Source organism: Polaribacter sp. 2305UL8-11 (assembly GCF_058147165.1).
On record NZ_JBYVJW010000002.1, the window covers coordinates 115344 to 173014 of the forward strand.

Here is a 57671-nt window from a genome sequence, read left to right on the forward strand (position 1 = left end):
ATTCCATCTCTAATAATTCTAATTTTAGAATCTCTTTGAATTTTACCAGACATAACCATACAACCTGCAATGTTACCTACTTTAGAAATTTTATAGATTTCTCTAATTTCTACGTTACCAGTAACTTCTTCTTTCATTTCAGGAGATAACATTCCTTCCATGGCATCTTTAAGATCGTTAATTGCATCATAAATAATAGAATACGTTCTAATATCTACTTCTTCTTTATCTGCAACTGTTCTTGCATTTCCTTGTGGTCTAACATTAAATCCAACAATAATGGCATCTGAAGCTGTTGCTAACAACACATCACTTTCTGTAATGGCTCCAACACCTTTATGTAAAATATTAACTTGAATTTCTTCTGTTGATAATTTTTGGAACGAATTTGTTAAGGCTTCTACAGAACCATCTACATCTCCTTTTAAGATGATATTTAATTCTTTAAAGTCTCCTAACGCAATTCTTCTTCCAATTTCATCTAATGTTAATGTTTTTTGAGTTCTAACAGATTGCTCACGTTGTAATTGAGAACGCTTTGTTGCAATTTGTTTTGCTTCTCTTTCATCATCAAAAACAATAAATTTATCTCCAGCTTGTGGTGCTCCATCCAATCCTAAAATTGATACTGGTGTAGAAGGCCCTGCTTTTTTAAGTTTTTTACCTTTATCATCAAACATTGCTTTTACCTTACCACTGTTTTTACCTGCTAAGATATAATCTCCGACTTTTAAAGTTCCTGCTTGTACTAAAATAGTAGTTACGTAACCTCTACCTTTATCTAATTGTGCTTCTACAACTGCACCTACTGCATTTTTATTAGGATTTGCTTTTAATTCTAAAATTTCTGCTTCTAATAAAACTTTTTCTAACAATTCTGGGATTCCTTCTCCTGTTTTTGCAGAAATATCTTGTGATTGTATATTACCTCCCCATTCTTCAATTAATAAATTCATTGAAGAAAGTTGTGTTTTTACATTATCTGGGTTCGCATTTGGCTTATCTATCTTATTAATTGCAAAAATAATAGGAACTCCTGCTGCTTGCGCATGCGAAATTGCCTCTTTTGTTTGCGGCATCACATCATCATCTGCTGCTGCAACAATAATTACTAAATCTGTTACTTGCGCTCCACGTGCACGCATTGCTGTAAAGGCTTCGTGACCTGGAGTGTCTAAAAATGCTATTTTTTCATCACCTACATTTACAGAGTACGCTCCAATATGTTGTGTTATTCCTCCACTTTCACCATCAACAATATTTGCATTTCTAATAAAGTCTAATAAAGATGTTTTACCATGATCTACGTGCCCCATTACTGTAATAATTGGTGCTCTTTTTTGTAAATCTTCTGGTTTATCTTCTACTTCTTCTATAGATTCTTCTACTTCTGCACCAACAAATTCTACTTTATGATTGAATTCTTCTGCAACAATTACCAATGTTTCTGCGTCTAAACGCTGATTCATTGTAACCATCATTCCTAAAGACATACAAGCAGAAATAATGTCTGTTACACTAACTTCCATCATTGTTGCAACTTCACCAACCGTAACAAATTCTGTTACTTTTAAGATTTTACTATCTAGTGCTTGTGCTTCTAATTCTGCCTCAGATTGCTCTCTGTGTGCATCTCTTTTGCTTCTTCTATATTTTGCTCCTTTACCTTTAGAAGATTTTCCTTGTAATTTTTCAAGTGTTTCTCTTACTTGTTTTTGGATTTCTGCTTCTGTTGGTTCTTCTTTCTTAACAGCTGCTGTAGATCTGTTATTTCCTCTTCCTTTATTAAAACCTCCTCTATTACTACCTCTGTTTCCTTGATTTCCTGGTCTGTTTGAAGCATCTGATCTAGCACCTCCAGGTTTACTTATACGCTTACGCTTTTTCTTTGGATCTGAATTTGCGTCTTTCTTAGCTTCTGGTTTTTTCTTTTTAGGTTTTTCGAATTGTTTTAAATCGATTTTTTTACCTGTAAAATTAGGTCCATCTAATTTTTTGTATTGCGTTTTAATTGCTTCCGCATTTTCAGGAGTAATCTCTTCTTTCTTTTCTTCTACCTTTGGAGTTTCTTTCTTAACCTCTGGTTTTGCCTCGGCTTTAGGAGCTTCTTTTTTCTCTGGTTTAATTGTTTTTACAACCTTTAACCCTTCTAATTTTGGTGCTTTGGCTTCTACAACTGGTGGTTTTGCCTTAGGTTCTTCTACAATCTTTTTAAGCTCTTCTTTTACCTCTTCTACTTTCTCTACAGGTTTTGGTTTTTTACCAACATTATCTATGTCAATTTTACCAACAGTTTTAAACTCTAACTTATCTGCTTTGGCTTTTAAAACCTCTTCTTTTTTAGCCTCTTCTGCTTTTTTCTTTTCTAATTTAGCTTCAGCTTCTAAACGAATTGCTTCTTTCTCCTTACGTTTTTCTTCTCCAACTTCTTTAGATGCTGCTCTTTTATTAGCATCTGTTTCAAAGCCATCAAGTAAAACTTGATAAACATCTCCCGTAATTTTAGTGGTTGGTCTTGCTTCTATTTCATGACCTTTATCCGCTAAATATTCGACAGCTCTATCAAGAGAAATGTTTAATTCTCTTAAAACTTTATTAAGCCTCATTGTTTTGCCTACAGACATATATTCTTTTTAACTTATTATTTGTAAAAATATACTTTTTACTTTACTTCTATACTATAAATTTAGTCTTCGAATTCTTCTTTCAAAATTCTTTGAACATCTATAATGGTTTCTTCTTCTAAATCGGTTCTTTTTACCAACTCTGCAACAGAAGTTTCTAATACACTTCTTGCTGTATCTAAACCAATCTTTTTAAATTCTGCAATAACCCAATCTTCGATTTCATCGATAAATTCTGTTAACTCTACATCTTCTTCTTCTAAACCTTCTCTTTGAACGTCTATTTCGTAACCTGTTAACTCACTTGCCAAACGAATATTTACACCACCTCTACCAATTGCTTTCGAAACTTCTTCTGGTTTTAAAAGCACACTTACACGCCCTTTTTTACCATTTTTTTCTTCTTCGTACATTTCAATTTCCATTGATGTTACTTTTGCAGGGCTCAATGCTCTAGAAATGTATAATTGTTCGTTTTTAGTGTAGTTGATTACATCTATGTTTTCGTTTCCTAACTCGCGAACTATTCCATGAATTCTTGATCCTTTTACACCTACACAAGCTCCAACAGGATCTATTCTATCGTCATAAGAATCTACAGCTACTTTTGCTTTTTCACCTGGTATTCTTGCAACACCTTCTACAGTAATTAAACCGTCGAAAACTTCTGGAATTTCTTGCTCGAATAATTTATTTAAAAACAATGGTGATGTTCTAGACAATATAATTGCTGGTTTGTTTCCTCTTAATTCTACTGTTTTTATAACACCTCTAACATTGTCTCCTTTTCTGAAAAAATCGGAACGAATTTGCTCGCTTTTTGGTAATACAATCTCATTACCTTCATCATCTAATAAAATAATTGCATTATGACGAATGTGATGTACTTCTGCACTATACAATTCTCCTTCTAAATCTTTAAATTGCTTGAAGATATTTGTACTATCATGCTCGTAAATTTTAGATATTAAATTTTGACGTAAAGCTAAAATTGCTCTTCTACCTAGATCGATTAATTTTACTTCTTCAGAAACATCTTCTCCAATCTCAAAATCTGGCTCAATTTTTCTTGCTTCGCTTAATTCTATTTCTTCATTATCATCTTCCGAAAAACCATCTGCAACTACTACTCTATTTCTCCAAATTTCTAAATCTCCTTTATCTGGATTTATAATAATATCAAAATTATCATCAGACCCAAACTTACGTTTTAAGGCAGCTCTGAATACTTCTTCTAAAATAGACATTAATGTTACTCTGTCTATACTTTTGTTATCTTTAAATTCTGAAAACGAATCAATTAATGCTATATTTTCCATTACATTTTTACTTAAAATACAATCTTCACTTTTGCTTCTTTAATATCTTTATACTCTAGAGTTGCTGTTTTATTTACAGTAACTTTTCCTTTACCAATTGGTTTAGGCTCTCTTGCTTTCCAATTTAGTACAATTTTATCATCATCTACTTCTGTTAAAGTTCCTTCAAACTCATCATCATCAGTTTTTACTTTTAAAATTCTGTTGATGTTTTTTTTATACTGCCTTTTTACTTTTAGTGGATGTGCAATATCTGGTGTTGTAACCTCTAAAGAAAAATCTTCTTCTTCTCTATCTAGATTATGCTCTACATTTCTACTAATTCTAATGCATTCGCTTAGAGGAACTCCATTATCTCCATCTACAGTAACTTGAATTTTATTGTTTGTAGAAATAGAAAAATCTATTAAATACAATGATTCATTTAAAGCTAATGCTTCATCTACTAAATCTCTTACCTTCTTTTCGTTCATCTTAAACCTTAAAATAAAGTATAAAAAGAGGGGACTCTTAAGTCCCCTTCTTTCTTCATTTATTATAAATTTCGGTGCAAATATACGAATTGTTTGTGATTTACCAAACTAAGTTTAAGTCATTTATTTTTTGTAACTTTAGATACACTGTTATTCACCTTTAAATTTCTGAGCAATGAAAAAAATTTTAGTTCCTATAGATTTTTCGAAACCATCTGAATATGCTTCTAAAATGGCAGCAAAAATTGCAAATAAAACAAATGCTACAGTTTACTTAATTCATTTAATAGAACTCCCAAAAGGCGTTGTAGATATGGGGGCTGGAAGCAGATTTAGTATCCCAGAAAGTATGTTATACTTAAGAAAAGTAAGAGAAAAAGTACTTGATTTTAAAGATGCTATTTTTAGTGAAGATATAGATGTAAAATATTTTATAAAGCTAAATAACCCTTTTGAGGGGATTCAAAAATATGCAGATAAAATTGATGCAGACTTAATTATAATGGGGTCTAAAGGGCATTCTGAATTTGAAGAAATTATGATTGGTTCTAATACAGAAAAAGTAGTAAGAAGCTCTAAAAGACCTGTGATTGTTGTTAAAAAAGATGAAAAAAAGTTTAAAATGAAAAACTTAGTGTTTGCCTCTAACTTTAAAGAAGAAAATAAAGAGGTCTTTGGTAAGTTTGTAGATTTTGCAAATGCTTTTAATAGTAAAGTACATTTATTAAAAGTAAATACCCCTGCAAATTTTCAAGGAACTTCTGAAGCAAAACAAAAAGTAAAACAATTTACAAAAGACTTTAATCTACCCAAACATAAAATTAACATTTATAGCGATGTTTCTGTTGAAAAAGGAATTTTAAATTTCTCGAAAGATGTAAATGCAGATTTAATTGCCTTGAGTACACATGGTAGAAGTGGATTATCACATTTATTTACAGGTAGTGTTACCAAAAGTTTGTCTAAAAATGCTTTAAAACCTATGCTTACTATTAAGGTTTAAAGATTAGTTTAGGTTGTTTTTAAGCTTAAGAAAATATAATTTTGCTTAAATTAAAAAATATCTCAGTAGAGTTTGACAAAGACTTTATGTACATAAAAAATACTTGCAAGAAAGAAAATGATTGAAAAAGAATCGAAACTAGAAAACAACAAAAAAAATATTAAATTATATACTTCCAAAGCAATATGTGGAGCAACATTTTTAGGTGGGCCGCTTGCAGCAGGATATCTAATTGGTGAAAATTTTAAAGCCATAGACAAACCTATTGAAGGGCGTAATTCTTTGCTAATCGGAATAATTTCAACTATATTTCTGTTTGGTGGGATTTTTATGGCTCCAGAAAATATAATTAACAAAATTCCTCAACAAATTATTCCTATTTTATATACAGCTATTATTTGGGGAATAGTTGAATGGAAACAAAGCTCGTATTTAAAAATTCATAAAGAAAATAGTAATTCTTTTTTTTCTGGCTGGAGGGCTGCTGGAGTTGGTTTTATCTCTCTATTAATAATTGGATTAGGAATATTTGGATATGCATTTCTTTCTACAGATAACGAATTGTATGATAAATACGATTTAGAACTTACTAAATTCTCAAAAAACGAAAACGAAACCTTAGTCTTTTATGATAATTTAAATACTGGAACTACCTATACTTTGTTGAAAGAATTAGATGAAAAAACAATACCAAAATGGAGAGAAAATATTGAAATAATTAATAGTGCTAATAAGCTAGAAAACTTACCCCCAGAACTTATTAAACAGAACGAAATCTTACTCAAATACTCAAAACTTAGAATTCAAGCATTCGAATTATTTAGAAAAGCAATCAACGAAGATACAGATATATACATTCAACAGATAGAACAAATACATTCTCAGATTAATGAAGAGCTTAAAAAATTAAATTGATAAAAACTTATAAGACACATAACTCATCTAAATAAAAAAACCTCCATTTCTGGAGGCTATTTTAAAATCTAATATTTCTAATTTTAATTACAAAAGATAATCTGTACTAATAAAATTAGATGCTTTTTTATCTAACAATTCTTCTAAAATCGCATTGTTGTATGGAGTGTCTTTAGACGCTACAAAAGTTCTTATAGAAAAAGAACGCAAAGCATCATGCACACTTAAAGTACCTACAGCAGAATCTTTTCTTCCTGTAAAAGGATACACATCTGGCCCTCTTTGAGCAGCACTGTTTAAGTTTACCCTACAAACTAAGTTTACTAAAGTATCTATTAATGGCGCTAAAGTTTTTATTTCGCTACCAAAAACACTTACTTGTTGTCCGTAATTAGACTCAGCCATATCATCTAAAGGCTCTTGTATATTTTTAAAAGAAACTATAGGAATTACAGGGCCAAATTGCTCCTCTTCATACACTCTCATATCTTTAGAAACTGGGTATAAAACTGCTGGATAAATATAGTTTTCTGTTGTTTCTCCACCTTTTTTGTTAATTATTTTTGCACCTTTTTCTAAAGCATCATCAATTAATTCTTGAATATAAGCTGGTTTTCCTGGTTCTGGTAATGGTGTTAATTTAACTCCATCTTCCCAAGGATTCCCAAATTTTAAAGCATCTACTCTTTCTGCAAAACGTTTGTTAAATTTATCTACAATATGTTCATGCACATACAATACTTTTAAAGCTGTACAACGTTGTCCGTTAAAAGAAGTAGATCCTGTAATACACTCATTTATTGCTAAGTCTAAATCTGCATCAGGCAACACAATCCCTGGATTTTTAGCTTCTAAGCCTAATACCAAACGTAATCTATTTTTATAAGGATGATTTGCTTGAATTGCATTGGCAGATTTGCTATTTCCTATTAATGCTAAAATATCTACTTTACCTGTTTTCATTATTGGAGTAGCCAACACACGACCTCTACCATAAATAATATTTACAACTCCTTCTGGAAAACTATTCTGAAAAGCTTCTATTAATGGAGACAGCAATAAAACTCCGTGTTTTGCAGGTTTAAAAATAGTTGTATTCCCCATGATTAAAGCAGGAATTAACAATGCAAAAGTTTCGTTTAAAGGATAATTATAAGGCCCTAAACACAAAACAACTCCTAAAGGACCACGTCTTACATGCGCATAAACTCCGCTATTTTTTTGGAATTTAGCAGAATTTCTATCCATTTGCTTATAATCTTCAATCGTATCGTAAATATACTCTACAGTTCTATCAAATTCTTTTTCTGAATCTGGTAAAGATTTTCCAATTTCCCACATTAATAACTTTACAACTTCGTCACGCTTGGTTTTCATTTGCTCTGCAAATTCTTCCATACATTCTATCCTGTCTGCAACTCTCATTGTTGGCCACAAACCTTGCCCTTTGTCATACGCTTTGTAGGCAGAATTTAATGCTTCTAAAGCCTCTTTTTCTGTTAAATTTGGCACTGTACCTAACAAAGTAGGTTTATATGTTGCAGTTGATGAAATTGAAGAATATACTTTTGCAGTTTCTCCTTTCCATTCTTTTAGCTCACCTCCAACCAAATAGCTTTTTTGATTTAATAGCGATTTAATTTTATAGGCTTCTGGAATTTCAGTAAACTTTGTTTTCATAAATTGTTTTTTATCAATCAAAGTAAATATTGATTTTGATTAAAATTATTAAAGTCAAATTAACGAAAAATAAGAGGATATTACCTTATCCAACCCTTACAAATCACGAAAAGGTTTTCGAGTTTTCGTTTATTTTTATTTCTATTTTATACCAAGAATTGAAACAAATCTGGCTTGTCATTCAAATAGTCGCCAAAAAAATTGTTTTCTTTCATTCTTTGGATTAAAGGCTCTAAATCATCAGCAGATTTCAGTTCTAAACCAACCACAGCTGCTCCATTTGTTCTGTTACTTTTCTTAGTATATTCAAAATGGGTAATATCATCATTTGTACCTAAAATATCGACTACAAATTGTTTTAAGGCTCCAGCTCTTTGAGGAAATTTTACAATAAAATAGTGTTTCAAATTTGCATATAATAGAGCACGCTCTTTAATTTCTGCAGTTCTTGTAATATCATTATTACTACCACTTACAACACAAACTACATTTTTTCCTTTTATTTCATCTTTAAAAAAATCTAAAGCAGCAATACTCAAAGCACCTGCTGGTTCTACAACAATGGCATCTTTGTTATATAAATCTAAAATAGTTTGACAAATTTTACCTTCTGGAACTGTAATTACATCATCTAAATTTTGTTGACAAATGGCAAAATTTAAATCGCCCACTTTTTTTACAGCTGCACCATCTACAAAAGGATCTATTTTATCTAAAGTGGTGTTTTTTTTATTACGTATTGATGTTAACATAGATGGAGCTCCTGCTGGCTCTACTCCAATTATTTTTGTTTCTGGCGATACGTTTTTAAACACAGTAGATAATCCAGATGATAACCCTCCACCTCCAATAGGTACAAAAACATAATCTATCTGCTGTTGGGTTTGTTCTAAAATCTCTAATCCAACAGTTGCTTGTGCTTCAATCACTTTTTCATCATTAAAAGGATGAATAAAGGTTTTATTTTTTGTATCACATTCTTGTTTTGCAGCTTTAAAGGCATCATCAAAAGTATCTCCTTCAATGACAACATCAATAAAGTTTTCTCCAAACATTTTTACTTGGTTAATTTTTTGATTTGGAGTTGGAGAAGGCATAAAAATGGTTCCTTTTATTTGCAATAATTTGCAAGATAAAGCTACACCTTGCGCATGATTTCCTGCACTTGCGCAGACTATTCCATGTTGTTTTTCATCAGCATTTAAAGAAGACATTTTATTGTAAGCCCCTCTAATTTTGTAAGAACGAACCACTTGCAAATCTTCTCTTTTAAAAAAAATAGTAGCATTTAATTGTTTAGAAAGATTGATATTTAAACTCAAAGGAGTTTTGTAAGCAACTCCTTCTAATTTTTTTGCAGCAGCTTTTACGCTTTCTAAACTTGGAAAATAGATTTGTTTTGTTTGCATTATGGTAAATGTAAAAAGAAAACCTGTCAAACTTTTAAAATTTGACAGGCTTCAAAGTTTCAAAATCTTTATATTTTAAGCTGATTTTATTACTTTCATTGCTGTCATTGAAGCTCTTAATTCTGCTCCAATTTTCTCAACAGGATGATTTCTAATAATCTTATTAATTCGAATCAATTCTTGATTATCTACCTCATTAGAATCTGTAAATTTCTTACCAATAATATTGGTATCTACAGTTTTCATAAAATCGGTTAATAAAGGTTTACAAGCGTGGTCAAATAAATAACAACCATACTCTGCTGTATCAGAAATTACACGGTTCATTTCTGCCAGTTTCATTCTTGCAATGGTATTTGCAATTAATGGCGTTTCATGTAAAGACTCATAATAAGCAGATGCATCTATAATACCAGATTCTGTCATTGCTTCAAAAGCTAATTCTACACCAGCTCTTACAAATGCAACTAATAAAGTTCCATGATCAAAATATTCTTGTTCAGGAATTTCCTGATCTATTATTTTTTGTTTTTCAAAAGCAGTTTCTCCTGTTGCTGCTCTCCATTTTAATAGATTTTCATCATCATTTGCCCAATCTTCCATCATAGTTTTAGAAAAATGACCAGTCATAATATCATCCATGTGTTTTTGAAACAATGGACGCATAATATCTTTTAATTCTTCTGATAACCTGAAAGCTTCAATTTTTGCAGGGTTAGACAATCTGTCCATCATGTTTGTAATTCCACCATGTTTTAAAGCTTCTGTTACGGTTTCCCAACCATATTGAATTAATTTTGCAGCATAACCTGGCTCAATTCCTTTTTCTACCATTTTATCAAAAGACAAAATAGCACCAGTTTGTAACAAACCACACAAAATAGTTTGCTCTCCCATTAAATCTGATTTTACTTCTGCCACAAAAGAAGATTCTAAAACTCCTGCTCTATGACCACCTGTTCCAACAGCATACGCTTTTGCTTGTGCCCAACCTTTTCCTTCTGGATCATTTTCTGGGTGAACTGCTGTTAATGTTGGTACTCCAAATCCTCTTTTATATTCTTCACGAACTTCTGAACCTGGACATTTTGGTGCTACCATAATTACGGTTAAATCCTTACGAATTTGCATACCTTCTTCCACAATATTAAAACCATGAGAATAGGCTAATGTTGCTCCTTTTTTCATTAACGGCATTACCGTTTTTACAACATTTGTATGTTGCTTATCTGGTGTTAAGTTGATTACCAAATCTGCGTCTGGTAATAATTCTTCATAAGCGCCAACAGTAAAACCATTAGAAGAAGCATTAACATAAGATTGTCTTTTTTGATCTATAGCAGCTTGTCTTAACGCATAAGAAATATCTAAACCAGAATCTCTCATGTTTAATCCTTGGTTTAATCCTTGGGCTCCACAACCCACAATAACAATTTTCTTTCCTAATAAAGCGTTTACTCCGTCTTCAAATTCTGAAGCGTCCATAAAACGACATTTACCCAATTGTTCTAATTTTTCTCTTAATGTTAATGTGTTAAAATAATTTGACATTTTTTGTTTAATTTACTAGAAGAAAGAGGATAGAAAAGAGAAAATAGACAAATAAAAAGTTATTTAAACTCGTTTATTGTCTTTACTCTTTTATCTATTTTCTTTCATCTATATTTTAGTTTTTAGTTGTTTTTATTAGAGAAGAAAATAGAATAAAGACCAATTGTGTTCAATAATCCGTCTATTTTATTTTCTCTATTCTATTTTTTGTTTTTAGTTGTTGTATGTTTCTAATAATGTTGATATTTTCATTTCGTCTTTAGAAACTGCTATTAATCCTGAACGTGTGTATTGCATAATACCAAAAGGACTTAATTTGTTATACAAGTCTGCAATTTCTTCTTTCTTACCAGATTTTTCAAGTACAAAAAACTCTCTGTTTACAGTTACAATTCTTGCATTGCTTTCTTTGATGATGTTCTGAATTTGAGGTTCTTCAAATAATAATTCAGACTTAATTTTAAACAGACCAGCTATTTGATAAATAATATCATCAAGATTGTGATAATAGGCTTTAATAACCTCTACTTGTTTTTCTATTTGACCAATAATTTTCTTAATATTTACTTCATCCATATTTACAACAATTGTAAATTTTGATACACCTTCAATTTCTGATGGAGAAGTATTTAAACTTTCTATATTGATGTGTCTTCTTTGGAAAATTGCTGATATTCTATTTAATAACCCAATATTATTTTCAGTATAAACCGATACTGTATATAGTTGTTTTTTTTCTGTACTCATTACTTTAGTTCAAGGTTTTAAAGTTGAATTATAAACGCTCCAACCTTTGTTCTATTAATCTTGATTCTTTTTTATCTAATCTCTGTTCTTTACTCTAATCTTACATCAGAAACACTTGCTCCTGAAGGAATCATTGGAAATACATTGTCTTCTTTCTCCACACAAACCTCCAAGAAATAGGCTTCCTTACTTTTCATCATTTCTTTAACAGCCTCAGCCAATTCTTCACGTTTAGTAACTTTTTTTGCTTTGATATAATAACCTTCTGCAATTGCTACAAAATTGGGGTTTACCATTTCTGTAGATGCATATCTTTTATCAAAAAATAACTGCTGCCATTGACGTACCATTCCTAAGAAATCGTTATTTAAAACCACCACTTTAACAGCCGCTTTTTGCTGAAAAATAGTCCCTAATTCTTGAATCGTCATTTGGTAACCTCCATCACCAGAAATAGAAACTACTTCACGTTCTGGAGCTGCCATTTTTGCACCAATTGCTGCTGGCAATCCAAAACCCATAGTTCCTAATCCACCTGAAGTAATATTACTTTTAGACACGTTAAAATCTGCATATCTACAAGCAATCATTTGATGCTGACCAACATCACTTACAATAGCAGCTTTTCCTTCACTTTGAATGTTGATTTCTTTCAAAACCTCAGCCATTGTCAAACCTTCTTTTGTAGGATACAAATCGTTTTTGATTACTTTATCATATTCTATCTGATATAAATCTTTAAACTTTTGATGCCAATCTTTATGTGAATTTTCATTCAATAATGGTAATAATAAGTCTAAACTTGTTTTTGCATCACCTAAAACTGCTACATCTGTTTTTACGTTTTTATCAATCTCTGCAGGATCAATTTCAAAGTGAATCACCTTTGCTTGTTTTGCATAGGTATTTAAACTTCCTGTAACCCTGTCATCAAAACGCATTCCAATGGCAATTAAAACATCACACTCGTTGGTTAGCATATTAGGAGCATAATTTCCATGCATACCTACCATACCAACATTTAATGGATGTTTTGTAGGAATTGCAGAAGCTCCTAAAATAGTCCATGCAGCAGGGATTCCTGCTTTTTCTACAACTGCCTTTAATTGCTCTTCTGCTTCACCTAAAATAACTCCTTGCCCCCAAACAATTAATGGTTTTTTTGCTCCATTAATTAGTTTTGCAGCTTCCTCTACTTTAGATACATCTGTCTCTGGAACTGGTTTATAACTTCTTACTTTTGCACATTTCTCATACGAAAAATCAAACTCATCAAACTGAGCATCTTTAGTAATATCTACTAAAACAGGTCCTGGTCTACCACTTTTTGCAATGTAAAAAGCTTTTGCTAATGCTTCAGGAATATCTGAAGCTTTGGTTACTTGGCAATTCCATTTTGTTACAGGTGTAGAAATACCAACAATATCTGTTTCTTGAAATGCATCAGAACCTAATAAATGTGATGGTACTTGACCTGTAATACACACCATTGGTGTAGAATCTATTTGGGCATCTGCAATACCAGTAATTAAATTGGTGGCTCCTGGACCAGAAGTTGCCATAGCTACACCAACTTTTCCTGAAATTCTTGCATATCCTTGAGCAGCATGTGTTGCTCCTTGCTCATGACGTGTTAAAACATGATGAATTTTATCTTGATATTTGTACAACTCATCATAAACTGGCATAATTGCTCCTCCTGGATATCCGTAAAGAATATCTACTCCTTCTTCAATTAAACATCTTACTATTGCTTCGCTACCAGAAATACGTTCAGTAGTTTTGGTAGATTTATTTAATGTATTTATGGTTTGTGTTTCCATATATTTTTATTTTTAGACGAAAGAAAAGAGATAAAAGAATAAAGACTTTCCAATCTGTCTTTTTTTTCTTTTCTCTTGTTTCTTGCTTCTTTTTTCTGTTTTCTTATTTACAAATCTGTTACACATCCTTTAGATGCAGATGCTACTGATTTTGCGTATTTGTATAAAATTCCTTTTTTGTGTTTTAAGGCTGGTGCTACCCATTTTGCTTTTCTTTCTGCCAATTCTTCATCAGAAATTAGCACATTTATAGAGTTGTCTTCTGCGCTAATTCTAATTTTATCGCCAGTTTCAATTAAACCTATTGCACCTCCAGACTGTGCTTCTGGTGTAATATGCCCCACTACAAAACCATGAGTACCTCCAGAAAAACGACCATCTGTAATTAAAGCTACAGATTTTCCTAAACCTGCACCCATAATTAATGAAGTTGGTTTTAGCATTTCTGGCATTCCTGGCCCTCCTTTTGGCCCCACATACCTAATGACGACTACATCTCCTTTTTCTACTTCTCCGTTTGAAATTCCTGTGTTTGCTGCTTGTTCACCATCATAAACCACTGCTTTTCCTTCGAACAATAAACCTTCATTTCCAGAAATTTTTGCTACTGCTCCTTCTGTTGCCAAATTCCCATAAATAATTTGAATATTTCCTGAAGATTTTAATGCCTTATCTTTTGGATAAATAACATCTTGATCTTCAAATTCCATTGCTTTAACATCTGCCAAATTCTCTGCTAAAGTTTTACCTGTAACTGTTAAACAATCTCCATGTAAATAACCATTGTCTAACAAATATTTCATAATTGCTGGTGTACCACCAACTCCATGTACATCTTCCATTAAATATTTTCCTGATGGTTTTAAATCTGCAATTAATGGAGTTCTATCTGAAACTCTTTGGAAATCTTCTAAGGTAAATTCAATATCGGCTGCGTGAGCTATTGCTAAAAAGTGTAATACTGCATTTGTAGAGCCTCCTAAAGCGTTTACCAATGCAACAGCATTTTCTAATGACTTTTTAGAAATAATATCTAAAGGTTTTAAATCTAATTCTAATAAGTTTTTTATTGCCAAAGCTGTTCTTTCTGCTTCTGATAATTTATTTGGATTTTCTGCAGGAATTGACGAGTTGTATAGCAGTGCAAAACCCATACATTCTATGGCAGAAGCCATTGTATTTGCTGTGTACATACCTCCACAAGCTCCAGCTCCTGGAATGGCTCTTTTGATGATTTCTCTATATTCTTCTTCCTCAATTTCTCCAGCAACTTTTTGTCCTAAAGCTTCGAAAGCAGAAACAATATTTAATTTTCTTCCTTTGTAATTTCCTGATGCAATGGTTCCTCCATACATCATAATTGATGGACGATTTAAACGCAACATTGCAATAACTGCTCCTGGCATATTTTTATCACAACCCACCACAGAAACCAATGCATCGTAACTTTGTGCATTCATAACAGTTTCTATAGAATCTGCAATAATATCTCTAGAAGCTAAGGAATAATTCATTCCTGAAGTTCCCATTGAAATTCCATCTGAAACCCCAATTGTATTGAACCCTAAACCTACTAAACCTGCAATCTTAGATTCCACTTTTAATTCTGCTGCCAAATTATTTAAATGCATGTTACATGGGTTACCATCATAACCTGTACTTGCAATACCAACTTGTGCTTTGCTCATGTCTTCATCTGTTAAACCTACTGCATATAACATGGCTTGTGATGCTGGTTGAGATTCGTCTTGTGTTAATCTTTTGCTGTGTTTATTTAATTCCATTTACTGTTTTCTTCATTTTGTTGACTAAATTACTGTGTTTTTACATTTTTGTTGCATAATCTTCATTACAGACCTTTAAATTCAGGTATTTAAAAAGATGTCTAATTATTTGATTTAAAACTATTTAACCATATCTTATTATGACGTTCAAACATTGAAATATTTCCATAAAAAAAACCTTCCGTTTATAGGAAGGTTTGCTTTTATAAAATATATAAATACTACTTCCTTATCATGTCGTAATAATTACGATGACAATAATAATAGAAATAATATTTGATAATTGGTTTCTCATTTGAATGACAAATATTGAAATTTTTTATTTAATAATGCAAATAAATAATTACTTTTTTTATTTTTTATGCTTTTTGTTAGCAAGTAAGTTTAGCCCAGATTGAGTGGTCTGTTTGAGCTCTTTTTTATGCTGAACTCGATTCAGTGTCTTTTGTAATTAATAAAACGTTATTAAACAAGTGAAATGCTGAAATAAATTCGGCATAAAAAAAGCGAGTAACGATACTGAAACAAGTTCTGCACAAGAAGCTGGAAATAGCATCAAAAAAACTCCTGTTTTATAGGTATTACAATTTATCTTTTTTAGATAATTGTACTTTGCCCCATGTGAATATTTGTAAAATTCATGTTGCTATCATCTTGATTTAGGATGTAATCTGCAATAAAATCGCCCACTTTAGATGTGGCTGCAAAGTATTTGTTTTTTCCTTTGATATCTTTTGTGGTGATATTTAAGTCTAATGATTTTGCAACTGCTCTTTCTATTGCATCTGCTTCTTCGTCTAAACCTAAATGCTCTAACAACATTGCTGCTGATAAAATTGATGCTAAAGGGTTTGCTATGTCTTTGCCTTTTGCTTCGGAAAATGTCCCATGAACAGGTGCAAACAATGCATTTTCTTCACCAATTGAAGAGGATGCCAACAAGCCTATTGAGCCTGAAATAACACTAGCTTCGTCTGAAATGATATCTCCAAATAAATTTTCTGTAAGTACAACATCAAAGCTTTTGGGTTCTAAAATTAACTTCATGGTTGCATTGTCTACGTACAAGTGTTCTAGAGTTACATCTTTATACTGTGTAGCAATTTCTGTAACTGTTTTTTGCCATAATTTAGAGGTTTCTAGCACATTAGATTTGTCTATTAAGGTTACTTTTCTTTTTCTACTTTGTGCTGCTTTAAACGCTAAATGAGCTATTCTAGAAATTTCATCTACAGAATAAGTACAAACATCGTAGGCATTTTTACCATCTTTGCTCAACTCTTTTTTCCCAAAATAAATACCTGCTGTTAATTCTCTAAAAATAGCAATGTCTGTTCCTTTGATAATCTCTCTTCTTAATGGAGAATTTTTTATCAATTGGTCATAAGCTTTTACAGGGTTTATATTGCAAAAAAGGTCTAATTCTTTTCTTAATTTTAGCAACCCTTGTTCTGGTCTAATTCTTAATGAGGGGTCATTATCGTATTTAGGGTCTCCAATAGTACCAAACAAAATAGCGTCTGCATTTTTACAAATTTCTATTGTTTTTTCTGGCAACGGATTTCCTGTTGCATCTATAGCTGCTGCACCCATTTGTGCTTCTTTGTACAAGAAAATATGATCATACACTTCTGCAACTGCACCTAATGCTTTTTTTGCTTGATTAACGACTTCTGGACCAATACCATCACCTGGAATTACTGCTATTGTGTATTTCATTTCACTATTTTTGAAAGTTTTGCCTAAATCAAAGGTAGTTGAAATTTTTAAAATATTTTACTATTTAAAAATGCGCAACTACCTATGAAGACAAAATATTTTTGGGTTTCTAAAATTTAAGCAATGGCAATTTTAGAAATTTTATTTACTTTTTTCATTATTTGATGAATGTCTTCATCTTTTACTTCTTTTTGCTGATCTGCAGTTTCTAAAAAGGAAGTATAAGCACTATCTAATTGAACTTTAGTTAACTCGTAACCAATCTTTTTTGCTCTGTAAGCTAATGCTGCTCTACCACTTCTAGCTGTTAAAACTATGGCACTTTCTGTAACACCAACATCTTCAGGATCCATAATTTCATAAGTTTCTCTGTTTTTTATGACTCCATCTTGATGAATTCCAGAACTATGTGCAAATGCATTTGCTCCAACAATTGCTTTATTGGGTTGCACTGGCATTCCCATACTTTCTCGAACCATAATAGAAGTATCGTACAATAATTTTGTATTGATAGAGGTTTCTAAATTTAGATAAGGATGTTGTTTTAAAACCATTACTACTTCTTCTAAAGCCGTATTTCCTGCTCTTTCTCCAATTCCGTTAATTGTACACTCTATTTGACGAGCACCATTGATAACTCCTGCAATAGAATTTGCTGTAGCCATTCCTAAATCGTTATGACAATGACAAGAAAGAATTACATTATCTATACCTTTTACGTTTTCGTGCAAATATTTCATTTTTGCACCATATTCTTCTGGTAAACAATAACCTGTTGTATCTGGAATGTTTAAAACAGTGGCACCTGCTTTTATAACTTCTTCACAAACCTTTGCCAAATATTCGTTATCAGTTCTTCCTGCGTCTTCTGCGTAAAACTCTACATCTTCTACAAAAGATTTTGCATAAGAAACTGCTTTTACAGCACGTTCTATTACAGCTTCTCTAGAAGAATTAAACTTGAATTTTATATGAGAATCACTTGTTCCAATTCCTGTATGAATTCTTGGATATTTTGCATATTGTAAGGCCTCTGAAGCTACTTTAATATCGTTTTCTACAGCTCTTGTTAAACCACAAACTGTAGCATTTTTAACAATTTTTGCAATTTCTGAAACCGAACTAAAATCTCCTGGACTTGATACAGGAAAACCAGCTTCTATAACATTTACTCCAAGTAAATCTAATCTTTCAGCAATTACCAATTTCTGTTTTGTATCTAATTTACAACCTGGAACTTGTTCTCCATCTCTTAATGTTGTGTCAAAAATTTGTACTTGATTATTTTGCATAATTTCTGTAAAGATTATCGTATTTATACATCAAATATATTTAATGAGATAAAATTAATTGGTTACTTTTACAGTTCTGTACGATTTCTAGTCGAAATTAAATAAGTATAATTATTTGATTTTTAATTAATTATGAGTAAAAACATTACATTCGCCAATCAGCAAAATGATGCGCTATTTGTACTGATTAAGTCTTTAACCAAGTCAGAAAAAAGACAATTTAATCTTTATGTAGGAAGATTAGATGGTAATGTAGATGCTAAATTTTTCTCTCTTTTTAAGTTTTTAGAAAAACTAAAAGTTTATGATGAAAAAGTAATTATTGGAAGTGGTATTGTATCTAAACAGCAATTATCAAATTTAAAAGCGCATTTATACAAGCAAATTTTAATAAGTTTACGTTTAAATCCTGCACATAAAAACATTAGAATTCAAATTCGGGAACAGTTAGATTTTGCCACGGTTTTATATCAAAAAGGACTCTACAAACAGAGTTTAAAATTGTTAGACAAAGCTAAAAATTTAGCAATTGAATACGAAGAAAAAAACATTGCTTACGAAATTGTTGAATTAGAGAAAGTAATTGAAACACAATACATTACACGAAGCTTAAACAACAGAGCAGACCAACTTTCTGTACAAGCTAAAGAATTGAGTCAGCAAAATGTAATTGCCAGTAAATTATCAAATTTATCATTGCAATTGTACAGTCATTTATTACAAAATGGTTATGTAAAAAACAAAAAGGAGTTGCAATTTATAAACAACTATTTTGAGGATCGTTTGCCAAAATACAAGTATGAAAAATTAGGTTTTAGGGAACGTCTTTGGCTTTATAAAGCACATTTATGGCATAGTTTTTTAACACAAGATTTTTTACAGAGTTATAAGTATGCTAACAAATGGGTAGATTTATTTAAAGAAAACTCTAAATTAATCAATCTACATCCTGTTTTTTATTTAAAAGGAATAAATTATTTGTTAGAAGCTTCCTTTTTTGTGAAAAAAATCTCAACTTTTAGAGATGAATTAGAAAATTTTGAAGCAGAAGTTACTGCCAAAAAAATCCCTTTAAACACCAATACAGAACTACTAATTTTTCAATATTTATATGCCAACAAGCTACATTTACATTTTTTAGAAGGTACTTTTGATAGGGGAGAATATTTGGTTGCAATCATCAATAAAAAAATTGAAGATTATAGCAACAGACTAGACAATCATTATATTGTAATGTTTTATTACAAAATTGCTTGTTTGTATTTTGGAATGGGTAAAAACGAGCTTTGTATAGAATATTTACAAAAAATTATTCGAAGTAAAATAGGCTCTGCAGAAGATTTACAGTGTTTTGCTAGAATTTTAAACTTAATTGCACATTATGAATGTGGCTTAGATTATGATTTGGAAAGGCAATTTATAGATACCTATAAATTCTTACTAAAAATGGAGAATTTACAAGAGGTTCAAAAAGTGTTTTTAGAATCTATAAGAGATTTAAGTGATGTTTTTCCACATGAAATTAAAGGCGAATTCAAGAAAATTCATGCAAAATTAAAAGTTTTTGAGAATCATCCTTACGAAAAAAGAGCCTTTTTATATTTAGATATTTTGTCTTGGTTAGAAAGTAAAATTGAAAATAAACCGATTGCTTTAGTTATTAAAGAAAAATCACGTCAACTATCTAAATAATATCAATTTTCAAATTTTTACCACCTGTTTTTGTTAATATGATATAAATTCAACAAAAACACAAAATAAAAGCAAGTTGATGTCTGCTAATTAAATATTTCTAATATTTTTGCCTTGTGAATAAATCAATAATACATACAAATCTAACCAATGCTATTTCTTTAGCATTTACTATTATTGGCACAACTACAACAATTACCCTTTAGGGGTTTATTATATTTCATATCAACTTAGGTCATTTATATTGTTTCGAATAATTTTGAAACAGTTCTCAATAAAAAATAAATTTCACAAACTATTTCATTAAAAATGAAAGTATTAAAATTCGGTGGTTCTTCAGTCGCAAATTCAGAAAACATAAAAAAGGTTTTATCAATTGTAGAAAAAACTTCAAAAGCGAGTAAAACTGCAGTTGTAGTTTCTGCTTTTGGCAAGACCACAAACGCATTAATTCAAGGAGCAAATTTAGCAGCTACAAAAAATGAAGACTATAAAATCGTTTTAAAAAAGTTAGAAACACATCATTTTAACGTAATTAAAGATTTAATTCTTTTAGAGAATCAACCTAAAATTCTCGATTATGTAAAAAAACTTTTCAATCAATTAGAAACCATTTACGAAGGTTGTTATTTGTTGGAAGAACTAACTCCAAAAACACTGGCTACTATTTCTAGTTTTGGCGAATTATTGTCTTCTTACATTATTGCAAATGCAGCAAATAGTTCTTTTGAAACTGATTATAAAGACAGTAGAGAACTCATTATTGCTTCTGATAATTATTTGAATGCAACAGTTAATTTTACAGAAACAAATAAAAACATTGCTACTTATTTCGATGGAAACCAGAAACAAGTAACTCTTTTACCTGGTTTTGTTGCGAATACTTTAGAAGGAAAAACTACCACTTTAGGACGTGGAGGATCTGATTATACTGCAGCCATTATTGCTGCTGCTGTAAATGCGGAAGAATTACAAATTTGGACGGACGTTTCTGGAATGTTCACAGCCAACCCAAGTGTGGTAAAACAGGCGTTTCCTATTCCTCATATTTCGTATCACGAAGCCATGGAATTGTCTCATTTTGGAGCGAAAGTTATTTATCCGCCAACAATTCAGCCAGTTTTGAAAAAGGGAATTCCTATTTGGATTAAAAACACATTTAAACCAGAAGAAGAAGGGACTTTAATAGCCAAAGAAACAAGTAACAAAAAACCTGTAAAAGGAATTAGTCATATAGAAAATATAACTTTAATTACCCTAGAAGGAAGTGGAATGGTAGGAATTCCTGGTTTTTCTAAGCGTTTATTTGAAGCGATTTCTTTGCATAACATTAATATTATTTTGATTACTCAAGCTTCGTCTGAATTATCGATTTGTATTGGTATTGCTGATGAAGATGCTCAAAAAGCAAAAGCAGTAATTGATGAAACTTTCGAGTTTGAAATTGAAAAGCAAAAAGTAAATCCTGTAAAATTAGAACAAGATTTGTGCATTATTGCTTTGGTTGGCGATAATATGAAAAACCACCAAGGTTTAAGTGGACAAATGTTTAGTTCTTTGGGCAAAAATAATGTGAATATTAGAGCCATTGCACAAGGTTCTACAGAGAAAAATATTTCTGCTGTCATCAATAAAAGTGATGCAAAAAAGGCTTTAAACACGTTGCACGAACAATTTTTTGAAGAAAAAATTAAACAAATCAATCTTTTTGTTACTGGTGTAGGGAATGTTGGTGAACGTTTTTTAGCACAATTAGAACAGCAGAAAAAACACTTAAAACAGCATTTAAAACTGAATGTTCGTGTAATTGGTTTATCCAACTCCAAAAAAATGGTTTTCAACGAAAAAGGAATCGATTTAAAAAACTGGAAAGAACTTTTAGAAAACGGAGAACAAACAAGTTTAGAGAAGTTCTTTAACAAGACAAAAGCCTGTAATTTAAGAAATAGTGTTTTTGTAGATAATACTGCAAACCAAGCAGTTTCTGAAATTTATGAGAACTATTTAAGACAAAGTATTGGTGTGGTAACCTGTAATAAAATTGCATGTGCTTCTTTATTAGAAAACTATAAAACGTTGAAAGCAATTTCAAGAAGATACAATGCTCCATTTTTATTTGAAACCAATGTAGGTGCAGGTTTACCAATTATAGATACTTTAAAAAACCTAATTAATTCTGGTGATAGAGTTCATAAAATTCAGGCTGTTTTATCTGGAAGTTTAAACTTTGTATTCAATAATTTTAATGAAAACACAACGTTTCATGATGTTGTAGCGCAAGCTCAAAAAGAAGGGTATACAGAGCCAGATCCAAAAATTGATTTGAGTGGTGTGGATGTTGCTAGAAAAATTTTAATTCTTGCCAGAGAAAGTGGTTATGATTTAGAATTGAGCGATATTTATAAAAATGCTTTTCTACCAAAAGAAAGTTTAAAAACAACAAATAATAATGATTTCTATGCTTCTTTAACAAAAAATGAAGCTCATTTTCAGCAAATATTTAAGGAAGCAAATGACACAGATTGTCGCTTAAAATATGTCGCAGAATTTGCAGACGGAAAAGCAAATGTTGGTTTGCAACACATTCCTTCAAACCATCCTTTTTATAATTTAGAAGGAAGTGATAATATTGTGTTATTTTTTACAGATAGATATCCAGAAAATCCTTTAATTATAAAAGGTGCTGGAGCTGGTGCAGATGTTACTGCTTCTGGTATTTTTGCGGATATAATTAGAACTACTAAATAAGTTGACAGTATTCAGTAGGCAGTCTCCAGTAAGCAGTATTCAGTAAAAAACTGATTGCAAACTGAAGACTGAAGACTGAGAACTGCTGACTGAAGACTTAAAAAAAAATGGATTATTTAAAAATATTTTCTCCTGCAACTGTTGCCAATGTTTCTTGTGGATTTGATTCTATGGGTTTTGCTGTAGATGCAATTGGTGATGAAATGACGTTTACAAAAACTGTCCAAAAAGGAGTAAAAATAACCAATATTACTGGTGCTAATTTAACGTACGAAGTTGATAAAAACGCAGCAAGTGCTGTGGTTAAAAAAATATTATTAGAAGCGAATACCGATTTTGGAATTGAATTAACCATCCACAAAGGATTTTCTCCTGGAAGTGGTTTGGGTAGTTCTGCTGCAAGTGCAGCAGGTGCTGCTTTTGGTGTAAATCAGTTTTTAGAAAATAAATATTCTGAATTAGAACTCACTAAATTTGCAATGTTTGGAGAAGAAGTTGCTTGTGGAACACCAATTGCCGACAATGTTGCAGCAGCAATTTATGGAGGTTTCGTTTTGGTAAGAAGTTACGAACCTTTAGATATTGTAAAACTCCCTGTTCCAGAAAAATTAAAAGTAGTAGCAATTCACCCTCAAATTGAAGTAAAAACAAAAGACGCAAGAGAAGTTTTACCAAAAGAAATTCCTTTAAAAAACGCCATTACACAATGGGCAAATGTTGGTGGATTGGTGAGTGGATTGTACACAAATAATTACGAATTAATAAGTAATTCTTTAGTAGATTTGGTGGCAGAACCTACAAGAAAATCTTTAATTCCGTTTTTTGATGAAGTGAAAAAAAATGCCATAAAAGCTGGAGCTCTAGGTGCAGGAATTTCTGGCTCTGGCCCAACAATTTATGCTTTGTGTAAAGGAGATGAAATTGCAAAAAAAGTAAAAAATGCAATTCATAAAACATATAAAAACACTGGAATCGATTTTGAAATCTTTACCTCGAAAGTGAATTCAGCAGGAATGAAAATAATATAAACTGTCTCCTCGAGCGCAGTCGAGAGGTTTTATTTAGGTCTCGACTGCGCTCGACCTGACAAACGAAATTAAACAAAATGAACTACTACAGTTTACATAGAAAATCGCCAAAAACAACTTTTAAAAACGCAGTTGTAGAAGGTTTGGCAAAAGATAGAGGAATTTATTTTCCAGAAACAATTACGCCACTATCAAAAGATTTTATAGAAAATATTGAGAATTACACAAATCAAGAAATTGCTTTTGAAGTGATAAAACAATTTGTTGGTGATGAAATTCCGACCAATAAATTAAAAGAAATTGTGGCAGAAACTGTTTCTTTTGATTTTCCTGTGGTAAAAATTACAGATAATATTGCTTCTTTAGAATTGTTTCACGGCCCAACAATGGCTTTTAAAGATGTTGGTGCTAAGTTTATGGCTAAATGTTTGGAGTACTTCAACAGAAATAATGAAGATGAAGTTACTGTTTTAGTCGCAACTTCTGGAGATACTGGAGGTGCTGTTGCCAACGGGTTTTTAGGCGCAAAAGGTGTAAATGTGGTTATTTTATATCCTTCTGGAAAAGTGAGTGATATTCAAGAAAAACAACTAACTACTTTAGGTCAGAATATTACAGCTTTAGAGGTAGATGGTGTTTTTGACGATTGTCAAGAAATGGTAAAAACTGCTTTTTTAGATGAAGAAATTACGAAGACTTTAACCTCTGCAAATTCAATAAATGTTGCACGTTGGTTGCCACAAATGTTCTACTTTTTCTTCACTTATAAAGAATTAAAAAAACTTAATAAAGAATTGGTTTTCTCTGTACCAAGTGGAAATTTTGGCAATATTTGTGCAGGAATAATGGCACAGAAATTAGGTTTACCTGTCAAGCATTTTGTGGCTTCTACCAATGTAAACGACACTGTTCCTAATTATTTAAAAGATGGAAAATACACTCCAAAACCATCAAAAGCAACCATTTCTAATGCTATGGATGTTGGAAACCCAAGTAACTTTATTAGAATTCAAGAATTGTATAACAACGATTTTGAGGCTCTAAAAAAACATTTTTCTTCTTTTAGTTTTACAGATGATGAAACTCGCGAAAAGATGAAAGTGATTTATAAAGATTCTGGTTATGTTGCAGATCCTCATGGAGCAGTTGGTTATTTAGGGTTGGAAAAATACGGTTTAAAAGAAAATGAATTTGGGGTATTTTTAGAAACTGCACATCCTGTAAAGTTTTTAGATGTGGTGGAAGAAACTTTACCTGTAAAAGTCGAAATTCCTGCACAGATTCAGAAAGTGATTAACAATAAAAAAGTAGCGATAAAGGTTGCTGCCTATGAAGATTTGAAGAGTTTTTTGATGGAAGAATAATTTTTTCATTTCAAACGAAACGCAGTGAAGTTGAGAAATCTTATGTATTCAATTAGTTTCTATTAGATTTCTTCATAAAGTCCGAAATGACATTCTTATTTTTAGATAGTTATTAGACCTCACAGATTTTAAAAACCTGTGAGGTCTTTCACTCTACAACTCAAAAATCCCATCATCAGTAAAACAATAATTTTTACATTTCTTTAAGCTTTGCCTTGTATTTAATCCTGTAAACAAACTAAAAGCTGGTAAAATTAGCTGATTTTCTGTTACTTGAAAACAAGGTAATTTAATTCGTTGCTTGCCTTTTCCTTTGATAAAAACTCCTGGGTGAATATGTCCAGAAATGGTAAAAAAATCGCTTATATCCTCAACTGAATCATGAACAAATTTTAAAGTGTTTACATTTAATTCTGAAGTAAAAACCTCAATATTAAATTGCTCGTAAACTTTGTTGCTTAATCTGTCATGATTCCCTTTTATCAATTGTAATTTTAAGTTTTCGAATTGTGATAACCATTGCTTAAACTCATTTAAATCACTATTATATTCTGCATGAAATAAATCGCCTACAATTATTAAATTTTCAGCTTTAAAATGCAAGATTAACTGTTTTAAACGTTCTAAATCTGTCGTTAAAACATCTTTTGGAATTGGAATGCCACTTTTTTGAAAATGAGCAGATTTTCCAATATGCAAATCACTTAAAATTAAACTTTTTTGAGATTCCCAATACAAAACTCGCTGATTCGTAACTTCTAAAACCTCGTCTTTACACAATATTTTTCTAGAAATTATTACCAAGGGTTTACTCATATTTAGGCTTTTAACGCTTGTTTTTGAATGCGTTCTATTCGTTTGCTTAAATCTTCGTTACTCATAGTTCCTCGCAAACTATCTACTTTTAAAGGAAAACTCAAAGGTGTAAAATTTTGGGCTCTTTTCAAAATGATTTTACTTTCTGAAATTCGTTTAAAAGCACTTTGTAAACGCACTTTTTCTAATTCATAATCGAAAACTTCGTTATACGCTTGTTTCAACAATAAATTGTTGGGTTCATGGTCATTTAAAACTCTAAAAATTAATCCTGAAGAAGATTGCAAACTCTTATTCGACTTTCGATTTCCTGGTTGTGTTTGAATGACCAAACCAGCAACCACAGCAATATCTCTAAATTTTCGAGAAGCCATTTCGCTCGCATTTATACTTGCAGTTACATCCTGAATTAAATTTTCTTTGGAAAATATCTCTGTAATATTTTCTTCATTTAAAGGTATTTCTTGGTCGCTTAACAACTCAAAACCATAATCGTTCATAGCGATTGTAAAGGTTCTTTTTTGTATTAAACTTAGTCGATAAGCAATTAAAGAAGCCATAATTTCATGGACTAATCTTCCTTCAAAAGGATAGGCAAACAAATGGAAACCTTCTTTAGTCTCTATGAGTTCTACTAAAAATTCGTCGTGTTTTGGAATGTGAGAATTGACTTCTTGTCTTTTTAATAAAGGATGCAAAAATTTCAACTCTTTTTCTCTATTATTTGGCGTTAAAGCATCATTTAACTTTAATCTTAAAAAATGTGTTAAATAAGAAGTTAAAGGCAACCTACCACCCATCCAGCTTGGGGTAATCGCTTTTTTCTTTTTGCTTCTTTTTACCAAAACAGTCATGTCTTTTATTTGTTTCATCTCTAAAACCCTTCCTCCTAAAATAAAAGCATCACCCTTTTTTAATTTTGAGATAAAATATTCTTCCACCATTCCAATATATCCACCAGAAAAAAACTTTACAAATAGCATTACTTCACTTACAATTACACCAATATTCATTCTGTGCATCATGGCTATTCGTCTACTTTTTACTCTGTAAAATCCGTCTTCATCTAACACTACTTTATGAAATTCTTCATAGGCTTTTAACGTATTTCCACCTTGTGTGATGAAATGGATGCACCAATCGAATTCTTCTTTGGTTAAATAATGAAATGCGTGAATTTCCTTAACCAATTCGTATGTTTCATCCGCTTTAAAACCTTCGCCAACTGCCAACGTCACTAAAAATTGAACCAAAACATCATAGGTCAACACATAAGGTTGCCTTGCTTCAATTTGGTTTTGTTTTACGGCTTCTTTTACAGCAGCAACTTCTATCAATTGTAAAGAATGCGTAGGAACTGCGTACATTTTTGAAGTTTCAAAAGGCGAATGCCCACTTCTTCCTGCTCTTTGCATAAAACGTGCAATTCCTTTGGCAGAACCAATTTGAATGACACAATCTACTGGTTTAAAATCGACTCCTAAGTCTAAAGACGATGTACAAACGACTGCTTTTAATAATCCGTTTGAAATGGCTTCTTCAATAAAATTACGTTGCACTTTATCAATAGAACCATGATGGATGGCAATTTGACCAATTAAATCTGGTTCTTCTTCTATTAAAATTTGATACCATAATTCACTCTGATTTCTCGTGTTTGTAAAAATTAGAGTCGTCGTGTTTTCATAAATAATCGGAATTATTTTAGAACTCATTTGTTTACCTAAATGTCCTGCCCAAGACAATTCTTCCACTTCATCTGGCAATAAAGAAACAATATCAATTTTCTTCTTTTCTTTTGCACGAATCATCGTGGTTTTTACCTCATAAGGAATGAGTACATTTTTGGCTTCCTCCAAATTCCCAATCGTTGCAGAAATTCCCCAAATTCTCGCTTTTGATGATAAATTTCTGATTCTTGCAATTGCTAATTCTGTAATTACACCACGTTTTGAGCCTAGTAATTCATGCCATTCATCAACAGCAATACAGTTTACATTTTTAAACCAACGTGAGTTTTTCTTTTGAGAAAATAACAAGTGAAGCGTTTCTGGAGTCGTTAAAATAACGTCTGGCATTGCACGTTCTTGACGCCTTCTATCTTTGGTTGATGTGTCTCCATTTCTAACCTCAACTGTCCAATCTAAACCAATTTCATCAACAGCAGTATTCATGGCTTTTGCCAAATCTTTCGCCAACGAACGCAAAGGACTTACCCAAATTAATTTTAATCCTTTTTTGTAGTTTTTTTGATTGTTGAAATAATCAATAACAACCGCTAAAAATACAGAAAACGTTTTCCCAAAACCTGTTGGAGCCACTACCATTCCACTAAAATTATTGTGATAGCGTTCCCAAGTTTGGGTTTGAAAACTAAAAGGCGTTTGGTTTTTTTCTGCCATCCAATTTTCTATGATTTTGTAGCCTTGTGTTTGTTTGAAGTTGCTCAATGTTGTTTTTAGTTGATGGTTGTTGGTTTTTAGTTTATTTCGATTTTATGGAGAAATCTCACAGAAAATAGTTTAATAAATGAAGTTTCTCCTCCTCATAATAAGATTTCTCAATTCTACTGTGTTTCATTCGAAATGACAATTTATTTTCTAATCACAATGTCATTTCGACTTTATGGAGAAATCTCAAATTACGAATTGGATTTATCAACTTCACTGCGTTTCACTCGAAATGACAATTGTCTTTTAAATTTTAATTCGCATCAATTAGTGCTTTTACACTTTCAATTGTATCTATATCTTTTAAGGTTTTGTCTTTTCTCCAACGTTTCATTCTTGGAAAACGCAAGGCGACTCCGCTTTTGTGTCTTTTACTGTATGCAATTCCTTCAAAAGCAATTTCGAAAACCAATTCTGGTTTTACGGTTCTTACAGGTCCAAATTTTTCGATGGCATTTTTATTTACCCATTTAGAAATTTCTGTAATTTCTACATCTGTTAATCCTGAATAGGCTTTTGCAACCGTTACTAATTTGTCTTCATTTTTTACTGCAAATGTGTAATCTGTGTATTTAGAACTTCTTCTTCCACTTCCTTTTTGAGCGTAAATCATTACTGCATCAATCGTTAATGGGTCTACTTTCCATTTCCACCAATCGCCTTTTTTTCGTCCAACGTGATAAATGGAATCTTTTTTCTTCAACATTAAACCTTCAGAATTAAAACTTCTTGCAGCATTTCTTAAAGCATCTAATTCGTTCCAATTTTTGAAATCAATAATTTCTGATAATTTTAAAATATCACTGGTATTTTGTTTGAATAATTTTTCTAATTGAATTCGCCTTTCTTGCATCGATAAAGTACGTAAATCAGCCTCATTCAATTCTAAAATATCATAAATATATAAACCAACTGGCACATCTTCCATTAATTTTTTGGTTACATTTTTTCGGTTCAATCTTTTTTGTAAATCATTAAAAAGCAACACAGCACTATCTTTTACAGCTAAAATTTCACCATCAATTACAAAACTGCCTTCTAATTGAGCAACTGCTTCTACCAATTCTGGAAACTGTTCTGTGACTAATTCTTCTCCTCTACTCCATATAAAAACCTCATCTTTTCTTTTGATAATTTGCCCACGAATTCCATCCCATTTATACTCTACTTGCCACTCATTTGTGTCGCCTAAATCTTCTAATTCTTTCTCTAAAGAATATGCCAAACAAAACGGATAAGGTTTCGAATTATCGTAATTTATATGTTCGCCATTTAATAAATCATCAAAAGATATAGAATTTGGCGTCCAATTTCCAATAATACTGTGCATTAGTTGGTTTGCATCAATGCCTGATAATTTTGCCAACGCATTTACCAAGGTTTTTTTAGAAACTCCAATTCTGAAACTTCCACCAATCAATTTATTAAAAATCAACCTTTCTTGTGCTTCTAATCCGTTCCAAGCTTCTAAAACATATACCTTTTTTTCTTCGTCTGTTTTTTGTTTTAGGTTGATGAGTTCATCAATCCAAATATATAATGGTTTTTCTATTTTATCTTTGGGATTTGGTAATAAAAGTGCAATGGTTTCTCCTAAATCTCCAACAGATGAGTAACTTTCTAAAAAAAGCCATTCAGGAAGTTGCGTAATTTCCATCACCCAGCTTTTCATTAAGTTCGATTTTACAGGTCTTGAAGGTCTTTTTCCTGTAAATAAAGCAATTAACCACAATTTATCTTTGTCGGGAGCTGATTTAAAATAGTTTACTAATGCATCAATTTTTGCATTGGTTTTATTGGTGATTTCTATCGCGCTAATTAAATTGGAAAAGTCTTTCATAAATCCACTTTTTCAGTTTTAATTTCTGCTTCACTTGCCAACTCATCATCACCAAACTCGGTTTTTAATTCGTGCGCTTCAATGCCAATTTCATTCAAATATTTAGAAAAAACAGCTTGCGAACCATGAGTTACATACACTTTTTGGGCTTCAGTTGCTTTTACAGCTTCCAATAAACCATCCCAATCTGCGTGATCACTTACTGCAAAACCTGCATCAACTCCTTTCCATCTTCGATTTCCACGAATGTGCATCCAACCAGAACAAATTGCAGTTGATGCATTTGGAATTTTCTTCAACAATCGAGAACCCAACAAACCTGGAGGCATGATTACTATTTTATTTTGAAGGTCTGCTTTTTTGAAATCGTAATTCAGTAAAGTGGTTTCTGGAAGCTCAATTCCAGAACCTGAAATAGCATTGTTTAAGTTATGAATTGCTGTGTGCACGAAAATGTCATCTACGCCTTCAATCAATTTCATTATTCGTTGTGCTTTTCCTAAACTATACCCTAAAAAAACACTGGTTCTATTGTTTTGCTGATTTTGCAAAACCCAATTCTGTAATTGCGTTTGTAATTCCTTTTCTTCTTTCCACTTATAAATTGGCAAACCGAAAGTACTTTCTGTTATAAATTCGTGACATTTTACGGGTTCAAAAGGTGTGGTAATAAAATCGGGTTGTGTTTTATAATCTCCAGAAAAAACGACCACAAAACCTTTATACTCCAAACGAATTTGTGCAGAACCAATGACATGACCTGCAGGAAAAAAACTGACTTGTACTCCATTTATATTTCTAGGTTCATTATACCACAAACTTTCAATAGAAATATCTTGACCTAATCTGTGTTTAATAATTGCTTTGGAATCATTATGACACAAATAATGTTTGTTCCCAGCTCTTGAATGATCTGCATGACCATGAGAAATAATAGCATAATCTACAGGATACCAAGGATCTAAATAGAACTTTCCTGGTATACAATAAATGCCTTTTTTTGTGAATTTTATGAGTTTCAAAACTTGTTTTTCTATTAATTTTAGAGGTTATTTCAGTCAAAAAATGGATTACAATTTTCTTGCAATCCATTTTATTTTATCATCTATAAAAATACTGAATCATTTTAACTATTGCAGTTTACCATCCAATTAATTCCGTATTTATCTGTACATCTTCCAAAATATCCCCATTCTCTTTCTCTAAATTCGTGATGTGTAATTCCGCTATTTGCTAAATTTTTAAATACATCTTCAGCTTCATGCGTATCGTTTAAATCTACGCTAATACTAATATTATTACCATTATTAAGTGGGGTATCTGGAGCTACATCATAAGCCATTAAATGAATTCCTTTTCCTTTTAATTCTGCATGCTGTAATTTTCTTCTGTAAGAAAGAGGAACATCAATTTTTTTATCCTCATAAGTTTCTTTATTTTTAATATCTGCATTAAATAATTCTCCGTAAAAATTTAATGCTTCTTGACAATTACCATTAAAGGCTAAATAAGGTTGTACTTTCATATCTAAGTTTTTTTAATTACTAATTCCTTTTCAACAAAATTACAGACAGATTAACCATATTTTTTGCTTATTTACAACTATTAATAACGCTATCAATTTTTTGATTAAAAACAAAAAATATAATTAGGCATTATTTTTTAAATTAAAAAAACAGTGTTTTCTCCAAAAACTCTTCTAAAAATAAAAAGTCCTAACAAATTTAATTTGTTAGGACTTTTTTGTTGGCCTACAAGGACTCGAACCTTGAATGACGGTACCAAAAACCGGAGTGTTGCCAATTACACCATAGGCCAATGCTTCTTAGCGGATGCAAATTTAATGGATTCTTTTAAATTCACAAACATTTTTTTGTAATTTTTGAATTTAACAAACTTTTGTGAGGAATAAATCGTTTATAAAAACAAAACTCAACTAATTTTATTCATAATTATTAGTAAATTCGCCCACACATTATTTCGAAATTATGACATCAGCAAAATTTAAAAAATGGAACATCATTTTAGGATGGGTTACATTTGCAATTGCTCTAATAACTTATACATTAACGTTAGAACCTACAGTAAGTGCATGGGATGTTGGAGAATATATTTCTACTGCAGTAAAACTAGAAGTAGGACATCCACCAGGAGCACCCTTATTTCAAATGTTAGGCGCCTTTTTTGCCATGTTTACATCAGACAATGCAGAAATTGCTAAAATGGTTAATTTTATGTCTGCTCTAGCAAGTGCATTTACTATTTTATTTATGTTCTGGACCATTACCAATTTAGGAAAAAAACTTGCTTCAAAGTCTGGTAAATTAACTGATGGAACATACATTGCTATTTTAGGAAGTAGCATTGTAGGGGCTTTAACCTATACTTTTTCAGATAGCTTTTGGTTTAGTGCTGTAGAAGGAGAAGTGTATGCAATGTCATCATTTTTAATGGCAATACTATTTTGGCTAGGCTTAAAATGGGAAAGTGAAATTCATACCCCAAGAGGAAATAAATGGCTTGTTCTTATTAGTTTTGTAGTAGGTTTATCTTTTGGAGTACACATATTATCGTTGTTAGTAATCCCAGCAATTGTAATGCTTTACTTCTTTAAAACTTATAAAGAAATTAATTTAAAAACTACAGCAATAGCCACTGTAATTTCGGTTTTAGTATTGGCATTTGTTTTTAAATTTTTATTCCCATTTACACTAAAATTCTTTAGTGCTTCAGAATTATTTTTTATCAATTCTATTGGTTTACCTTACAATTCTGGTAGCATTATTGCAGCAATTATTTTAATTGTTGCTTTTTACTTTGGATTAAACTACACCAGAAAGAAAAATAAAGTAGGTACAAATACTTTAATACTTTCTGTATTGTTTATTATGATTGGGTTTTCTTCATGGATGATGTTGCCAATTAGAGCCAATGCAAATACAACAATTAATGAAAATGATCCTTCTAGTGCTCGTGAGTTATTAGCTTATTATGAGCGTGAACAATATGGAGATGCTAACGTTTTTTACGACACCTACTATTCCAATTCATACCAAAGAGAACGAGATCAAAAGAATCCTTATAAAGATGATAAACCAAAATATGAAAAACGAAATGGTAAATATGAAATTGTAAACAACTACAAAGATGTAGTTCCTAATTGGTCTGACAAACACAAAGGTTTTATACCAAGAATGGTAAATCCGGCATCAGAAAAAATGTATAAACAAATTGCTGGTATTCCAGCAAATAGTAAACGTAGACCCACATTTGGCGAAAATTTAAAATTTATGTTTAGCTATCAATTTGGCTATATGTATGGTAGATATTTTATGTGGAATTTTGTAGGACGTCAAAATGATATTCAAGGTCAATTAGATATTATTAATGGTAACTGGATTAGTGGAATCCCATTTATTGACGAAGCTAGATTAGGCTCACAAAAAAATCTTCCTTCTCAAGCTTTAGAAAACAAGGGAAGAAATAAATACTATTTTTTACCACTTATTTTAGGATTAATTGGTCTGCTCTATAATATAAAATGGGACAAAGAAAACTTTTTTGTATTGTTATTATTCTTTTTATTTACAGGTGCAGCCATTATCTTTTATACCAATCCAAAACCTTTTGAACCTAGAGAAAGAGATTATGCAGTAGTTGGTAGTTTTTATATTTTTGCAATTTGGGTAGGTTTTGGAGTATTAGCCCTTTATGAGTATTTAAAGAATTTTGGCTCTAAAAAAATAATTGCAGTAGCAGTTACAGTTATTTCTTTTATTGCTGTTCCTACTTTAATGGCTTCTCAAAATTGGGATGATCATGATCGTTCGAATAGATTCACAACTCGTTTAAACGCACAAGCCTATTTAGAGTCTTGTGACTCTAATGCCATTATGTTTACTATTGGCGATAATGATACGTTTCCTCTTTGGTACATGCAAGAAGTAGAAGGTATAAGAACTGATGTTAAATTAGTAAATACATCACTTTTTGCTACAGATTGGTACATAGACCAAATGAAAAGAAAATCTTATGACGCAGATCCAATTCCATCACAATTAAAACATGACCAATACAGATATGGCACATTAGATGTAGCTTATTCTTTAGAACATCCTCGTTTTAAAGATTCTGTAATGACCATTAAAAATTTTATGCGTTGGATTGCATCTGATAGTGAAGTTACCTATGTAGAAACCGAAAACGGAATCAAAGAAAAATTCTATCCTACCAACAAAATAAGAATTCCTGTAAACAAGGAAATGGTTTTAAAAAACGGAATTGTTGCCCAAAAAGATGCAGATAAAATTTTACCATATATAGATTTTACTATAAGTGATGGATTGATAATGAAAAACAGAATTTTAATGTTAGATATTCTTGCCAACAATAATTGGGAAAGACCTATTTATTTTACTGGTGGTGCCAATGCAGATGAAGAATACTTCTGGTTAAAAGACTATTTGCAATTAGATGGTATGGCTTATAAGTTGGTTCCTATAAAAACACCAATGGGTAGAAAAAGTTTATTTGATATGGGAAGAATTGACCCAGAAAAAATGTACAAAAACATTCAAAAATGGGAATGGAGAAATATTAATGATGGTAAAATTTATTTAGATGAACAGACTAAAAGAAACTCCATTTCTATGAGAAATAGTTTAATGCGTTTGTCTGAAGCTTTTGCCAAAGAAGGAGATACCATCAAAGCATTAGAAATTTTAGATTTGTCTTTAGAAAAAATGCCTATCAAAGATTTTGATCATTATAGCTTATCTATTGGATATCCAGAAGCTTACTATAAGTTAAATAATATAGAAAAAGCCAGAGAAACTGCAGAAACACTTTTAAATATTTATAAAGAACAAGCAGTTTGGTTAAGTACTTTTGATAAAAATCATATCAACTTAGTAAATGAAGATATTCAAACTTCTTTTTATATAATGGAAACGATTATAGAAGATATACAGAAATACGAAAAAGATACAAACTACATTAAAAAAGCAGTGCAGTTTAGGGATGATTTTTATGGTTTATTTCGACATTTGATACCAGAAGATAAAAAAGAGGAATTAGACTTTTAAAGCTTTAATGAAAACATATTTCCTAAAAACGCCACGTATTTTAATGAGATTTTTCTCTAATTATATGTGGCGTTTTTCATTAGAAAAAAAAGAAATTTTTTTAACTTTTGATGATGGCCCGACACCAGAAATTACCGAATTTGTTTTAGCTGAATTAAAAAAACACAAAGCTAAAGCCACTTTTTTTTGTATAGGTAAAAACATAGAAAACCATCTTAAGATTTTTGATAAAATTATTACTGAGGGTCATGCTATTGGTAACCACACACAAAATCATTTAAATGGTTGGAAAACCAAAAAAACAACTTATATAGATAATGTTTTACAAGTTGAGAAAACGTTAAGGTTTTCTAGCTTTAAAGATTTGCAATTGCATTTATTTAGACCTCCTTATGGTAAAATTAAAAAAGCGCAAGCCAAAGAGCTTATAAAAAGAAACTATAAAATTATTATGTGGGATGTTTTATCTGCAGATTTTGATGCTTCTATTTCTAAAGAAACGTGTTTAGAAAATGTTTTAAATAATACTAAAAATGGAAGTATTATTGTTTTTCATGATAGTGTAAAAGCCTCTGAAAAATTGCGTTTTGTGTTGCCAAAAGTTTTAAATAACTTCTCTAAACAAGGATTTACTTTTAAAGCAATAAATTAGATTGGCAAACAGGTTTAGCCCAGATTAAAACGACATCCTTTTTATGCTAAACTAAATTCTGTATCTGTTATTATGATGTACTATTTTATTTAAAAAATAAGAGGATAAAATAAATTATGCATAAAAAGATACAGTGGAAAGCTGGTAATAGCTTCTAAAAACTAAACAAATTGTTGTACCAAGCCAATTAGAGTATTTGCATCTTGCATTCCAGTTTGGCGCCATTTCATTTCGCCATTTTTATAAATCATAAATGTTGGGTTTCCTTTAACGCGCAAAGCATCTGCCAGAGTTTCGTTCTTTTTAATATCAATTTTAATTACTTTGGCACTATCTCCTAAAGCAGCAGCAACATCTCTTAAAGTTTCTACATTGTTTGTAACTTCATCCCAATCTGAGTAAAAATCGATGAGAACAGGTTTGCTTACGCTAATTAATTCGCCAAATTTTGCCATAATATAAAGTTTTTAAATAGGGGAAAACGTATAAATTATTTGATACTCTTCTTACAAATATAAGAAATCTATTTAAAAGTACTGATTATCAAGCCTTTTTAAGTTCTATAACTGTTATTTCTGGCCATATACCAACGCGTCCTGGAAATGCATGATAGCCAAAACCGCGATTTACATTAATGTATCTACCAAATTCTTCATACAAACCTGCCCATTGTTTATAAACATATTGTGATGGGCTCCATTTAAACCATCCAGGAATTTCGATTCCCATCTGCAACCCATGTGTATGACCACTTAAAGTTAAATGGTAGTTAAAATCGTCTTGCTTTACCTTTTCTTGCCAATGACTTGGGTCATGAGTCATCAAGATTTTAAAATCATCTTTTTTAATGTTGGCGGATGCTTTTTGTAAATCTCCTGCTTGGTTGAATCCTTTCCCCCAATTTTCTACACCTAAAAGTGCTATTTTCTGACCATTTTTTTCTAAATATCTATGTTCGTCTAACAACAAATCAAACCCAATTTTTTTGTGGATACCTTTTACTTTTTGAAAGTTATCGACTTTTTCTTGCGGATTTTTCCAATCCATATAATCGCCATAATCATGATTTCCAAGAATGGCAAATTTTCCTTCTTTGGCTTCTAATTGTGCAAAAACATCAATCCAATCATCCATTTCATCTGCTTTGTTGTTTACAATATCACCTGTAAATAACATGATATCTGATTTTTGTTGGTTGATTAAATCGACCCCATATTGTATTTTTTCTTTATTCGTAAAACTTCCTGAATGAATATCTGAAATTTGCGTGATGGTAAAACCATCGAAAGCTTCAGGTAAATCATCAAAAGTTAAACTATACTTTAAAACTTTATAGTTGTATTTTCCTTGAATTATACCGTAAATAAATGATGCAAAAGGAATTGCTGCCAAACCTAGAGCTAATTGAGAAATAAATTTTCTTCTCCCTACTAAAGATTTTGTTTCTTCGGAAGAAATTGCAGAAATCAATTTTAAAATCCACCTATATACATCTTCTCCAAAAAGCACAATAATTATGACTAGTTTTGGAATAGAAACCGTGAGTAATAAACCCATTGCCATTTGAAATTGTGGTGTTTGCCCATTACTCCTATCATAAGTAAAAATGGTGACAAAAAAATTGATGTAAACTGCTAAACTTAGCAACAGAAAAGAATAACGAATTATTTTATTTTTAGAAATCGTTTTAAATGCTTGAAATGTATAAAATTCTACAGCAATTATTACAACAAATAAAATAATTAAAGGAAAAACCCAACGTGGCATAAAATGTTTTTAAAATGTTAACAAATATACCTCTTTAAAAATCTAATGAATTTTAATAGGATGTTAAAGTTTTGTACCTTTAAACACGATCAATAAAATCTAAAATCGGTTTTATTTTAGCATTATTTAAAATACTCAAATCAATAAAATGTCAGACCAAAAAAGGCTTTTTTTAGTTGATGCTTATGCATTAATTTTCCGTGGATATTACGCTTTTATTAAAAACCCAAGAATCAATTCTAAAGGCATGGATACTTCTGCTATAATGGGTTTTATGAACTCTCTTTTAGACGTTATAAAAAGAGAAAGACCAGACCATTTAGCTGTTTGTTTTGACAAAGGTGGTAGTTCTGATAGAGTAGAAATGTTTGAAGCTTACAAAGCCAATAGAGATGAAACTCCAGAAGCTATTAAAATTGCTGTACCTTACATTCAAGAGATTTTAAAAGCCATGCACATACCAATTATGGTTAAAGAGGGTTTTGAAGCAGATGACGTTATTGGAACGCTATCTAAACAAGCCGAAAAAGAGGGGTACAAAACCTTTATGGTAACTCCAGATAAAGATTTTGCACAACTAGTATCTGAAAATATTTTTATGTACAAACCTCGTTTTGGAGGTGGTTATGACATTTGGGGAGTACCAGAAGTATTGGAAAAATTCGAAATTACAGATCCTTTACAAGTCATCGATTTTTTAGGAATGATGGGAGATTCTTCTGATAATATTCCAGGATTACCAGGTGTTGGAGAAAAAACAGCTAAGAAATTTTTAGCAGCCTATGGTTCTATGGAAAACTTATTAGCAAACACTCATGAATTAAAAGGAAAGATGAAAGAGAAAGTAGAGGCTGCTAAAGAACTAGGTTTACTTTCTAAAAAACTAGCAACCATAATGCTAGATGTTCCTGTAACTTTTAACGCTAAAGATTTTACATTAGACCAACCTAATATTGAGAAAGTTACAGAAATTTTTAACGAATTAGAATTTAGAAACCTGTTAACCAATTTCTTACGAACTTTTTCGACTGAAACTACAACAAATACTTCTGATAGTAAAGCTGAAGGAAAACCAAAAGCGGTTACAAAAAAACCAGCTTCAAATCCTGAAGGCCAATTCGATTTATTTGCTACTCCAGGAACAGGAAGTATTTCTGAAGATGCTGCTGCATCTGGTTTTAAAACCATAAAAAATACCAATCATTTTTATCAACATATAGATTCTTCTTTGTCTAGAAAGTTGTTGTTAAAAAAGCTAATGCAACAAACTTCGGTTTGTTTTGATACAGAAACAACAGGTTTAAAAGCCTTAGAAGTAGAGTTAATTGGAATTGCTTTTTCTTATGAAATAGGAAAAGGATATTATGTTTCATTTCCTGAAGACCAAGAAGAAACTAAAGCTATTTTAGAGGAATTTAGACCGTTTTTCGAAAGTGAAATCGAAAAAATTGGTCATAATTTAAAATATGATATTAAAGTTTTGTCCAATTATAATATCCCTGTTAAAGGAAAATTATTCGACACCATGATTGCGCATTACTTAATAAATCCAGATATGCGTCATAATATGGATGTTTTGGCGGAAACGTATTTAAATTATCAACCAGTTTCTATTACAGAATTAATTGGTAAAAAAGGGAAAAATCAGCTTTCTATGAGAGTCGTCCCAATTGCAGACCAAACTGAGTATGCTGTAGAAGATGCAGACATTACGTTTCAACTCAAACAATTATTTACTGGCGAATTAGAAAGTGGCAATGTAAGTAAATTATTTAATGATATTGAATTGCCTTTGGTTTCTGTTTTAGCTGCTATGGAAATTGAAGGTATTAATGTTGATGTTAATTTTTTAAAGAAATTATCAGTTGAGTTAACAGATGACATTAGCAGACTTGAAAAAGGAATTTACGAACAAGCAGGAGAAGAATTTAACATTGCCTCTCCAAAACAATTGGGTATTGTGCTGTTTGAAAATATGAAGTTGGTAGACAAACCTAAGAAGACAAAAACTGGGCAATATAAAACTGGTGAAGATATTTTATCTTATTTGGCAAAAGAACACAAAATTATTAGAGATATTCAAGAATATCGTCAATATAAAAAATTACAAAGTACCTATGTAGATGCTTTGCCTAATGAAATCAACCCAAAAACAGGCAGAATTCATACACAGTATATGCAAGCTGTAGCTGCAACAGGTAGGTTGAGTTCCAACAACCCGAATTTGCAAAACATTCCTATTCGTACAGAAAGAGGAAGAGAAGTGCGTAAAGCATTTATTCCAAGAGATGAAAACTACGTATTATTAGCAGCCGATTATTCTCAAATTGAATTGCGAATTATTGCAGCTTTAAGCAAAGAAGAAACTATGATAAATGCGTTTAAAAACGGCGAAGATATTCACGCTTCTACTGCAGCAAAAGTGTTTAATGTTCCTATTGATGAAGTAACTCGTGAGCAAAGAAGCAATGCTAAAACAGTAAACTTCGGAATTATATATGGAGTGTCTGCTTTTGGTTTAAGTAATCAAACAGATTTATCTAGAGGAGAAGCAAAAGAACTGATTGATACCTATTATGAAACGTATCCAAAACTAAAAGCATACATGTCTTCTTTAGTAGATTTTGCGCGTGAAAATGGTTTTGTAGAAACCGTTTTAAAAAGACGTCGTTATTTAAAAGATATCAATTCTAGAAATGCGGTTGTTAGAGGTGCTGCAGAAAGAAATGCTGTAAATGCGCCCATACAAGGTTCTGCTGCAGACATTATTAAGTTAGCCATGATTAACATTCACAAACGTTTTGAGGAAGAAAACTTTAAATCTAAAATGTTATTGCAAGTACATGATGAATTGGTTTTTGACGCTCATAAAGATGAATTAGAAACCATAAAACCAATTATAAAACACGAAATGGAAAACGCTTTTAAAATGGAAGTTCCTTTGGATGTAGAAATGGATATTGGTTTTAATTGGTTGGAGGCGCATTAATTAGTCCTTTTATATTTAGATTTGAAAATTTACAAATATATCATTTCTAAATATGAAGTTTTAAATTACCTCTACTCATCTAAAGTTGTTCTTTATTTGAAAACGCTAAATTATTCTTCAAAAAATGAAGAATAATTTTCTACCTTTGTAATCATATCTACTTATGAGCATGTCAAGATTAGAAAAAACTACAGATTTAATTGTTTTCAATCAACTTAGATTGAAGAATTATGTTAATGGTGATTTTAATGAATTAGACAAGAACGTAAAAGTTTGGGCAAAGAAATCATCCAATAAAAAAATTAATGACATTCTTTCTAAAGCATCAAAAAAAGGTACTGGAGAAAAAGGGTTTCCTGAATATTTAATTTATGATAAAAAAGAGAATATTGTCATAGTAATTGAAAATAAAAAAGACTTAAACAGACATTTTTACAAAGAAACTGATAAAAAAATATCTGAATACGCAGTTAATGGTGCATTATGGTATGCATCTTTTTTAAAAGAAGAATTTAACGTTATTGCTATTGGTATATCTGGGAATAGAACAGAAGATTTAAAAATTGACTCATTTGCTTGGAGAAAAGGGGTTGAAACATTTACTAACCTTAATTTACATGAAGTCTCTGAAATAAAAACGTATAGAAATCTTATTAATAAATCGATTAAAGTTTCTAAATCAAGAAACTCATTAATAGAACTCAATGAAAAAGCAATTGAAATAAATGAATTCTTAAGAAACATTCTAGGAGTTATTGAACATGAGAGGTTATATATAGTAGGCTCAATATTATTTGCTTTAGAAGATCCTGTTTTTAAAATTTCATATGGGCAAATAAATTCAGATAATGATTTAGCTATATTTATATTCCAAACTATAGAACGAAAAATAAAAGGCTCTAAAATAGAAGAAAAGGAATTAATAACTAACGAACTTAGACCTGTCTTATTAGGTTTAAAAGATTCTGGTAAAGAAAAAGCAAAAGAACTTTATCCAAATGGACCATTACTTGAATTAGTAAAGAACGTAGATAATATACTTTTTGATTTTTATAAAAACAGTGAGTTAGATATGATATCTACTTTCTTTAATGTTTTTTTATCTTACTCAACCTCTGGTGGTTCTGATTTAGGTATAGTTCTTACACCATCACACATAACATCTTTATTCTGTGACTTGGTTGATTTTGATTTGAATCTAAAAGTTTTAGACATCTGTGCAGGTACTGGAGGTTTTTTAACTAGCGCTTGGAAAAGAATATCACTAGACAAGAAATTAACTTTTTCACAAAAAGAAGAATTCAGAAAAAATAATATTTATGGTATTGAAAAAGAGAAAAGTATCTATACTATAATAGCCTTAAATATGTTTTTAAATAAAGATGGGCGTTCTAATTTACATCATGGAGATGCATTTACCTTAATTGACAAACTAAAGGATTTTGAATGTAATGTTGGTTTTATAAACCCACCATATTCAGATTCTATTTATTCAGAAATAAGTTTTGTTGAATTAATGCTAGATTCACTACTTCCTAATTCTTTAGGAGTAGCAATAATTCCAGTTAATTCAGTTTCATCAAGAACAAAAAAACATTCAGGTTTAAATATTGTAAAAGAAAGGATTTTAAAAAAGAATAAATTAATTGCTTCAATTCAAATGCCAAATCAGTTATTTTATCCTAAAGGTACAGAAACTATAATTTTAGTTTTTAAAACTGGTGTGCCTAATGACAATAATAAAACTTGGTTTGCAAAATACGATGATGGTTATAAATTAATTAAACATAAAAAAACTAGAACACCATCAACAAAAACAGATGAAAATTATAGATCTTTTATTGATGCTTACAAGAAAAAAAAGGATACTATTTTTTCATTTAATAAAACCATGACATCTGAAGATCAATGGGTATATACGATTCATTATGATGTTAATTACAATCTCGAAACTGTAGATTTTCAAGAAACCTTGAACGAGTATGTTTCTTATTTATTCTTAAATAATTATTTATGAAAAAGGTTAAACTCTCTAAATATTTCAATATAAATTCTGCTATTCAAGATGATAAAATTAATTTTGAATTAGTTCATAAGAACGATAAAAATGCTATTCCTTTTTTAGGTCGTTCAGCAGTTAACAATGGTATTGTAGATTATGTCAAATTTAGAGAAGGTTTTATTAACAAAGGTGGTCAAATTACGATAGCTTTAGATGGTAGTACTGGTTCCACTTTTTATCAACATCATCCCTTTAGTTCTGGACAAAATATTTGGATTTTGGAGCCTAATAAAGAAATGATTGAATATATCAATCCTAAAATTGCTATTTATTTAATTACCACAATAAGAAAAGCTGTAACTGATTATTCTTACAATTTGGGCTTAACCAAAACTCGTTTAGAAAATAATATTGATGTAATTCTTCCAATAAAAAATGATGGGAAACTAGATATAAAATTTATTGAATCTACAATTGAGAAATTAAGAAACATTCGTTTAATTGAAGAAATAAACACGAATCGAATATAAAAACTATAACTTCTCAATAAACTCATCAACAGACAAAGCATCATCTACAGAAAAATCTCCAATTTTTGTTCTTCTTAAAGCAGACAAATGTGCTCCAGATTTTAAAGCAACACCAAAATCGTAAGCTAAAGAACGGATGTAAGTACCTTTGCTACAAACTATCCTGAAGTTTACTTCTGGAAAATTAATTTTAGTTAATTCAAATGCAAAAACTGTAACTTTTCTTGCTTTTATTTCTGTGGTTTCTCCTTTTCTTGCCAATTCATACAAACGCTTTCCATCTTTTTTTATGGCTGAAAAAATAGGTGGTTTTTGTTCGATTTCACCTATAAATTTTTGAGTGGTTTGGTGTAATAAATCTTCAGTAATATGAGCAGTTTCAAAAGTCTTATTTATTTCTGTTTCTAAATCGTAACTTGGGGTGGTTGCTCCTATTGTAAAAGTACCTGTATATTCTTTAATTTGCCCTTGATATGTATTTATTTGCTTGGTTTGTTTTCCTGTACAAATTATTAGTAAACCAGTTGCTAAAGGATCTAAAGTACCTGCATGACCAACTTTAATTTTCTTAATTTTAAAACGCTGCTTTATATGCCAACGAATTTTGTTAACAGTTTGAAAAGAAGTCCAATGTAAGGGTTTATCAATTAATAAAACTTGCCCTTTTTGATAATCTTCAACAGTCATTTTTTAGTTTAAAAGTGCGTAGCCAATTGCAATGCAACCTACAATTGCACAGTACAAAGAAAAGTAAGACAATTTACTTTTTTTAACCAAAGCAATCATCCATTTACAGGCTAATAAACCTGCCAAAAAAGCAGCTACAAAACCTGCAGAAATTGGAATCATTTCCGAAGATTGAAAATTTAAATCTCCACTTAAAACATCTTTCCCAATTTTTCCAAATATTAAAGGAACAACCATTAAAAAAGAAAAACGAGCAGCTTTTGTTCTATCAACTCCTAATAAAACAGAAGTAGAAATTGTAGCTCCAGATCTAGAAATTCCTGGTAACATTGCAATAGCTTGAGAAATTCCGATAATTACAGCATTGCTAAAAGACACTTTTTTATTGGTGTTTTTTGCTTTATCTGCTAATAATAAAAGAATAGCTGTAACAACTAACATGGCTCCTACTAACAAAATTTTTCCTCCAAAAAAAGATTCTAATTCTTCTTCAAAAAGCAGCCCTACAATTACAGCTGGAATCATAGAAATTACAATTTTTAAAGAAAACTTAAACTCTTCATTCCATTTAAACTGAAACAAACCTTTCAAAATTTCTGCAATCTCTTTTCTAAAAATAACTATGGTACTTAATGCTGTTGCAAAATGCAGAACCACTGTAAATGTTAAGCTTTCTTCTGGCACAGAAGTATCTCCCAAAATAGCTTTTGCAAGTTCTAAATGCCCACTAGAAGAAACTGGTAAAAATTCTGTTAATCCTTGAATTATACCTAAAATAACTGACTCTAAAATATCCATAATTATTTTTTAGGATTTAAAAGAATTGCATAAATTTCAATCCCTAAACCTATTATTACTAATGTTGGAGCCAACCTAATTCTTTGCCAATTGTAGATTTCTTCGTTAAAAACATTTGGATCATCACTACCTCCACCAGCCATGAATATAAAGCCTAAAGCAATAATTATCAAACCAATAATCATCATGATATAGTTTTTTTTGCCAAATAAAAATTCTTGTTTTTCCAATTGTTGATTGTCCATAAATTTAATAATAAAGTTCGTCTGTTTGTAGGTTTAAAAAGCGCTGTGTTGCAAAAAAAGTACTTAACCAAGTAATTACAAATGCAGCAATTAAAACCCCTGCAACTAAATATCCTAAAGAAACATAGTCTTTAAGCAATGCTAAAGTTGGTATGTATTTGTCTAAATAATAAATAACTATTGCCAAGCCAATTAATGCTAAAAATGCACCAATCATTCCTAATTTAATGCCTTGCAAAATAAATGGTTTTCTAATAAAATTTTTAGTAGCCCCAACCATTTGCATCGTTTTAATATTAAATCTTTTAGAATAAATAGATAGTCTAATAGAACTATTAATAAGAATAATTGCTACAAAACCAAAAAATCCACTAATAATTAGCAACCAAAAACTAATTCTTTTAATATTTTTAGTAAGTAATTCAATTAAAGGTTTATCATAAGAAACATCAATTACAAATGTATTTTTTGCAAATCTTTTTTCTAATTCCTCCATTTTTTCTGGAGTTACAAAATCTGCTTTTAAATAAATATCTATGCCATTTTTTAAAGGGTTTTCTCCTAAAAAATCTAAAAAATCTTCACCAATTTCCTTACTATACTGTTTTGCTGCTTTTTCTTTACTGATGTAAATAACCTTCCTAGAAAAATCTTCTTTTTTTAGCGATTCTTTAAACCCAAAAATTTGTTCGTTTGATACTTTATCTTTTAAAAATAAAGTCATTGCTACCTTTTCTTTAAAGTAATTGGTAACTTTAGTAGATTTTAGTAAAACCAACCCTAAAACACCCACCATAAACAATACTAAAGCAATACTTATTACAACAGATATGTAAGAAGATTGCAAACGTTTTTTTTGATATGAATCAAACTTTGATGGCATTTAAAAGCTTATTTTGGGCTCGCAAGATACTAATTAGATGGCATTTTACGATAACTGTTAATAGTATTTTAACTAATTGATTTCTTGGCATAACTCTATAAGTACCCCATTTGTTGTTTTGGGGTGTAAAAAAGCAACCCATTTATTATCTGCTCCTTTTTTAGGAGTATCATTTAAAACGATAAAACCTTCTTTTTTTAAACGTTTTATTTCAGATTTTATATCCGAAACTGCAAAAGCAATATGATGGATGCCTTCTCCTTTTTTTTCTATAAACTTGGCAATGGGACTTTCTGGATTTGTTGCTTGAAGTAATTCTATTTTATTTGGACCAGACTTAAAGAAAGAAGTTTTAACATTCTCTGAAAGCACCTCTTCTATTTTGTAATGTTCTTTTCCAAAAAGTGATGCAAATAAAATATTAGATTTATCTAAATCTTTTACTGCAATACCTATGTGTTCTATTTTTTTCATAGTGTAAAGATAAAAAACCTTAAAAAAAAAGAACAGTTTTATCTGTAACAATTAAAATTAAAAAATACACCTATTATTTAATATGAATTTTGAGAGTAAAAACAATATTTGTAATCAGTTATAGTGATTTTGAAGCAAGAAAAACTATATAGAGGACTTTTTTATTGATAAAATTCACAATGAGTATTATTTTACATCAACTTGTTAAATTTTAAACGACAGCAATTATTTTGGTAAATAATTCTTAAAATTATGGTCATCATTTTTTTTGTTAGCATCTTTGCAACTCATAAATAAAGTATCTCAAATTTATTTGAGAACCATTAAAAATATTTTTCTTGCAAAAGCAGGAATTTAAAATTAAAAGTGATGAAAATAGCTGTAGTTGGCGCAACTGGAATGGTTGGCACAGTAATGTTAAAAGTTTTAGAAGAGCGTAATTTACCTGTTACAGAATTAATTCCTGTAGCTTCAAAAAGATCTGCTGGAAAAAAACTAACATATAAAGGAAAAGAATATACCATAGTTACTTTGCAAGATGCAGTAAAATTAAAACCAGATGTGGCTTTATTTTCTGCTGGTGGAGATACCTCTTTAGAGTGGGCTCCTAAATTTGCAGAAGTTGGTACTACTGTTATTGATAATTCTTCTGCTTGGAGAATGGATCCCACTAAAAAGTTAGTGGTTCCAGAAATTAATGGTGATGTATTAACTGCTGATGATAAAATAATCGCAAACCCAAATTGTTCTACGATTCAATTAGTCATGGCTTTGTCTCCTTTACATTTAAAGTATAAAATGAAACGAGTGGTAATTTCTACCTATCAATCTGTTTCTGGAACTGGTGTAAAAGCTGTCCAACAATTAGATAATGAAGAAGCTGGTATTGATGGAGAAATGGCTTACCCACATAAAATTGGTAGAAATGCATTGCCACATTGCGACGTTTTCTTAGAAAACGGATACACAAAAGAGGAAATGAAACTGGTAAAAGAACCAAAGAAAATTTTACGCGATGATTCTTTTTCTGTTACTGCAACAGCTGTTAGAATACCTACTGCTGGTGGACATTCTGAAGCCGTAAACGTTCAGTTTGAAAACGATTTTGATCTAGCAGAAGTTCGTCAAATTTTAAGTGAAACTCCAGGAGTTATTGTACAGGATGATTTAGCAAACAACATTTATCCAATGCCAGTAAATGCACATGATAAAGATGAAGTTTTTGTTGGGCGAATTCGAAGAGACGAATCTCAAGAAAATACCTTAAATTTGTGGATTGTTGCAGACAACTTAAGAAAAGGAGCTGCTACAAACACAGTTCAAATAGCTGAATATTTAGTAGAAAATAATTTAGTTTAAAATCTTTTGAATTTTACTTGTCATTTTGAGCGAAATGAAATGAAGTCGAAAAATCTTTATAAAATTAGTTTTTAGATTTCTCCACAAGGTCGAAATGACAACATACTTTTAAAAAAATATTAAATGACAACATTTCACAAAGTAAACATACAAGAAATTAAACAAGAAACCGCAAATGCGGTTTCTGTTGTTTTTAACATCCCTCAAAACTTAAAGTCAAAATTTACTTTTGTTGCTGGGCAATATATAACATTACAGAAAGAAATTAATGGAGAAGAAATTAGAAGAGCTTACTCCATTTGCTCTACTCCAGAAAGTGGTGAGATTAGAGTAGCTATAAAAGCTGTAGAAAACGGAACGTTTTCTGTTTACGCTACGTCTGATTTAAAAGTGGGTGATGAAATTGAAATTTCTGAACCAGAAGGACGTTTTAAACTACAAACACAACCCAATAAAAATTACATTGGCTTTGCAGCTGGATCTGGAATTACTCCTATTTTATCAATGATAAAAACAGTTTTAGAAAACGAACCCACAGCAACTTTTACATTAATTTATGGTAACAAATCTGTTGCAGATACAATTTTTTACGAACAATTGTTGGATCTTGATAAAGAATATGACAACTTTAATTTAGAATTTGTTTGTAGTAGAGAACAACAAAAAAATATGTTGTTTGGTAGAATTGATAATGCTTTTACAAACTTTTTTGTCAAAAATAAATATAAAAACATAGCTTTTGATGCAGCATTTTTATGCGGTCCAGAAGAAATGATTCATACAGTATCAAACACTTTAAAAGCAAATGGCTTTTCTGATGAAAAAATTTATTTTGAATTGTTTACCACTTCTGTAGATGAAGAAGCTGCATCAGAAATTAAAGAAGGTACCACACAAGTTACAGTGTTGTTAGATGATGAAGAAGCAACTTTTACAATGACGCAAACAGACAATATTTTAGCTGCAGCTTTGCGCAACGATTTAGATGCACCTTACTCTTGTCAAGGTGGAGTTTGTAGTTCTTGTATGTGTAAAGTTACAGAAGGTAAAGCAGTGATGGTAAAAAATTCTATTTTAACGGATGGCGAAATTGAAGAAGGCCTGGTTTTGGCATGCCAAGCATATCCTACAACTTCTAAAATTACGATTGATTTTGATGATGTATAAAAGCGTTTAACTGTGTAATTGTTTTGGATTCTAGAAAACAACAATTAGTTGAACAAAACTTAGCTTGAATATAATTCTTTAATTTATATTCCAAATCAAAATTAGAAATAGATTTTAATCGTCTATAAATTTCCGTATTTTTGTAAACTATGGATTTTTACGACTTTAAAAATGCTTTTTTAATCGGCTTTTTTATGGCTTTTATGATTGGGCCTGTATTTTTTATGTTGATACAAACTAGTATTTTAAAAGGTGCAAGAGCTGCAATTGCTTTTGATTTAGGCGTTATTTTAGGAGACATTTCTTTTATTTTAATTGCTTATTATGGAAGCAGGTCTTTATTAGAAAAAATAAAAGATGATCCTCGTTTATTTTTTATTGGTGGTTTGGTGCTTATTATTTATGGGTTAATTACTTATTTTGACAAAACCAATAAAAAAGAAGCCTTAGAAGCCTCTAAAATTGTAGAAGTTCCCATAAAAAATAATTACATAAAATTATTCTTAAAAGGTTTTTTCTTAAATTTTATAAATATTGGTGTTTTGGCTTTTTGGCTAGGAACTGTTTTGGTAATTGGCCCTACATTAAATATGGATCAAAATGCTATTTTTTGGTATTTTGGTACTGTTTTAGTGGGATATTTTATAACAGATTTAGGAAAGATATTTCTTGCAAAACAACTTAAAAACAAAATGACTCCACAGGTTATTTATAGGGTAAAAAGAATAATGGGAATTATTTTAATTGTGTGTGGTGTGTTTTTAATGTTAAAAGGTTTTATTCCTAATGAAAAAATTGAAGAATTGATGTATTAAAAAACCCCAAAGACTGTTTGGTCTTTGAGGCATATCTCTATAAAAAACATCAATTTTATAAACTTACATTTTAAAAGTATTATTCTCTAAATTGATATCTGCCATTAACCCGCTTTTATCAATAATAACAGATGTAACAGTTTTAGAAACATTAAAAGAATATGTTGGCATTGCCCAGCCCCAATCTTCTAAAATTTTAGCTGATGTTGGCTTGTATCCTCTCATCATTCTTAAAGGAATATTAAAGTTTTCTTTACTACCATCTGCATAAGTAACCTCTACATCTATTGGCATTGGCATTTTACCAATTCTTTCTAAAGTTATTGTGTTACCTTTAACAGATTTTACACCATAATCTATAGTATGTGTAGTTTGTGTCCATTCGTTTAAATACCAGTCTAAATGAATACCAGAAACTTTTTCCATAGAGCGTTTTACATCATTTGGTGTAGGGTGTTTAAAGCTAAAATCGTTAAAATATTTTTTTAAGCCTTTTGCTACATTTTCTGACCCAATTACATACTCTAATTGCGATAAAAAGATGTTTCCTTTACTATAACTTGCAATGCTGTATGCAGTGTTTAAATTGTAACGATCTGCATGGGTAGTTAAAGGTTCTTCAATATTATTTTTTACGACATAATTGTAACCTCCATAAGAACCTTTATGCGGATTTTCTTTTCCTCTTTTTAAAATTTCATTAGAAGCTTTGTTAGAAATGTAGGTGGTAAAACCTTCATCCATCCAAGGATGTAAACTCTCATTAGTAGCCAATAAGAATTGAAACCAGGTGTGTGCCATTTCATGGGCAGTTACTCCAAAAAGACTTCCAAATTTACGTTCTCCTGTAATTAAAGTAGACATAGCATACTCCATACCTCCATCTCCTCCTTGAATTACAGAATATTGTTTGTAAGGATATTGCCCAACATTTTTACTGAAATAAGCCATTAACTCTGCAGTTTTTGGCTGTAAATCTTTCCAATTTTTTAAATACTCTGCTTTCATTGTTTTTTTGTACAAGAAATGCAAATCGATACCATTTGCCATTTTTAATACATCATGGTTGTAATCTGGGTCTGCAGCCCAAGTAAAATCGTGTACATTTGGTGCTTTAAAATGCCAAGATAATTTTGCTGTATTGGGTACATTTAAAGGTTTTGTTTTATCTTCATAACCATGGCCTATTTCTTGCGGATTTTGTAAATATCCAGAACCTCCAACTACGTAGTTTTTATCAATATGAATGGTTACATCAAAATCTCCCCAAACTCCGTGAAATTCTCTTGCTATGTAAGGAGGTGTATGCCATCCTTCAAAATCATATTCTGCTAATTTTGGATACCATTGAGACATAGACAAAGCAACACCTTCTTTACTATTTCTTCCAGATCTACGAATTTGTACAGGAACTTGTGCATCAAAAATCATATCAAAAGTTACACTTTCTCCTGACTTTATTGGCTTGTTTAGTGTAACTTCTAAAATTGTACCTACAGTTTCATAAGTTACATTTGTCCCATCTTGTTTTAAAGAATTGACTTTTATGTAACCAATTTCATTAGGTTTTAGTTTGCTTATTTTGTCTGCTATTTTAGCACTTGGATCTTTTATATTTAAAGAACGTACATCCATTTGAGAACCTGGTTGAAAAGCGTTAAAATACAAATGATAAAAAACCTTATCTAATGCATCAGGAGAATTGTTTGTGTACACCAATTTTTGAGTACCTTTATATTGATAATTGTTTACGTTCATATCAATATCCATTGTGTAATTTACATGCTGTTGCCAGTAACTTGGATTAGGATTTGAACTATTATTTTTCTTTGCAGAATAGGTAACTTGTTTGGTTTGCGCACAAGAAATGAGCATTAATACTGAAAATATTAAAAGAAAAGATTTTTTCATCTGTTTAAATTTTAATTAATACTAATTATTTTTTTCCGTTTACAATTCTATCTGCCATTTTTAAAGCATTGTAAGCATTTACAATTCTACCAGTTACTGATAGTTCTGAAAAAGGAACCATTTCTCCTTTTGGGTTTTCTCTAGATTGTGATCCTGGTTTTATTACTTCTAAATTAATTTTGGTTCCAGAATTCATAATAATATGCTTTACTTGACTTGCAGATAGTTTTGGGTAGTAAGAACGTATTAATGCAGCAACTCCAGCAGTTGATGGAGCAGCCATAGAAGTACCACTAAATTTAGCATATCCGTTTTCTGGAGTTGTAGAATATACTTGAACTCCAGGTGCAAAAATATCTACATTTATTTTTCCGTAGTTAGAGAAAGAAGCTGGTAGTTTTTCATTATAATTAGCACTCATTGCACCAATTGTTAAAACATTGTCAGCAATTTCTACTTTTAAGTCTTTAGCATCATTTGGGTATGTTTTTTCTACATCTATATTTTTACCATCATTACCAGCTGCATTTACAATTAGTACATCTTTTTTTGCGGCATATAAAATTGCATCATAAACCCATTCTTTATTAGGCGAAAACGCTTTTCCGAAACTGGTGTTAATTACTTTTGCGCCATTATCTACAGCATATCTTATTCCTAAAGCTACGTCTTTATCATATTCATCTCCTTCAGAAACAGAACGTACTGCCATAATTTTTACATTATTTGCAACACCATTCATTCCTTTACCATTGTTTCTTGTTGCTGCAATAATACCAGAAACATGAGAGCCATGTGCTTCGTCTTTCACAGAATGACCCGTGTTTCCATCTCCATAACCAGGTTTGTCATTAATATCATAAGCATTATCTCCTACAACAGTTCTGTAATCTGTTTTTAGGTTTTCTCCGCTAATTAACTTTTTATTCTTATCTAGTTGACTAATAAAATATTCGATTCCGCCTTTTAATTCTTTTTTTGCATCTGCAATTGATGGTAAACCAAAACCAAACATTTGTTTTGCAAAAGCAACATGTTTTGCTAAGTTTTCGTCTTCCGTTTTTATGGCTAAAACTTCTTCTTTTGTATAGTCTTTTTTATTAAAGTGCTTTACAAATGCATCATCTGCTTCTTTTACTCCTTGATATAATTGCTCATATCTAGTTTTATTTCTCAATAAATTATCATTGGCTTTTTTGGCATCTTCAACCTTTTCTTTATAATATTTTTTTACTTCTGCTAGAGTTTCTGCATCAGCAATAGAAGGGTTCATTAAAATACGCTCGTACTCTAAATGTTCTTTGTAAGATTTACCTAAAAAGTTCCATCCGTTAATATCATCTACGTATCCGTTTTTATCATCGTCAACGCCATTTCCTGCTACTTCTTTTTTGTTTATCCAAGCAACATCAACTAAATCTTCATGTTTTAAATCTGTACCAGAATCTACAACTCCAACAATTACTTCTACCCCTTTTTTATCAGCTAAAAAATTATAAGCCTTGTTTACACTCATTCCTGGAATTGTATCTGTAGCCAAATCTAAATGTTGCCAATTGTCTTTTTCTACATCTGTTAAAGCCCCTTTTTTAGAAGGAATGTTAACTACGTTGTTTGTACCATCTGGAACAGGAATATTTGAAATTGACTTACAACTTGTAAAAACTAAACCAGCTATTGCTGTATATAAAATTGGTTTTAAAATTTTCATTTTTTTTATTATTATATTAATTAAATATATCTTTGAATTTGTGTGTTTCTTTTAATCTAACTCCTTTTTCTGTATGCGCAACTGTACAAATTTCGTTGTGTGCATCATGTTCTAAAAAAAGATAGTAATTTTTGTCTGCTGCTACATTTAAAAAAGCTGCTTTCTCTTTTATAGTAAGTAATGGCCTTGTATCATAACCCATTACATAAGGCAAAGGTATATGACCAATTGTTGGTAATAAATCTGCCATAAAAACAATTGTTTTGCCTTGATATTCTATTTTAGGTAGCATTTGTTTTTCTGTATGACCATCCATAAAAAGTACATCAAAACCTATTTGCTCTTTGTAATTTCTATGGATAAAGTTTAATTGACCACTTTCTTTAATTGGGTTGATGTTTTCCTTTAAAAAGGATGCTTTTTCTCTTGGGTTTGGTTCTGTAGCCCATTTCCAATGTTTGTCATTAGACCAAAATTTTGCATTTTTAAAAGCGGGTTGTAAAAAAGTTCTATCAGAATTCCACTCTATAGCACCTCCACAATGATCAAAATGCAAATGCGTTAAAAAAACATCGGTAATATCATCTCTATGAAAACCGTATTTAGCTAAAGAAGTATCTAAAGAAAAATTGCCAAAAAGATAATAGTAAGCGTAAAACTTGTCAGATTGTTTGTTACCCAAACCTGTGTCTATCAAAATTAAACGATTTCCATCTTCTATAAGAAGGCTTCTCATCGTCATTTCAATCATATTATTTTGGTCTGCAGGATTTGTTTTTTGCCAAATAGTTTTAGGTACAACACCAAACATTGCACCTCCATCTAGTTTAAAACCACCTGTTTCTATGGGATAAATCTTCATTCCTGTAAAATTAAAATCATTAAAAATTATTTATAAAAATAATCATTTAATGATTTAAAATAACATAGTGCTAAAATTATAGGCACGTAAGAACAAAGATGCAGAAATTTACTTACATTTTTGTTAAGAAAAATCTAATTCTTGAGGAGTAAAATTTGGTTTAGTAGTACTCTTAGATAATTTAAGTTTACTTAAATATTTAGTGATTTTTAAGATAGCAAATACCCCTATTGTTAATCCTAAAATTACAAAGACTAACTGGTTGTCAAAGATTAACTCAGTAGCTGCAACATTGTCTGGTGGTAATATTTGTAAAAACATAATTCTAAGTATTTATGATTGGTTAACCAAAAGTACTATTGAACTTGGGTTTTAAAGATGTTTTTTCGATAAACAACATATAAGTTTCGTTAATATGTAAATTACTAACTTTAAGCATTTTATTCTTTTATTACTATTTGCTGATGTATTTCGTTTCCAAAATTATCTGTTACAGAAATTTTATAATCTCCTGTTTTGTAACTTATTGCAAATTGATGTTCTTCTTTTGTAGTTCCTAAAAATTGATGATTTGCATACCAAAATAAAGTGACTTCTGGATTAGAATGTGCTACTTTTACAATCAGTTCGTTTTGTTTTCCATTAAAATCTTTAGGTAAAAAAACAGTGCTTTTTTCTGTCGGATAAATAAACTTCATTGCATTTTTTACTTCACCTAAACAATCATTTCTAAATTTTGGTAACGATTTATAAAATGGATTTTGATTCTTGTAATAATATTCCATTAATGGTGGCAATACAAACCAAGATTTCTGTTTGATGTTACTTAAACTCTCACAAGAAGTATTTACTTGATAATTTTCTGAAACATCTACATTTACCAAAATATGATAGGGACAAGGCTCAGTTTTTAAACCAGAATTTTGTACAAATTCCAGCTTCTTTTCTTCGCAAACATCAGTTGCTCTGTAACCACTTTTAGTACAAATTTCTATTGCTGTCATTTCATCAAAAGGGGTTGAAAACCATTCTGAATTGGGTAATTTATCAAACACATCAAACAAAATTGGTGCTGCAGTTTGTACGCCTACCAAACCTGGTCTTCCTTCTCCATCTGCATTACCAACCCAAACTCCAACCACAAAATCTTTAGTTGTTCCAATTGCCCAAGCATCTCTAAAACCAAAACTGGTGCCTGTTTTCCAAGCAATTTGTTTTGAAGAATCAAAAAACTCCCAGTTCTGTTCAGAATCAGGTCTGTTTACATCTCGTAAACTTTTAAAAGTTAGGTAAATAGAAGCTGCATCAAAAATAATTTTTTCTGATGTTTTTTCTCCAAAATCAATTTTTTTATCCGCATAAAAAATAGGTGCTACAAACTCATTTTTAAAATATCTGCTAGAGTTTTCTGTATAATGATTTACTGTGGATGCTAATGATGCGTAGCTTTTGCATAAATCCCACAAATTACTTTCTGCACCTCCTAAAGCCAAAGTTAATCCATAATAATTGGCACTTTTTTTAATATCTTTTAGTTTTAACTGTTGTAAATAATGATGAAATTTCTCCAAGCCAAAACTTTGCAACATTCTTACAGTTGGCACATTTAAAGATTTTGACAAAGCCAATTTTGCAGAAATTGCACCAGCATATTTTTTATCGAAATTTTCTGGTTGATAACTTCCAAAATTAGTAGGAACATCTGCCACTAAAGTATTGGGTAACAACTCTCCTTGGTCTAACATTGCAGCATATAAAAAAGGTTTTAAAATGCTTCCTGTACTTCGTGGTTTATCAATAATATCTACATCTTTTTGATTTTTTATAGATGTTGGTGCATTGCCAACATAACTCAAAACTTGTCTTGTTTTTACATCTAAAACCAACACAGCAATGTTATGAACCCCGTTTTTAGACAATTGATTGTAATGATTTTTCACAATCAAATTGGTTTGGATTTGTAAGTTTTTATCAATCGTCGTTTTTACAAATTGACCTTTTTTTTCTTTATTAATTTTTTGCAATAAATGTGGAGCAATTTGAGGAATTGAATATGCTTTTTGAGGAATTTCTTCTAAAATAGCCAAATCATAAGTGAGAGAATCAATCACTTTTTTAGCCAATAGTTTTTTCAATAATCGATTTCTTTTTGCTAATAATTTATGTTGATTTTTTCCAGGGTAAATTAAATTTGGTGCATTGGGTAAAACTGCTAAAGTTGCAGCTTCTGCCCAAGATAAATGAGATGCTTTTCTGTTGAAAAATCGCCAAGAAGCAGCATCTAAACCAACCACATTGCCACCAAAAGGAGCGTTAGAACTCCAAAAAGAAAGTATTTCTTCTTTACTTGCTCTAAATTCTAACCTTGTTGCTAAAATGAGTTCTTTTAATTTCTCAAAATAGGTTCTATCTCTATTGCCTCTACTTAATCGAATTACTTGTTGTGTAATTGTACTTCCTCCTCCTTTTATTTTTCCTGCTTTTATATTCTTTTTTAATGCCTTTAAAATTGAAACTGGATTAAATCCAAAATGTTTGTAAAAATGTTCGTCTTCAAACTGAATTAAACAGGTTTTAAATTTCTGAGGAACAGTATCATTATGAGGAAATCGCCATTGACCATCTTTTGCAATTAATGCTCCTAACAACTCTCCTTTATTACTTGTAATTACTGTAGATGTTGGTTTTGTAAATAGTTCTTTTGGTAAACAAAAAGCATAGAAAATTAGGAAAACTATTAGGAATATTGTTTTCTTTTTATGTTTCTCCTGCAAGGTTTTAAAAACCTTGTAGGTATATTTCATAAAAATATTTTCTTTCTTTTTCATTGTTAAAGATTTCTCTATTTCAATGGATTAAAAGCAATTGCAATTAATTGATGAAAACTAAATTGATTAATAAGTGACAAACTTTTTTAGGAATACGTAAATTTGATATCCAATAAAACCACCTAACAATGATGATACAATAAAATTCAATATATTTGGTTCAGGATGACCATTACTACCTCCTCCAGCACTATAAAAAAGATTCAAAAAAGAATTCATTTCGTTCATGTCAACTTTAAATTTGATGATTTTTGAATCTGTTTATCATTTCGAAATGAGCCTCTTTAGGCGATTGAGAAATCTCAAAAAATGTATTAGATATTCTTGTTTTTGAATTAAACCTACAAGGTTTTTAAAACCTTGCAGGATTTAGAATCTTACTTCACAACCTCAATCCACTTTCCTTTCGTTCTTACTAAATAATCGTTATCGTACATCGCTTCAACTTGAACTCCTGGTAAATAATACTTTCCTAAATAAGCTGCATTTAATAACACCGTAAAAGTTTTGGTTTCACTTTTATTTCGTTTTCTATTCAAATCGAAATAGAAATTTACACGATCGTCTTTAATATCTGTATATCTTGCTTTGCTTTTTACAGTGGAACCAAAATCTGTAAAGCGTGTGTTT

At 30.7% G+C, this 57671-nt stretch carries 44 protein-coding genes and 1 tRNA gene (2 of these 45 cut by a window edge); 14 read left to right on the forward strand and 31 right to left on the reverse strand.

Annotated features, from left to right (window positions below):
* The 3 genes from infB to rimP form a co-directional block, all read right to left on the reverse strand.
* Positions 1-2624 carry the 5' portion of a translation initiation factor IF-2 gene (gene infB, locus ACY2RW_RS02190; RefSeq protein ID WP_490121058.1) on the reverse strand. Its footprint begins 169 nt before the window's first position, so the window shows 2624 of its 2793 coding nt (coding positions 1-2624); it begins with the start codon at positions 2622-2624; its stop codon lies off the left edge, out of view.
* A gap of 62 nt (positions 2625-2686) precedes the next feature.
* Positions 2687-3943: a transcription termination factor NusA gene (gene nusA / locus ACY2RW_RS02195; protein ID WP_490121059.1), complete on the reverse strand. Its 1257-nt coding sequence runs from the start codon at positions 3941-3943 to the stop codon at positions 2687-2689.
* Positions 3944-3954: 11 nt separating this feature from the next.
* Positions 3955-4416, reverse strand: coding sequence for a ribosome assembly cofactor RimP (gene rimP, locus ACY2RW_RS02200; protein WP_490121060.1), 462 nt, complete (start codon positions 4414-4416; stop codon positions 3955-3957).
* Positions 4417-4591: 175 nt separating this feature from the next.
* Between rimP and ACY2RW_RS02205 the strand changes: the two genes are divergently transcribed.
* Positions 4592-5419, forward strand: coding sequence for a universal stress protein (locus ACY2RW_RS02205; protein WP_490121061.1), 828 nt, complete (start codon positions 4592-4594; stop codon positions 5417-5419).
* A gap of 117 nt (positions 5420-5536) precedes the next feature.
* Positions 5537-6334: a hypothetical protein gene (locus ACY2RW_RS02210; RefSeq protein WP_490121062.1), complete on the forward strand. Its 798-nt coding sequence runs from the start codon at positions 5537-5539 to the stop codon at positions 6332-6334.
* Positions 6335-6421: 87 nt separating this feature from the next.
* Here ACY2RW_RS02210 and ACY2RW_RS02215 read toward each other — a convergent pair whose 3' ends face one another.
* From ACY2RW_RS02215 to ACY2RW_RS02250, 8 genes are all read right to left on the reverse strand, one after another.
* Positions 6422-8014 carry an NADP-dependent glyceraldehyde-3-phosphate dehydrogenase gene (locus ACY2RW_RS02215; RefSeq protein WP_490121063.1) on the reverse strand — a complete coding sequence of 531 codons (1593 nt, stop codon included), beginning with the start codon at positions 8012-8014 and terminating at the stop codon, positions 6422-6424.
* Positions 8015-8160: 146 nt separating this feature from the next.
* Complete coding sequence (gene ilvA, locus ACY2RW_RS02220; protein WP_490121064.1) at positions 8161-9423, reverse strand: threonine ammonia-lyase IlvA; 1263 nt, start codon at positions 9421-9423, stop codon at positions 8161-8163.
* 75 nt (positions 9424-9498) lie between these two features.
* Positions 9499-10974, reverse strand: a complete 1476-nt coding sequence (ilvC, locus tag ACY2RW_RS02225) for a ketol-acid reductoisomerase (RefSeq protein ID WP_490121065.1) — start codon at positions 10972-10974, stop codon at positions 9499-9501.
* Positions 10975-11187: 213 nt separating this feature from the next.
* Positions 11188-11721, reverse strand: coding sequence for an acetolactate synthase small subunit (ilvN, locus tag ACY2RW_RS02230; protein WP_490121066.1), 534 nt, complete (start codon positions 11719-11721; stop codon positions 11188-11190).
* Between the two features lie 89 nt (positions 11722-11810).
* Positions 11811-13544, reverse strand: coding sequence for a biosynthetic-type acetolactate synthase large subunit (gene ilvB / locus ACY2RW_RS02235; protein ID WP_490121067.1), 1734 nt, complete (start codon positions 13542-13544; stop codon positions 11811-11813).
* A gap of 107 nt (positions 13545-13651) precedes the next feature.
* Positions 13652-15328 (reverse strand): dihydroxy-acid dehydratase, encoded by a 1677-nt coding sequence (gene ilvD, locus ACY2RW_RS02240; protein WP_490121068.1) that lies wholly within the window; start codon positions 15326-15328, stop codon positions 13652-13654.
* A gap of 597 nt (positions 15329-15925) precedes the next feature.
* On the reverse strand, positions 15926-17047 hold the full coding sequence (gene leuB, locus ACY2RW_RS02245) for a 3-isopropylmalate dehydrogenase (protein WP_490121069.1): 1122 nt from the start codon (positions 17045-17047) through the stop codon (positions 15926-15928).
* Positions 17048-17163: 116 nt separating this feature from the next.
* Entirely contained in the window at positions 17164-18339 is a 1176-nt protein-coding gene (locus ACY2RW_RS02250; protein WP_490121070.1) for a 2-isopropylmalate synthase, read from the reverse strand.
* Positions 18340-18471: 132 nt separating this feature from the next.
* On the opposite strand from ACY2RW_RS02250, the gene ACY2RW_RS02255 reads away from it, so the two are divergent.
* The 4 genes from ACY2RW_RS02255 to thrC all read left to right on the forward strand — a co-directional run bounded on the left by ACY2RW_RS02255 (position 18472) and on the right by thrC (position 25171).
* Positions 18472-20031 carry a hypothetical protein gene (locus ACY2RW_RS02255; RefSeq protein WP_490121071.1) on the forward strand — a complete coding sequence of 520 codons (1560 nt, stop codon included), beginning with the start codon at positions 18472-18474 and terminating at the stop codon, positions 20029-20031.
* Between the two features lie 309 nt (positions 20032-20340).
* A complete protein-coding gene (gene thrA, locus ACY2RW_RS02260) occupies positions 20341-22779 on the forward strand; it encodes a bifunctional aspartate kinase/homoserine dehydrogenase I (protein ID WP_490121072.1) in 2439 nt (812 codons plus the stop codon).
* 107 nt (positions 22780-22886) lie between these two features.
* Positions 22887-23807, forward strand: coding sequence for a homoserine kinase (locus tag ACY2RW_RS02265; RefSeq protein WP_490121073.1), 921 nt, complete (start codon positions 22887-22889; stop codon positions 23805-23807).
* A 77-nt stretch (positions 23808-23884) separates the two neighbouring features.
* The gene (gene thrC, locus ACY2RW_RS02270) at positions 23885-25171 is read left to right on the forward strand and encodes a threonine synthase (RefSeq protein WP_490121074.1); all 1287 of its coding nucleotides are present in this window, start codon (positions 23885-23887) and stop codon (positions 25169-25171) included.
* 153 nt (positions 25172-25324) lie between these two features.
* Here the strand turns inward: thrC and pdeM are convergent, their stop codons facing one another.
* The 6 genes from pdeM to ACY2RW_RS02300 all read right to left on the reverse strand — a co-directional run bounded on the left by pdeM (position 25325) and on the right by ACY2RW_RS02300 (position 32095).
* Complete coding sequence (gene pdeM / locus ACY2RW_RS02275; protein WP_490121075.1) at positions 25325-25987, reverse strand: ligase-associated DNA damage response endonuclease PdeM; 663 nt, start codon at positions 25985-25987, stop codon at positions 25325-25327.
* Positions 25988-25989: 2 nt separating this feature from the next.
* Positions 25990-28437 (reverse strand): ligase-associated DNA damage response DEXH box helicase, encoded by a 2448-nt coding sequence (locus ACY2RW_RS02280; RefSeq protein WP_490121076.1) that lies wholly within the window; start codon positions 28435-28437, stop codon positions 25990-25992.
* 253 nt (positions 28438-28690) lie between these two features.
* Complete coding sequence (locus ACY2RW_RS02285) at positions 28691-30277, reverse strand: ATP-dependent DNA ligase (RefSeq protein WP_490121077.1); 1587 nt, start codon at positions 30275-30277, stop codon at positions 28691-28693.
* Entirely contained in the window at positions 30274-31299 is a 1026-nt protein-coding gene (locus ACY2RW_RS02290; RefSeq protein WP_490121078.1) for a ligase-associated DNA damage response exonuclease, read from the reverse strand. Before ACY2RW_RS02290 ends, ACY2RW_RS02285 begins: the two co-directional genes overlap by 4 nt.
* Positions 31300-31403: 104 nt before the next feature.
* On the reverse strand, positions 31404-31802 hold the full coding sequence (locus ACY2RW_RS02295) for a VOC family protein (protein ID WP_490121079.1): 399 nt from the start codon (positions 31800-31802) through the stop codon (positions 31404-31406).
* A 221-nt stretch (positions 31803-32023) separates the two neighbouring features.
* Positions 32024-32095 (reverse strand) — tRNA-Gln (locus ACY2RW_RS02300).
* Positions 32096-32265: 170 nt separating this feature from the next.
* On the opposite strand from ACY2RW_RS02300, the gene ACY2RW_RS02305 reads away from it, so the two are divergent.
* Positions 32266-35361 carry a DUF2723 domain-containing protein gene (locus ACY2RW_RS02305; protein WP_490121080.1) on the forward strand — a complete coding sequence of 1032 codons (3096 nt, stop codon included), beginning with the start codon at positions 32266-32268 and terminating at the stop codon, positions 35359-35361.
* A 7-nt stretch (positions 35362-35368) separates the two neighbouring features.
* Positions 35369-36013 (forward strand): polysaccharide deacetylase family protein, encoded by a 645-nt coding sequence (locus ACY2RW_RS02310; RefSeq protein ID WP_490121081.1) that lies wholly within the window; start codon positions 35369-35371, stop codon positions 36011-36013.
* Positions 36014-36174: 161 nt separating this feature from the next.
* Here the strand turns inward: ACY2RW_RS02310 and ACY2RW_RS02315 are convergent, their stop codons facing one another.
* Positions 36175-36468 carry a thioredoxin family protein gene (locus tag ACY2RW_RS02315; RefSeq protein WP_490121082.1) on the reverse strand — a complete coding sequence of 98 codons (294 nt, stop codon included), beginning with the start codon at positions 36466-36468 and terminating at the stop codon, positions 36175-36177.
* Between the two features lie 88 nt (positions 36469-36556).
* Positions 36557-37780, reverse strand: a complete 1224-nt coding sequence (locus ACY2RW_RS02320) for a metallophosphoesterase (protein WP_490121083.1) — start codon at positions 37778-37780, stop codon at positions 36557-36559.
* A gap of 148 nt (positions 37781-37928) precedes the next feature.
* On the opposite strand from ACY2RW_RS02320, the gene polA reads away from it, so the two are divergent.
* The 3 genes from polA to ACY2RW_RS02335 all read left to right on the forward strand — a co-directional run bounded on the left by polA (position 37929) and on the right by ACY2RW_RS02335 (position 43301).
* Positions 37929-40769, forward strand: a complete 2841-nt coding sequence (polA, locus tag ACY2RW_RS02325; RefSeq protein ID WP_490121084.1) for a DNA polymerase I — start codon at positions 37929-37931, stop codon at positions 40767-40769.
* A gap of 169 nt (positions 40770-40938) precedes the next feature.
* Positions 40939-42786: an HsdM family class I SAM-dependent methyltransferase gene (locus tag ACY2RW_RS02330; protein WP_490121085.1), complete on the forward strand. Its 1848-nt coding sequence runs from the start codon at positions 40939-40941 to the stop codon at positions 42784-42786.
* The gene (locus ACY2RW_RS02335) at positions 42783-43301 is read left to right on the forward strand and encodes a restriction endonuclease subunit S (protein ID WP_490121086.1); all 519 of its coding nucleotides are present in this window, start codon (positions 42783-42785) and stop codon (positions 43299-43301) included. Before ACY2RW_RS02330 ends, ACY2RW_RS02335 begins: the two co-directional genes overlap by 4 nt.
* Before the next feature lie 3 nt (positions 43302-43304).
* On the opposite strand, the gene truB is transcribed toward ACY2RW_RS02335, so the two are convergent.
* The 5 genes from truB to mce all read right to left on the reverse strand — a co-directional run bounded on the left by truB (position 43305) and on the right by mce (position 46388).
* A complete protein-coding gene (gene truB, locus ACY2RW_RS02340) occupies positions 43305-43988 on the reverse strand; it encodes a tRNA pseudouridine(55) synthase TruB (protein ID WP_490121087.1) in 684 nt (227 codons plus the stop codon).
* A gap of 3 nt (positions 43989-43991) precedes the next feature.
* On the reverse strand, positions 43992-44786 hold the full coding sequence (locus tag ACY2RW_RS02345) for an undecaprenyl-diphosphate phosphatase (RefSeq protein WP_490121088.1): 795 nt from the start codon (positions 44784-44786) through the stop codon (positions 43992-43994).
* 2 nt (positions 44787-44788) lie between these two features.
* On the reverse strand, positions 44789-45031 hold the full coding sequence (locus ACY2RW_RS02350; protein WP_490121089.1) for a DUF3098 domain-containing protein: 243 nt from the start codon (positions 45029-45031) through the stop codon (positions 44789-44791).
* 4 nt (positions 45032-45035) lie between these two features.
* Positions 45036-45914 carry a cell division protein FtsX gene (locus ACY2RW_RS02355; protein ID WP_490121090.1) on the reverse strand — a complete coding sequence of 293 codons (879 nt, stop codon included), beginning with the start codon at positions 45912-45914 and terminating at the stop codon, positions 45036-45038.
* Positions 45915-45986: 72 nt separating this feature from the next.
* A complete protein-coding gene (mce, locus tag ACY2RW_RS02360) occupies positions 45987-46388 on the reverse strand; it encodes a methylmalonyl-CoA epimerase (RefSeq protein WP_490121091.1) in 402 nt (133 codons plus the stop codon).
* Between the two features lie 369 nt (positions 46389-46757).
* Between mce and ACY2RW_RS02365 the strand changes: the two genes are divergently transcribed.
* The 3 genes from ACY2RW_RS02365 (at position 46758) to ACY2RW_RS02375 (ending at position 49729) form a co-directional block, all read left to right on the forward strand.
* Positions 46758-47747, forward strand: coding sequence for an aspartate-semialdehyde dehydrogenase (locus ACY2RW_RS02365; protein WP_490121092.1), 990 nt, complete (start codon positions 46758-46760; stop codon positions 47745-47747).
* Between the two features lie 123 nt (positions 47748-47870).
* Positions 47871-48914, forward strand: coding sequence for a 2Fe-2S iron-sulfur cluster-binding protein (locus ACY2RW_RS02370; RefSeq protein WP_490121093.1), 1044 nt, complete (start codon positions 47871-47873; stop codon positions 48912-48914).
* A 149-nt stretch (positions 48915-49063) separates the two neighbouring features.
* On the forward strand, positions 49064-49729 hold the full coding sequence (locus ACY2RW_RS02375) for a LysE family translocator (protein WP_490121094.1): 666 nt from the start codon (positions 49064-49066) through the stop codon (positions 49727-49729).
* Positions 49730-49792: 63 nt separating this feature from the next.
* On the opposite strand, the gene ACY2RW_RS02380 is transcribed toward ACY2RW_RS02375, so the two are convergent.
* From ACY2RW_RS02380 to ACY2RW_RS02410, 7 genes are all read right to left on the reverse strand, one after another.
* Positions 49793-51640: a M1 family metallopeptidase gene (locus ACY2RW_RS02380; protein WP_490121095.1), complete on the reverse strand. Its 1848-nt coding sequence runs from the start codon at positions 51638-51640 to the stop codon at positions 49793-49795.
* Between the two features lie 25 nt (positions 51641-51665).
* A complete protein-coding gene (locus ACY2RW_RS02385) occupies positions 51666-53351 on the reverse strand; it encodes a S8 family peptidase (protein ID WP_490121096.1) in 1686 nt (561 codons plus the stop codon).
* A gap of 16 nt (positions 53352-53367) precedes the next feature.
* Complete coding sequence (locus ACY2RW_RS02390; protein WP_490121097.1) at positions 53368-54213, reverse strand: MBL fold metallo-hydrolase; 846 nt, start codon at positions 54211-54213, stop codon at positions 53368-53370.
* Between the two features lie 123 nt (positions 54214-54336).
* A complete protein-coding gene (locus ACY2RW_RS02395; RefSeq protein ID WP_490121098.1) occupies positions 54337-54534 on the reverse strand; it encodes a hypothetical protein in 198 nt (65 codons plus the stop codon).
* A 119-nt stretch (positions 54535-54653) separates the two neighbouring features.
* Positions 54654-57041 (reverse strand): penicillin-binding protein 1C, encoded by a 2388-nt coding sequence (gene pbpC / locus ACY2RW_RS02400; protein ID WP_490121099.1) that lies wholly within the window; start codon positions 57039-57041, stop codon positions 54654-54656.
* A gap of 66 nt (positions 57042-57107) precedes the next feature.
* Positions 57108-57260: a hypothetical protein gene (locus ACY2RW_RS02405; RefSeq protein WP_490121100.1), complete on the reverse strand. Its 153-nt coding sequence runs from the start codon at positions 57258-57260 to the stop codon at positions 57108-57110.
* A 158-nt stretch (positions 57261-57418) separates the two neighbouring features.
* Positions 57419-57671, reverse strand: the 3' portion of a protein-coding gene (locus ACY2RW_RS02410; RefSeq protein ID WP_490121101.1) for an alpha-2-macroglobulin family protein. Its footprint extends 5303 nt past the window's final position; only the last 253 of its 5556 coding nucleotides appear in the window; the start codon falls outside the window, past its right edge; its stop codon occupies positions 57419-57421.

What these genes read in the sequence shown, in the direction of transcription:
- ilvA (WP_490121064.1), bottom strand. Translation starts at nt 9,423, where the DNA reads ATGCAAACAAAACAAATCTATTTTCCAAGTTTAGAAAGCGTAAAAGCT.
- polA (WP_490121084.1), top strand. Translation starts at nt 37,929, where the DNA reads ATGTCAGACCAAAAAAGGCTTTTTTTAGTTGATGCTTATGCATTAATT.
- ACY2RW_RS02395 (WP_490121098.1), bottom strand. Translation starts at nt 54,534, where the DNA reads ATGTTTTTACAAATATTACCACCAGACAATGTTGCAGCTACTGAGTTA.
- ACY2RW_RS02250 (WP_490121070.1), bottom strand. Translation starts at nt 18,339, where the DNA reads ATGCAAAATAATCAAGTACAAATTTTTGACACAACATTAAGAGATGGA.
- ilvC (WP_490121065.1), bottom strand. Translation starts at nt 10,974, where the DNA reads ATGTCAAATTATTTTAACACATTAACATTAAGAGAAAAATTAGAACAA.
- ACY2RW_RS02380 (WP_490121095.1), bottom strand. Translation starts at nt 51,640, where the DNA reads ATGAAAAAATCTTTTCTTTTAATATTTTCAGTATTAATGCTCATTTCT.
- ACY2RW_RS02370 (WP_490121093.1), top strand. Translation starts at nt 47,871, where the DNA reads ATGACAACATTTCACAAAGTAAACATACAAGAAATTAAACAAGAAACC.
- ACY2RW_RS02320 (WP_490121083.1), bottom strand. Translation starts at nt 37,780, where the DNA reads ATGCCACGTTGGGTTTTTCCTTTAATTATTTTATTTGTTGTAATAATT.
- ACY2RW_RS02355 (WP_490121090.1), bottom strand. Translation starts at nt 45,914, where the DNA reads ATGCCATCAAAGTTTGATTCATATCAAAAAAAACGTTTGCAATCTTCT.
- ilvN (WP_490121066.1), bottom strand. Translation starts at nt 11,721, where the DNA reads ATGAGTACAGAAAAAAAACAACTATATACAGTATCGGTTTATACTGAA.
- ACY2RW_RS02305 (WP_490121080.1), top strand. Translation starts at nt 32,266, where the DNA reads ATGACATCAGCAAAATTTAAAAAATGGAACATCATTTTAGGATGGGTT.
- truB (WP_490121087.1), bottom strand. Translation starts at nt 43,988, where the DNA reads ATGACTGTTGAAGATTATCAAAAAGGGCAAGTTTTATTAATTGATAAA.
- ilvB (WP_490121067.1), bottom strand. Translation starts at nt 13,544, where the DNA reads ATGGAAACACAAACCATAAATACATTAAATAAATCTACCAAAACTACT.
- ACY2RW_RS02285 (WP_490121077.1), bottom strand. Translation starts at nt 30,277, where the DNA reads ATGAAAGACTTTTCCAATTTAATTAGCGCGATAGAAATCACCAATAAA.
- ACY2RW_RS02315 (WP_490121082.1), bottom strand. Translation starts at nt 36,468, where the DNA reads ATGGCAAAATTTGGCGAATTAATTAGCGTAAGCAAACCTGTTCTCATC.
- nusA (WP_490121059.1), bottom strand. Translation starts at nt 3,943, where the DNA reads ATGGAAAATATAGCATTAATTGATTCGTTTTCAGAATTTAAAGATAAC.
- ACY2RW_RS02205 (WP_490121061.1), top strand. Translation starts at nt 4,592, where the DNA reads ATGAAAAAAATTTTAGTTCCTATAGATTTTTCGAAACCATCTGAATAT.
- thrA (WP_490121072.1), top strand. Translation starts at nt 20,341, where the DNA reads ATGAAAGTATTAAAATTCGGTGGTTCTTCAGTCGCAAATTCAGAAAAC.
- pbpC (WP_490121099.1), bottom strand. Translation starts at nt 57,041, where the DNA reads ATGAAAAAGAAAGAAAATATTTTTATGAAATATACCTACAAGGTTTTT.
- ACY2RW_RS02365 (WP_490121092.1), top strand. Translation starts at nt 46,758, where the DNA reads ATGAAAATAGCTGTAGTTGGCGCAACTGGAATGGTTGGCACAGTAATG.
- ACY2RW_RS02255 (WP_490121071.1), top strand. Translation starts at nt 18,472, where the DNA reads ATGAGTAAAAACATTACATTCGCCAATCAGCAAAATGATGCGCTATTT.
- ACY2RW_RS02375 (WP_490121094.1), top strand. Translation starts at nt 49,064, where the DNA reads ATGGATTTTTACGACTTTAAAAATGCTTTTTTAATCGGCTTTTTTATG.
- ACY2RW_RS02405 (WP_490121100.1), bottom strand. Translation starts at nt 57,260, where the DNA reads ATGAATTCTTTTTTGAATCTTTTTTATAGTGCTGGAGGAGGTAGTAAT.
- ACY2RW_RS02215 (WP_490121063.1), bottom strand. Translation starts at nt 8,014, where the DNA reads ATGAAAACAAAGTTTACTGAAATTCCAGAAGCCTATAAAATTAAATCG.
- ACY2RW_RS02345 (WP_490121088.1), bottom strand. Translation starts at nt 44,786, where the DNA reads ATGGATATTTTAGAGTCAGTTATTTTAGGTATAATTCAAGGATTAACA.
- thrC (WP_490121074.1), top strand. Translation starts at nt 23,885, where the DNA reads ATGAACTACTACAGTTTACATAGAAAATCGCCAAAAACAACTTTTAAA.
- leuB (WP_490121069.1), bottom strand. Translation starts at nt 17,047, where the DNA reads ATGAAATACACAATAGCAGTAATTCCAGGTGATGGTATTGGTCCAGAA.
- ACY2RW_RS02350 (WP_490121089.1), bottom strand. Translation starts at nt 45,031, where the DNA reads ATGGACAATCAACAATTGGAAAAACAAGAATTTTTATTTGGCAAAAAA.
- ACY2RW_RS02385 (WP_490121096.1), bottom strand. Translation starts at nt 53,351, where the DNA reads ATGAAAATTTTAAAACCAATTTTATATACAGCAATAGCTGGTTTAGTT.
- pdeM (WP_490121075.1), bottom strand. Translation starts at nt 25,987, where the DNA reads ATGAGTAAACCCTTGGTAATAATTTCTAGAAAAATATTGTGTAAAGAC.
- ACY2RW_RS02210 (WP_490121062.1), top strand. Translation starts at nt 5,537, where the DNA reads ATGATTGAAAAAGAATCGAAACTAGAAAACAACAAAAAAAATATTAAA.
- ilvD (WP_490121068.1), bottom strand. Translation starts at nt 15,328, where the DNA reads ATGGAATTAAATAAACACAGCAAAAGATTAACACAAGACGAATCTCAA.
- ACY2RW_RS02390 (WP_490121097.1), bottom strand. Translation starts at nt 54,213, where the DNA reads ATGAAGATTTATCCCATAGAAACAGGTGGTTTTAAACTAGATGGAGGT.
- mce (WP_490121091.1), bottom strand. Translation starts at nt 46,388, where the DNA reads ATGAAAAAAATAGAACACATAGGTATTGCAGTAAAAGATTTAGATAAA.
- ACY2RW_RS02265 (WP_490121073.1), top strand. Translation starts at nt 22,887, where the DNA reads ATGGATTATTTAAAAATATTTTCTCCTGCAACTGTTGCCAATGTTTCT.
- ACY2RW_RS02295 (WP_490121079.1), bottom strand. Translation starts at nt 31,802, where the DNA reads ATGAAAGTACAACCTTATTTAGCCTTTAATGGTAATTGTCAAGAAGCA.
- rimP (WP_490121060.1), bottom strand. Translation starts at nt 4,416, where the DNA reads ATGAACGAAAAGAAGGTAAGAGATTTAGTAGATGAAGCATTAGCTTTA.
- ACY2RW_RS02310 (WP_490121081.1), top strand. Translation starts at nt 35,369, where the DNA reads ATGAAAACATATTTCCTAAAAACGCCACGTATTTTAATGAGATTTTTC.
- ACY2RW_RS02335 (WP_490121086.1), top strand. Translation starts at nt 42,783, where the DNA reads ATGAAAAAGGTTAAACTCTCTAAATATTTCAATATAAATTCTGCTATT.
- ACY2RW_RS02330 (WP_490121085.1), top strand. Translation starts at nt 40,939, where the DNA reads ATGTCAAGATTAGAAAAAACTACAGATTTAATTGTTTTCAATCAACTT.